Genomic DNA, 44,825 nt, shown 5'->3' with positions numbered 1-44,825 from the left:
GGCCCGCTGGGCGGCCCGCTGGCGCGGCCCGCTGGCGCGGCCCGCTGGCGCGGCCCGCTCGCGCGGCCCGCTCGCGCGGCCCGCCGATCTTGCGCTTTGTGCCGTAGAAATATCGCTATTGCGGCATTTGCCGCGACACAAAGTGCAAGATCGACAATGTGAGGCGCGCGGTACGGGCACGTTGGCCCTTCCTTGCTTCGGGCACGCGTCGATCATGGAGTCGTGGCGGGGATAATGCACCCTTGTGCCCGGTTCACGAACCACCACACCTCCATGATCGACGTGTGCCCGAGTGATGGGCTTGGTGGGGACCACGCCTCTGGGCGGGTGGGCAGGATGCTCCTGATCGATGCTGACTGGGGGCGAGTCGGGTGGGCTCTGTGAAGACGGGGAGAGTGAGGGCTTGGTGGAGCGGGAACTGAGTGGGCAGGTGGGTAGTCCGGCGGCAGCCGTGGTGCACAGCCTGGCGCAGCGGCACGAGACCCTGGCCACGGTCGAATCGCTCACCGGAGGGCTGCTCGCCGCCTCGATCGTGGATATCGCCGGGGTCAGCGCGATCTACCGGGGCGGGATGGTGGTCTACGCCACCGAGCTCAAGGCTCAGCTGGCCGGCGTACCCGCCGACCTGGTGGCCGAGCGCGGGCCGGTGGACCCGGACGTTGCGGCGGAACTCGCCGAGGGCGGTCGGCGGCGCTGCGGCGCCGACTGGGGAGTGGCCACCACCGGTGTCGCCGGTCCTGAACCGCAGGACGGCAAGCCGGTCGGCCTGGTCTACGTGGCGGTCGCCGGCCCGAACGGCGGTGTCGTCCGACAGCTCGACCTGGACGGCGGGCGGGAGCAGATCCGCACAGCCGCCGTGATCGAGGCGCTGCGGCTGCTCGCCGAACGTATCCACGCCGCCGACGCCGCCGAGGCGGACGCCACAGCCAAGACCTCCGACGCCGCTCAGGTCAGCGCCAAGGCCAGGACCGCCGACGCCGAGACCGCCGACGCCGCCCGGGACGGGGCGGAGACGGCCCGCACCGGGCGGCGGTGAGCTGATCACGACGAACCAGCGGGCGGGGCGGGATGTCGGCCGGGCCCGCACCGGGTACGGTTGCGGGAAGGCTCCGGCGCTCGGGGTCGGCGCGGTTCACCGCGACCGGCTGTTCGACGCCGGGCGAGAGGTATTCCCTCAGGGGGAGGTGCGATGGTCCTGCTACGCCGGGTGATCGGTGACGCACTGCGGGCGCGCCGGCAGGGGCAGCAACGCACCCTGCGCGAGGTGTCCACCGCCGCCAACGTCAGCCTTGGTTACCTCTCCGAGATCGAGCGGGGGCACAAGGAGCCGTCCAGCGAGCTGCTGGCCGCGATCTGCGACGCGCTCGGCGCACGCCTGTCCGAGCTGCTGCGCGAGGTCAGCGATCACGTGGCGCTGGCCGAGCAGATGCCGGGCGTGCTGGTCCCCATGCAGGACGAGCCGGCCGAGGCCGCCCCCGTGGGCGCGGCGTCCGCTGTGCGCAAGAGCACCAACCGGGGCGTCCGCCAGGTCACCTCCGACGGCAAGGTCGCCGTCTCGGTCCGCCACGACTCGCCGCTCAAGGCCACGCTGCGCAGCACCCGGGTTCGCCCCACCGAGCGCGACCGGGACGTGGTCTGCGCCGCCTGAGCCCGACCTTCCCGTTGACCATGGGCGGGCTGGCACGGGCCGCGTAGGGTGGCCGGCAGGAGCTGCCGGTGCTGTCGACCGCCCGGTACGGATGCCCTCGGTGGCGTTCGGCTGGGACGATGGTTACCGGCCGGGTCGCGGTCGGTTCGTCCGACCCGGCCGCGGTGGAGCGACGCTACTGAGGGGATACCGGGGAGATGGCGAACCCGTTCGTCAAGGGCTGGAACTACTTGATGGCGCTCTTCGGTGCCAAGATCGACGAGCACGCCGATCCGAAGGTGCAGATCCAGCAGGCCATCGAGGATGCCCAGCGGCAGCACCAGGCGCTGGTCCAGCAGGCGGCCGCAGTGATCGGCAACCAGCGTCAGCTGGAGATGAAGCTGTCCCGGCAGATGACCGAGGTCGAGCGGTTGCAGGGCAACGCCCGGCAGGCTCTGGTGCTGTCCGACCAGGCCCGGGCCAAGGGTGACGAGGCCGAGGCCGGGCGGTTCGAGCAGTCCGCGCAGACCCTGGCCACTCAGCTGGTCTCCGCCGAGCAGGCCACCGAAGACCTGAAGACCCTGCACGACCAGGCGCTGGGCGCCGCCGCGCAGGCCCGCCGGGCGGTCGAGAACAACTCGATGATCCTCCAGCAGAAGCTCGCCGAGCGCACCAAGCTGCTCAGCCAGTTGGAGCAGGCCAAGATGCAGGAGACGGTGGCCCGCTCGCTGGAGTCGATGTCCTCGCTGACCGCGCCCACCAACACCCCGTCGCTGGACGAGGTCCGGGACCGCATCGAGCGGCGGTACGCCAACGCGATGGGCCGCGCGGAGCTGGCCGGCAACTCGGTCGAGGGCCGGATGCTGGAGATCCAGAAGGCGACCATCGACTCGGCCGGCTCGGCCCGACTGGAGCAGATCCGCTCGAGCATGGCCGGGGAGCAGCTCGGCGGCGCGGCGCAGCGACCGGCGGTGCCGCAGGCCGGTGCCGGTGACCCGGCTGCCGCCGCCCGGCTGGACGAGATCCGGGCCAACCTCGCCCGCGAACGGGGCACCGGCGACCCGACCGCCGCCAGCTGAACGACCGGCCCGAGGAGGTCACGTTGGCAGACGAGCGGACGCGATATTTCCGTCGACTGGGCCGGCTGCGCCGGTCGGCCCGGCGGTGGAGCGTGCTGGCCGGTGGGCTCGGCGGTGCGGCCGCGGTGCTGACCCCGTACGCCGGCCTCGGTCTGCCCGACGCGGCCTGGGCCGGCGCCGCGGGCAGTGCGGTGGCCCTGGCCGCCTGGCGCTGGCTCGACCTGCGCGCACTCGCCGCCCAGCCGGCGCCCCCGGCACTGGACCCGGCCGAGGCCGCGGCACGGTCGCGGGCCCGGCTGGTCGCCGCCGTCGAGCGGCTGCCCGTCGGTCCGGGCGTGCTGGCCGAGGTGCGCCGTGTACGGACCAGGGTCGCGCTGCGCGGCACCAGCGCGGGGCAGCAATGGGCCCGGCTGGACCGAGCCGCGCTCACCCTGGCCGGGATGACCACCCGGCTCACCGGGCTGGCCGAGCCGGCCGTGCTGGAGGCCGCCGTCGCCGACCGTTCGCTGCGGGACCTGGCCAACCGGGTGGCCAGCGTCGAACGCGCGCTGCGGCTGGCCCCGGCCGACGCCCGGCCTCCGCTGGCCGAGGCGCACGGCGTGCTGACCGCCCAACTGGAGGGCGGGGTCGCGGCCTACGAGCGGTTGGTGGTCGCGGCCGCCGGCTACCTGGCTGAGGACGCCCGACCGGAGCCCACCCACCCGGCCGCCGACCGGCTCACCGAGGCGACCGACCTGCTGCACGGGGTGGCGTCCGCGCTGGCGGAGCTGCGGACCGTGGGCACCCCGCTGCGGGCGCCGAGCCCCTGACCCGCCCGCCGCCGAGGCCGTCACGGCGGTGTGGTGACCAGGATCGGGCCGGTGTACGCCGAACTGCCCACCACGTTGAACGACCGGATCCGGTAGTGGTAGGTCGTGCCTCGGGCCAGCCCGGTGTTGGTGAAGGCCCGCGCGGTCACCGTAAAGGTGGCCACCTCCCGGCCGAACGCCGGATCCAGCGCCCGCTGCACGATGAACCCGGCCCCCGGGCCGGTGGGTGTGCTGGCCGTCCAGCCCAGGAGCACGGTCGCGGTGTCCGGGCCCGGCGCTGTGGCGTTGGCGCTCACCCCGCTCGGGGCCAACGGCGCGGGTGGGGTGCTCATCGCCGCCACCGTCGACCAGGCCGAGGTGGCACCGAGGTACGTGGTCCGGACCCGGTAGTAGTACGTGGTGTCCGGTGCGACGGCGACATCCAGGTGGCTGCCGCCGACCCCGATGGCGGTGGTGCCGGGGCCGCTCGTGAAGGTCGGGTTGGTGGCCCGCTGCACGTCGATGCCGGTGGCGAAGGACCGGTTCGTCCAGCGCAGCGCCACCCGCAGCGGCGCGGCCGGCGGGATGGCCGCGACCAGGCCGGCCGGGGCGGCCAGGTGCACCGAGGCGGGGACGCTGTTCGACCAGGACGAGCAGCTCACCGCGTTCTCCGCCCGGATCCGGTAGTGGTAGGTCACCCCCGGGGTGACCGTCGCGTCGGTGTACCGGACGGCGGCGGCCGCGACGGTGAGGGTGGTGACCTCGCCGGTGAAGGTCGCGTCGGTGGCCCGTTGCAGCAGGTGGCTGGTGGCCGGCGGGCGGTCGCCGTTGCCGGTCCAGGTCAGCGCGATCGCCGGCAGCGCCGTGGCCGAGCCGGGCACGGGCGTGGCGGTCAGCCCGGTCGGCGCCTTCGGTGCGACCCGCAGCACCAACGGCCGGTTCATCCCCAGATCGCGGTGCCCGGCGAGTTGGCTGTGCCAGCGGTACTCCCAACCCAGGTTGACCAACTGGTTCACCACCACGGCGGGGCGCCCGTCCGCGGGGCTGGTCGGGGTCGACCCGGTCCGGGATCCGGGCGGGCGACTCGGGTCGAGGAGCCGGACACTGTCGCCCAGTTTGAACGGCAGGGTCGGGGCGACCGGGCGCAGCGCCACCACGACGTCCTCCCGGGGGTTCACCCGGATGATCTCCTTCCAGCCCAGCTCCGTGGCGTGCGCGGGGCGCAGCGTGCCGTCCCAGCCGACCCGGTTGACCAACTGGACGTCGCAGCCGCCGAAGCACAGGGGTTCGGTCTGCCGGACGTTGCCGCTGATCCGCCAGAGCTGGGTGCCGTCGGTCGGCGCACCCACCGGCACCGTCGGATCGGCGGCGAAGAGCACCTCGGTGACCGGGTCGGTCGGGCCGAGGGGCAGGGTCGCCGGGGCGAGCGGCCCGGCGTTGGGGTGCCCGACGCCGAGTCGGCCGGTCAACCGGCCGTGGTCGGGTTCGAAGACCTGCTGGGCCGCCTTGACCGCGATCGGCAGGGTGACCGGGCCGGTGCCACCCGCCGGGGTGAACGTGACCGTGCTGGCGTGCACCGGCACGGTCGTCTCCCGCGTGGTCCGGGTGCCGAACGACGGGTCGTACGCGGGTTGCGGCACGATCGGCGGGCGCTGGCTGGCCGCGTACGCCGGTGGCAGCCGGTCGTGCAGCCGGGCCAGGTCGTACGGCGGCGCGGGCGTGCCGCGGACCCGGAGTTGGAGCAGTGTGCGGGTGTTCGGCCCGTACCCCGGCTCGGTGCGGGGCGGGCCGCCCTCGGCGGTCCGGTCCGGCGCGGCGGTGTGCTGGTCGTAGCGCGGATCGAAGCCGGGCAGCGGGGCCGGGGCGTCGTTGTACAGGATCAGCGTGCTGCCCGGCGGCACGGTGGAGAAGTCGACCAGCACGTCGGCCCGTTCGCCGGGGCCGAGCAGCAGCGTGTGCCCGTCGACGTTCAGCACGGTGGGGTCGAGCCGGTCGTAGCGGTAGCCGATCGGCTGGTTCGGCAGCACCACCGGGGCGGGCAGCAGCCCGGCCTCGTTGCCGATCTGGATGAACGCCGGCCCGGCGGCAGCCGGGTCCGGCACGCCGCCGTCACGCCCGTCGGCCGGCCAGCCCGGCGGCCGGTCCGGGCCTCGCATGGCGGGCACCATCGGCACCTCGCCGGCGTCGGCGTCGGCCAGCGCGCCGTCGCCGGCCCACATCGGGGCGTCCGAGCGGGCCCGGTAGAGCTGGAGGTTGAGGCTGCGGTCCAGGCAGGCGTTGAGGATCCGGAACCGGTACGCGCGAGGCGCCACCTCCAGGTACGGATAGGCGACGCCGTTGACCAGCGGGGTGTCGCCGTACGCCTCGGGCACCGCGCTGGGGTGCGGCACCCCGGGGCTGAGTGGCGGCTCGTCCGGCGCGCTGACCGGGTCGTGGTGCGGGTTGGGCAGTGCCAGCAGGCCGTCGGTGCCGTCCGGGGCCGGGTCGCGTGACCAGGGGCCGTAGTCCCACCGACCGGTCGGGTTACGCCCGCCGGGCCCGTACGGATTCTGTCGGGGCTGGTAGACGTGCGGATGCCACAGGCTGCCGCGAGCGCCCCACCGTTCCCGGTCCCAGGTCGGGTCCTCGGCGGCGAGTTGGGTGTCGTCCGGCACGAACGTCTTGTCCTCGATCACCAGCGGTAGCTGGTCGGCCGGCAGCACCCCGTCCGCGACGAGCTGGTCCTCGGCCGGGTCGGTGAGCAGGTAGAGGGCGAGCTGCCCGCCGTAGACGGTGAGCCGGGCCAGGCCGAGGGTGTTGTCGTGGAACCACAGGAGGCGGCCACTCTGCTCGTTCGGGTAGTAGAGCGTGGTGGCGCCGGCGCCGGGCGACGGCATGTCCGGCACGGGGATGACACCCGCCCCGGTCGGGTACGGCGTGATCTCACCGGCCGGGGTGATCCACTGCCCCGGGTTGCCGGCGCTGGTCCAGCCGGTCCGCGCCCCGGCGAGGTGTAGCACCGCCCGGTTCTGCGGGTACGGCGCCGGTCCGTCCAGCGGCCCGGAACCGGCACCCTCGACCGTGTCGTCGACCGGCAGGAACAACTCGCCGGCCCGCCCGGTGGGGAGCTGGTTGATGAACTTCACCCGGACCGGCCGGCCCCGGCGGGCGAGGATCATCGGGCCGAGGTGCCAGGGCCGCTCCGGGGGCGCCACGGTGTTGTGGCCCGACGAGTCGGTGCCCAGGTTGAGTTGCCGGTAGCCGCGGAGCCGGGTCGCCGGCAGGTCCCGGTGCAGCCGCTGGGCGTACTCCTGCAGACCGATCTCGTAGTAGTCGCAGCCCGGGTAGCTGATCGTGTCCGGTACCGCCACCGGCAGGCGTCCGCCGAGCTCGGCGCCGCCCAGCTGGCCGGGGATGGGCAGCGGGTCGACGAACTTGCGCAGACCGGTGCCGGGCACCAGCCGCCCGTCGGGGTCGCGGGCCGGGCGGGGGCTGTGCGCGAAGTTCGGCACCGAGCCGAAGCAGCGGGGCACCACGGCCGGGTCCAGGCTGGCCGTCGGGGTGGCCTCCTCGGCGGTGCGCGCCGCCGGCACGGACACCGGCTGACCGTTGGCGCGGCTGTCCGGATCGCGGACGGTCCGCTCGAGCCAGGTGGAGCGAAATCTGCGGAACAACGCCATGGCTCTCTCCGCACTCTGCTGACGATCGGTGAGCACTCAACCGCAGCATGCGACTCCGGAGGCCGGTTAGGAATTACCCAATCGTCCGTATCTGGGATGATCTCGGTTCGCTGAGGTGTCGTCAGGCGGGCGGCCGGTCGCCCGGGCGTTCGGGCTGGCAGGTCGGGCACCAGTAGGTGACCCGTTCGCCCAACTCCTGCTTGCGGATCGCGGTGCCGCAGCGGCGGCAGGGCTGGGCGCGGCGGCCGTACACGTAACTGGTCTGCCCCCGGTGCAGTGAGCCGGTGGTGCTCTGCGTCCAGCGGCCCCGGTTGGCGGATAGTAGCCGCTGCGCGAGGGCCACCGTCCCGGCCAGGTCGGGCACCGCACCCACCGGCGTCCACGGCGACACGCCGCGCAGGAAGAGCACCTCGCACTTGTAGAGGTTGCCGACACCGGCCAGGTTGCGCTGGTCCAGCAGCGCCTCGCTGATGGTCTGCTCCGGCTGGGTGGCGAGCCGGCGGACCGCCTCGTCGGCGTCCCAGTCCGGGCCCAGCAGATCCGGGCCGAGGTGGCCGACCAGGCCGGCCTCCTCTGCGGTCGGCACGAGGGTCAGCTCGTGCAGGTGGTAACCGACCGCGACGGCGCCGGGGCTGCGCAGCACCACCCGGATCAGGTGGGCGGGCCGGCCGGCCCAGCGCTCACCCGGGGCGTACGCCCGCCAGGCGCCGTCCATCCGCAGGTGTGAGTGCAGCGTCCAGTGCGCGTCGTCGGGCGCGGCGAAGCGGAGCAGCAGGTGCTTGCCCCGGCTCGCCGACTCGCGGACGGTCCACCCCGCGAGGTCGGTGGTGGCCAGCTGCGGCACCCGGAAGTCACTGCCGGTCAGCCGTGCGCCGGCCAGCGCGCGGTGCAGCACGCGCGCCGTGTTCCAGACGGTGTCGCCTTCGGGCATCCCGCCATTGTCCCCCTTCGAGCGCCATTCGCGTGTGTCGCCATTTGTACCCAGGTTCCGCATGATCTCCCGCTATGCGAGGGTCAGGGATGTTCTGAGGAGAATGCCCATGACGCGACCGCGTTGCCGCACCCGAACCGTCGCCCTCGCCCTCGTCCTCACACTCAGCACCGCAGCCGTGCTCGCCAGCACCCGAGTCCCGACCACCCCCGCCGCCGGACCGCCACTGACCCTGACGGCCGCCGCCCCGAGCGGCGAGCGGTGGAACGCCGACCTCTCGGTCGTCGACCGCGACGACGTCAACGTCCGGCGTACCGCCGGCGGGCTTCGGCTGCGCGACGTCCGTTCGGCCGGGCGCAGCCCCCGCAGCCCGCACAGCGCGGTCGCCGAGGGGATGTTGCTGACCACCCCGCATGCCCTCGACCGACCCGCCACGCGGGTGCGGGCCGAGCTGAGCGCCGCGATCCCCGTGGGCGCGACAGTGGAGGCGCAGGTCCGCGGCTGGCGGGTGAGCGGCTGGAGCGAGTGGCGGTCCGCGACCGCCGGCGCGGTCTTCGACCGACCGGTCAGCCGGGTGCAGACCCGGGTGGTGCTGACCGCGCGCGACCGGGGCGCCACCGCGACGGTACGCGGCGTGCGGCTCACCGCCGACACCCTCGCCGCGGTCGCCGCCGCCACCCCCGGCCTCACCTACCGGGTGTACGCCACCCGGATCGGGCTGGTCGGCGGGGTGACCGCCAACGGGCGCACCGTGCGACCACGGGACCACTTCGCCGCACTACCGTCGCGGCGCGGCCTGTCCCCGCTCAACAGCGGCGACTACACCGTGCGGGTGTGCACCACCAGCGGTGCTCGCTGCGAATACGCTCCGGTCTGGGACGTCGGCCCCTGGAACACCCGCGACGACTACTGGAACCCCGCCGGCGTACGGGAGAACTGGAAGAACCTGCCGCAGGGCCGGCCCGAGGCACAGGCGGCGTACCAGTCCGGCTACAACGGTGGACGGGACCAGTTCGGCAGGACCGTGCTCAACCCGGGCGGCATCGACCTGGCCGACGGAACCTTCTGGGACGGCTTGCGGTTGCGCACCAACGCCTGGGTCGATGTGGCCTACCTGTGGACCGGTGGCGGGCCGCGTGGGGTTATCGGCGACGGGCCGCTCAACATCCGTACCGGGGCCAGCACCGCGTACTCGATCCGTGGCCTCGCCGCCCAGCACGCCAACGTGCCGATCCAGTGCTACGTCGTCGGTCAGTTGGTGACCGGCCCCTACCGCACCACCAGCCGGTGGAACCGCCTGGCCACCGGCCAGTACGTCAGCCACGCCTACGTCTCGGGGGTGTACGGCGGCGCCGCGCCGGCCTGCTGACCCGATCGCCCTGGCGGGCGCCGTCAGGGGCGCTCGTCGGGGCGGGCCCGGCGCACCATGTCCTGGTAGCGCGGGTGGCTGGCGCCGTAGACGGCGTAGTTGAGCCGGGCGTGCGACAGGCTCAGATCGCCGTTGGGGCCGCCCCGGACCGCGTCGGCGTCGGCGTCGGACTGGCCGTCGTCGGTCCAGAAGCAGACCGGGCAGGTCCCACCGCCGGTCCGGGATGCGCAGCAGGGACAACCGACGGGAACCACGTGTTCACCCACCGGAGAAGCATTCCACAGTCGAATATCAGCCGGCGACCCGCAGGAGGTCCCCGATTGCCACTCCGAGCAGGTCCACCGCCCGCCCACCGTTGACCGCCACCGCCACCAGTCCCGCCGAGTCGACGTACACCACCAGGCTGCCGGTTTCGGCGTCGCCGAAGGTCCGGCCGCGCACCGCCGGCCGGGTCGGCGCTGGGGCCGGTGCGCCCACGCGGACCGTGTCCGGCAGCGGGTCGAGCAGGTCCGCCGGGGCGGCCAACTGGACGTTGCCGAAGTGGTCCACGGTCAACACCTGGGCGATGAAGCCCCCAGCGTCCGGCGTCACCACCGGAGGCGGCAACCGGACCAGCCCGGCCGGGTCGACCGGCGGCCCCGCCTCGGTCAGCGGCACGCCGAGCGCCAGGCGCGCGGCCACCGGAGCGAAGATGTCCCGGCCGTGGAACGTGGTGGACACCCGAGCGGCCAGCCACGCCGGGTTGGTCAGCTCCACCGCGGCGGTCACCCCACCGAGCGCGTCCGCGGCGTCCGGCAGCAGCCCGTTGTCCGGGCCGACCAGCAACCCGCCCGGTGTGGCCAGCGCGACACTCCGTCGGGCGGTGCCCACGCCCGGATCGACGACCGCCACGTGCACCCCGACCGGCAGGGACGGCACCGTCTGCGCCAGTACGGCCGCGCCCCGCCGGACGTCGGCCGGTGGCACCAGGTGGGTCACGTCGATGACCCGGGCGGCCGGCGCGATCCGGGCGATCACCCCGTGGCAGGCGGCCACGAAGCCGTCCGCGAGACCGTAGTCGGTGGTCAGCGAGATCCAGGGCGCGACGGACATGCCGGCAGGCTAACCCGCGACGTACCCGTCTCGCGCCATCGGCCGGCGCTGGCGGATATGAGACAGCCGCAGTGGCCGACCGGCCCCTCCCGTCGCCGAATCCTGTTCGGCACACTGCCCTGGTGACACATCGGAGCCTGCCCGCCGTCGGGGTACTCGGGGTCGTCGTCGCGCTCGTCGCCGGCTGTGGCAGTAAGGACGCGGCCCGGCCAGACTCGGCCGCCCCCGCTGTCTCGGCGACCGCCTCCTCACCCGGTACGCCGTCCGCCGCGAGCACCTCCGGCGGCGGTAGCCCTGCGGTAACTCCGGCGCCCGTCCCGCCGTCCGCCGTCCCGCAGGGGCCGATCGAACGTCGGCCCGCGAGCCCGCCGCCGGTGGTGCTGCCGAAGCGACCAGCCGGAGCGCCTGGCGCGAAGCAGGTCGTCGACGCGTTCAAGGCCGCCGGTCTGAAGGTGCCGCACCCGAAGGACCGCTCGGTGGACTGTGGACCGGACGGGCTGGGTCTGGGCTGTTCCGAGCTGATCGCCACCGACGCCGTCACGGTGTACGTGTTTCCCGACGAGACGAGCGCCCGCGACATCGCGGAGACCTGGGGTGGGCAGTCGTACCAGCGCGGCGCGGTGGTGCTCAACTATCTGGAGGCCAGGACGCCGGCCGCCGACCGCCTCCGCTACGAGAAGGTCCTCGCCAACCTCCGGTAGGCACCGAGCCGCCGCGCTGGCGCTCGGGCGGGGCGAGGCCGGGCGCGCTGCGTCAGCCGCGTAGGCGCAGACCGCGCGGGGTGGCTCGGAAGCCGGCGGCGGTCAGCGCGTCGCGCAGCGGTGAGGAGCGCACCGCTTCGCCGTCGGCCCGCTCCACGGACATGGCGCCCAGCGCGCCGGAGTGGACAGCGTCGGCGAGCGCCTTGCCGGCGGCGGCCAGGGTGTCGGTGTCGTCGGTGAAGGAGAGCAGCGTCCGGCCGCCCCGTTCCACGTAGAGCACCAGGTCGCCCGCGACCTGCACCACCAGGGCACCCGCCTTGCGGCCGGCCCGGTGTCCGGTCGCCGGTGCGGCCCCGTCGCCGGAGTCGATCACCCGGTCCGGCCAGGGCAGCGCGGCGCCGTACGGGTTGGCCGGGTCGGTGGCGGCGAGCACCGTGGCTGGCCCGCCCCGGCCTCGGGCCCCGTCGGCCGGCTCGGCCAACGCGCGGAGCCGGTCCACCGCGCCGGGCACCGCGAACTGCGCCGCGCCCAGCCCTTCCACGAAGTAGCCCCGGCGGGCGGCCCCGCGCTCCTCCAGCGCGGACAGCACCGGGTAGACCGCGGAGAAGCCGCCGACCACCTGTTCGGCCATGACCGCGCCGCGGGTGACCACCCCGTGCCGTTCCAGCAGCACGTCGGCGAGGGCCGCGGCGCGTCGGGTCGGGTCGAGATCCCGCTCGGGGAGTCGCGACCAGCGGCCGGCGACGGTCGGCGGGCCGCCCCGGGTGGGCAGCGCCGCCCGCCCCGGCCGTCGGTAGCGGGTACGCGGCGCGGACGGCCGTGAGCGGTGTGCCCCGCCCGCGCCGAGCACCACGCGCAGCGGGGCGAGGGTGTCGTTGGTGAGGTGACCGGCCCAGACCAGGTCCCAGATCACGGCGGTCAGCGCGGCGTCGTCGGTCGAGCCGACCCGGTCGGCCAGGGGCCGGAAGAACAACGCCTGCCCGTCGTCGAGCGCGTCGAGCACCGCGTCGTGCAGCGGGGTCCGGGTCAGTGCCTCGTCGGGTGGCGGGAGCAGCAGCGGGGCGACGTCCGCGTACGCCAGGGTGACCCAGCCGTCGCCACCGGAGATCGCCCCCGACCCGGCCCAGAGGACCTCCCCGCTGGCGCACAGCTCGTCGAGCTGGGCGGGAGAGTAGTCAGCGACGCGGCCGGGCAGCACCAGCCGTTCCAGTGCGGACGCCGGCACCGCCGCGCCCTGCAACTGCTCCACTGTCGCTGCGAGCGCTTCGACCCCTCGAGCGGACGAGCCGACCTGCTGCCAGCGGGGCAGGAACGTGGCCAGCGCCCGAGGTGGCACCGGCTCGATCTCCCGCCGCAGCGCCGCGAGCGACCGTCGGCGCAGCAGGCGCAGCACCTCCGCGTCGCACCACTGGGCGCCGGCGGACTCCGGAGTGAACTCGCCGGAGACCACCCGCCCGGTGGCGGCGAGCCGGCGCAGCGTCTGCTCGACCACGAACACGCCGAGCCCGAACCGGGCCGCGCAGCTCGCCGCGGCGAACGGCCCGTGGGTCCGCGCATAACGGGCCACCAAATCGCCGAGCGGGTCGGCCACCGGGGCGAGGTACGCCTCGGCGACCCCGACTGGCAGGGCCACGCCGAGCGCGTCGCGCAGCCGGGCGGCGTCCTCGATGCCCACCCAGCGCTCCTCGCCGGCGATCCGGACCCGCAGCACACGGCGGGAGGCCTCCAGCTCGGTCAGCCAGGTCTCGGGTGCGCCCCGCTCGGCCAGCTCGGCGGCGCTCAGGTCACCGAGCACGCGGAGCAGCTCGACGACGTCCTCGGCGTCACGGGGGCGGCGCTGCTCGGTGAGCCAGCGGAGCTGCCGGTCGGTTTCGGCGAGCACCGTCGGATCGAGCAGCTCGCGCAGGTCGACCCGGCCGAGCAGCTCGCCGAGCAGCGCCGAATCCAGGGCGAGGGCGGCGGCGCGTCGCTCGGCCAGTGGGGCGTCGCCCTCGTAGAGGAACGCCCCGACGTAGCCGAAGAGCAGCGACCGGGCGAACGGGGACGGCTGAGTGGTCTCCACCTCGACCAGCCGGACCTTGCGGGCGGCCAGGTCGCGCATCAGCCCGGCCAGCGCCGGCTGGTCGAAGACGTCCTGGAGGCACTCCCGGGCGGCCTCCAGGGTGACCGGGAAGTCCGCGTACTCGCGGGCCACGTCGAGCAGTTGCGCGGCGCGTTGCCGTTGCTGCCAGAGTGGCTGGCGGCGGCGCGGGTCGCGGCGCGGCAGCAGCAGTGACCGGGCCGCGCACTCCCGAAAACGGGCGGCGAAGAGGGCGGAGGTGCCGACCGACTCCTCCACCAGCTGGGTGATCTCGTCGGGCTCGAAGACCACCACGTCGGCGCCGGGTGGCTCGTCGGCGGTGTCCGGCAGCCGCACCACGATGCCGTCGTCGGAGGGCATCACCTGCGCGTCCACCCCGTACCGCTCGGCCAGTCGGCGACCCACCGCGAGCGCCCAGGGCCCGTTGACCCGCGCGCCGAGGACGCTGTGCACGGCCAGTCGCCAGTCACCCAGCTCGTCGCGGAACCGCTCGACCACGATCGTGCGATCGTCGGGCAGCGAGCGGGTGGCCTCCCGCTGCTCGCGCAGATAGGCCATCAGGTTGCTGGCGGCCCACTCGTCCAACCCGCCGGCGCGCAGCGCGGCCAGCGCGGCCTCGTCGCTCTGCCGCAGCAGGGTGCGCACCCGGGCGCCGATGGCCCGGCCCAGCTCGACGGGCCGGCCCAGCTGGTCGCCCTTCCAGAACGGCATTCGGGCCGCCTGCCCGGGGGCCGGCGAGACCAGCACCCGGTCGGGGGTGATCTCCTCGATCCGCCAGGAGGAGGAGCCGAGCAGGAAGACGTCGCCGACCCGGGACTCGTAGACCATCTCCTCGTCCAGCTCGCCGACCCGGGCGGCCCGCTCGGCCCCGGCCAGGAAGACCCCGAACAGGCCCCGGTCGGGAATCGTGCCGCCGCTGGTCACCGCGAGCCGCTGCGCGCCGGGGCGGCCGGTGAGCAGGTCGGTGGCCCGGTCCCAGACGAGGCGGGGGCGCAGCTCGGCGAACGCGGTGGACGGGTAGCGGCCGGAGAGCATGTCGAGCACGGCGTGCAGCGCCGAGTCGGGCAGCTCGGCGAAGGGCGCCGCCCGGCGGACCAGCACGGCCAGGTCACCGAGCGGCCACGGCTCGAGCGCCACCATCGCGACGATCTGCTGGGCCAGCACGTCCAGGGGGTTGCGCGGGTAGTGCAGCTCCTCGATCGCGCCGTCGGTCATCCGTTCGGCGACCACCGCGCAGGAGAGCAGGTCGCCACGGTGCTTGGGGAAGACCACCCCACGGGAGACCGCGCCCACCTGGTGCCCGGCCCGGCCCACCCGCTGCAGCCCGGCGGCCACGCTGGGCGGCGCCTCGATCTGCACCACGAGGTCGACCGCGCCCATGTCGATGCCCAGCTCCAGGCTGGAGGTGGCCACCACCGCCGGCAGTTGGCCGGACTTGAGCGCCTCTTCGATATGTTTGCGCTCCTCGCGCGAGACACTGCCGTGGTGAGCCCGGGCGATCACCGGGACCGCGCCGGCGGCGGCACCGGACTGGGCCATCACCTCCGCGGGTGGCCGATTGCGGATCGGCCCGGCGGGGCCACCCCACCGCTGCACGTCGTGTGCCGGGTCGTCGTCGCCGGCCGGGTCGTCGCCCGACGACCGCCCCTCCGGTACGCCGACCGCGCGGCCGTCGGACGGCGCCTCCGCCTGCACGGTGGCCACCGCCTCGGCGGCCAGCTCGTTGAGCCGCGCGCAGAGCCGTTCGGCGCTGCGCCGGGAGTTGGTGAACACGATCGTCGACCGGTGTGACCCGATCAGCCCGAAGACCCGCTCCTCGACCGCCGGCCAGATCGACGCGCGGCGCGGCCCGGGACCGCCGAGGTCGTCCTCCGGTGGCTGCTCCTGCTCGTCGAGGCGGGTCATGTCCTCGACCGGCACCTGGACGCTGACCTCGATGGTCTTCGGAGTGGCCGGCTGCACGACGTCGACCGGCCGGGCACCACCGAGGAACCGGGCGCAGGCGTCGATCGGCCGGACGGTGGCGGACAGGCCGATGCGCTGCGCGGGGGCGGGCAGCAACTGGTCGAGGCGTTCCAGGGAGAGGGCGAGGTGCGCGCCGCGCTTGCTGCCGGCCACCGCGTGCACCTCGTCGACGATCACCGTCTCGACGCCGCGTAGCGAATCCCGGGCCGCCGAGGTGAGCAGCAGGAACAGCGACTCGGGAGTGGTGATGAGGATGTCCGGTGGAGTGCGGGCGAAGGCCCGTCGCTCGTCGGCCGGGGTGTCGCCGGTGCGCATGCCGACGGTGATGTCGGGCGGGGCGACGCCGAGCCGGGTCGCCGCCTGCCGGATGCCGGCCAGCGGGGTGCGCAGGTTGCGCTCCACGTCGACGGCGAGCGCCTTGAGCGGGCTGACGTAGAGCACGCGGCACCGCTGCCGGGCCTCGGCCGGGGCGGGCTCACGGGCGAGCCGGTCGAGCGACCAGAGGAAGGCCGCGAGTGTCTTGCCGGAGCCGGTGGGTGCCACGACGAGGGCGTTGCGGCCGGCGGCGACCGAGCGCCAGGCACCGGCCTGGGCGGCGGTGGGCGCGGCGAAGGCGGCGTCGAACCAGGCGCGGGTTGCCGGGCTGAACCCGGCGAGCACCGCGCCCGTATCCCCATCGTCTGCGCCGCTCATCGGTTCATCGTGCCCCGCCGGTATGACAACCACGAGCGGTCGGCGCCGAAATGTGGCCAACTGTGAGTCATAAGCACAAGATGCGTGCTTAACGCGTTAAGTGCCACGTAACTGCTTGCTTCTGGTGAGCAACATAAAGTAACTTCACTCACAACGCAAACCGGGGTGGAGGGGTCGGATGGCCGGCGAGCAGCGCAGCGTCGAACCCGGCACCGACGTGCTGATTCGCAAGGTCGACAGCCACCTCGCCCTGCTCCGCGGCGGGCTGCACGGTCCCGAGTTGGCGCTCGCCGAGCTGCTCGCCCGCTGCCTGCGTGAGCTGGTGGTCTCCACCGCCCAGGCCAGCGCCGCCGACCGCGGCCTGGTCCGCGTCGCCGTCCACTACTTCGTGTTACGTCGAGAGAGCCGCGGCCGCCTGCTCTCGGTGCGGTCGTTGGCCGCCGCGGAGCGGGTCGTCGACAAGGTGGCACGCCAGCTCGGCCGGGTCGACCTGCTGGCCGACCTGCACCACGAACGCGTCGCCCACGACGAGGCGCGGCCCGTCGGCGACGCGCTGCTGCGCTGACCGCTGCCGCGAACCGCACAGGCCCACCCGTAATCGGCCAATTCCGGCAAAACCGCCCGAGGGGCGATGAACTGGCGTCTGATCGGCGCTAGGCGCCACCGCTGCACGGGCGTCGGCCACCTCGATCGGGAGCGCGGGTGCTGGTACTGCTCATCCTCCACCTCGCGGCGGCCCTCGCCGCGCCGCTGCTCGTCCGGTGGTGGGGCCCGCGTGCGTGCTACCCGCTGGCGCTGGCGCCGGCCGCCGCGTTCGCCTGGGCGGTGGCCCGTACGCCGGCCGTCGAGCACGGCGCAGCGGTGGTCGAGACGTACCCGTGGATCCGGCAGTTGGGCCTCGACGTCGCACTGCGGCTCACCACCCTGTCCTGGCTGATGACCCTGCTGATCGGCGGCGTCGGCGCATTGGTGCTGATCTACAGCGCCCGGTACTTCGCCGCCGGCTCGGCCGGGCTCGCGCGGTTCGCCGCGATCCTGGTCGCCTTCGCGGGCGCGATGCTCCTCCTGGTCTTCGCCGACGACCTGCTGCTGCTCTACGTCGGCTGGGAGCTGACCACGATCTTCTCGTACCTGCTGATCGGGCACAGCACCGAACGGCGGTCCAGCCGGTGGGCGGCGGCGCAGGCGTTGACCGTCACCACGCTGGGCGGGCTGGCCATGCTGGTCGGGTTCATCCTGCTGGGCGAGCATGCCGACACCTACCGCTGGTCGGAGATCGCCGCCCGACCGTTGCCCGGTGGCGGGTACCTGATCACCGCGGTGGTGCTGATCCTGGCGGGCGCGCTGTCCAAGTCGGCGGTGCTGCCGTTCAACTCCTGGCTGCCGGTGGCGATGGCGGCACCCACCCCGGTCAGCGCGTACCTGCACGCCGCCGCCATGGTCAAGGCCGGTGTCTACCTGGTCGGTCTGCTCGCGCCGGTGCTCGCCACCGTCGGCCCGTGGCGGCCGGTGGTGCAGATCGCCGGCCTGGTCACCATGCTGCTCGGCGGCTGGGCGGCGCTGCGGCAGACCGACCTCAAGCTGCTGCTGGCGTACGGGACGGTCAGTCAACTCGGCCTGCTGGTCACGGTGACCGGGGCCGGCACCCCGGACGCCGCCCTGGCCGGCACCGCCATGCTGCTGGCGCACGCGCTGTTCAAGGCGGCGCTGTTCCTGGTCGTCGGCATCATCGACCATGGCACGGGCACCCGTGACCTGCGTGAACTGTCCGGGCTGCGGCACTGGTCCCGGCCACTGTTCGGCGTCGCGGTGCTGGCGGCGGCGTCGATGGCCGGCGTACCGCCGCTGATCGGCTTCGTGGCCAAGGAGGCGGTGTTCGCGGCCTTCACCGACCGGCCGGTGATCCTCGCCGGGCTGGTCGTCGGGACGGTGCTCACCGTCGCGTACAGCGCCCGCCTCCTCTGGGGCGCGTTCGCCGACCGGCCGGGCGTGGCGCCGGTCGAGCCGCACCGGATCGCCGGGTCGCTGCTGGTCCCGCCGGCCGTGTTGGCCGGCGTCGGGCTGCTCGCCGGTCCGGCCGCCGGCGGGCTGGACGGCCTGCTGCGCCCGTACGCCAATCTGTTCGGTGCGGTCGACGGGCACCTGGCGCTCTGGCCCGGACCGACCCCGGCGCTCGGCCTGTCCGGCCTGGTGCTCGCCGGCGGTGGCCTGCTCTTCGCCCTGCGCGGACCGCTCGCCCCGGCGCTGGCCCGCCTCCGCTCACCGATCGGGGGCAACCAGGGCTACGAGTGGATCGTGGGCCGGTTCGACCGGCTCGCCATTGAGGTCACCAGCGCGACCCAGCGCGGCTCCCTGCCGCAGTACCTGGGCGCCATCCTGCTCGCCCTGGTGCTGCTGCCCGGCGGGGCGCTGCTCGCCGCCAGCCCCTGGCGGGCCCGGATCCCGCTCTGGGACAGCCTCCTGCAACCGGTGGTCGTGCTGGTGATCACCGCCGCCGCGTTGCTGGCGGTCCGTGCCCGCCGCCGGCTCACCGCGATGCTGCTGGTGGGGATGACCGGCTACGGCACGGCCCTGCTGTTCGTCCTGTACGGCGCGCCCGACCTCGCGCTCACCCAGTTCCTGGTGGAGACCGCGACCATCGCGGTCTTCGTGCTGGTGCTGCGCCGGCTGCCGGTGCGGTTCTCGGCCCGCCCGCTACGGCGCAGCCGTTGGGCCCGCCGGGCGATCGGGGTGGCGGTGGGCGTGGTGACCGCCGGGCTTGCCCTCACCGCGGCCGGCGCCCGCCGGGCACCGGACATCGCCGCGGCCTTTCCGGACCTGGCGGTGGCCCAGGGGTACGGCCGCAACGTCGTCAACGTGACCCTCGTCGACATCCGGGCCTGGGACACGATGGGCGAGCTGGCGGTGCTCGTGGTGGCCGCGACCGGGGTGGCCAGCCTGATCTTCGAGCGGTCCCGGACCGGGCCTCGGCCCCGCCGGCTGGAGCCAACCAGCCGGGCGAACCGAGCGGGGCAGCCGGTGTGGCTGCGCGGCGGGCCCACCCTGCACGATGAGCGCCGCTCGATCGTGTTGGAGGTGGTCATCCGGCTGATCTTCCACACCGTGGTGCTGTTCTCCCTGTTCCTGCTCTTCTCCGGGCACAACGCGCCGGGTGGCGGCTTCGCCGGCGGGCTGGTGGCGGGCCTCGCCCTGGTGGGCCGCTACCTGGCCGGCGGCCGGTACGAGCTGGCCGAGGCGGCCCCGGTCGGCGCGGGCGCGGTCCTGGGCGCGGGGCTGGCGGTGGCGGCGGGGAGTGGCGTGGTGGCGCTCCTGGTCGGGGGATCGGTGCTGGAGAGCGCCCGGGTCGACCTGTCCCTACCGCTGATCGGCGACATCCACCTGGTCACCTCCCTCTTCTTCGACGTCGGCGTGTACCTGGTCGTGATCGGGCTGGTGCTGGACATCCTGCGCAGTCTCGGGGCCGAGGTGGATCGGCACATCGAGGCGACCGGGACGACCACCGGTGGGCTCGCCGTCGACAAGCGGGACGGATCATGACGGCCAGCGGCGCCGGTCCCACGCTGGTGCTGGTGCTTGCCGTGGGGGTGCTGGTCGCCTGCGGGGTGATCCTGCTGCTGGAGCGCAGCCTCACCCGGATCCTGCTCGGCGTGATCCTCACCGGCAACGGGGTGAACCTGTTGATCCTGCTGGGCGGCCGGTCCGGTCGGGCGCCGATCGTCGGCACCGGCCCGGTGGACGGGATGAGCGACCCGCTGCCGCAGGCCATGGTGCTGACCGCCATCGTGATCACCTTTGGGCTGACCGCGTTCCTGCTCGCCGTGGCGTACCGCAGCTGGTATCTCACGGGCGACGACGAGGTGCCCGACGACCTGGAGGACCGGCAGATCATCCGCCGGGCGGAGCGCAACGAGGTGGCCACCGTCGACCGTGGCGGCGAGGGCCCGGGCGACGACCCGGAGCAGGTCGACCCCGAGCCCGCCCGCCGCCGCCTGCGGCGCGGGGACGAGGCGTGATGGGCGGGTTGCTGCCGTTGCCGGTGGTGGTGCCGCTGCTCGGCGCGGCGCTGACGCTGCTGCTGGCCACCCGGCCCCGGCTGCAACGCACGGTCAGTGTGCTCTGCCTGACCGGCACCCTCACCGTCGCGGTGCTGCTGCTGGTGCAGGCGTACCGGCACGGGCCGGTGGTGATGGCGATCGGCGGGTGGCCGGCACCGGTCGGCATCGTCCTGGTCGCCGACCAGCTCGCCGCGCTGATGCTGGTGGTCTCCTCGGCGGTCACCCTCTGCGTGTTGCTGTACTCGATCGGTCAGGGTCGCAGCGAGATCGGCGAGTCCACGCCGGTGACGATCTTCCACCCGACGTACCTGGTGCTCACCGCCGGCGTCACGACCGCGTTCCTCGCCGGTGACCTGTTCAACCTCTTCGTCGGCTTCGAGATCCTGCTGGCGGCCAGCTTCGTGCTGATCACCCTGGGCGGCACCGAGACCCGGATCCGGACCGGGGCGACGTACGTGGTGGTCAGCATCCTCTCCTCGATGATCTTCCTGACCGCGGTGGGTCTCGTGTACGCGGCCACCGGCACGCTCAACCTCGCCCAGCTCGCCCAACGCCTCGACGACCTGCCCGACGGGGTGCGGTTGACCCTGCAACTGATGCTGCTGCTCGCCTTCGCGATCAAGGCGGCGGTCTTTCCGCTGTCGGCCTGGCTGCCGGACAGCTACCCCACCGCGCCGGCCCCGGTCACCGCCGTCTTCGCCGGACTGCTCACCAAGGTCGGTGTGTACGCGATCATCCGCACCGAGACCCTGCTCTTTCCGGGCACCCAGGTCGACGGGCTGCTCATGGTGGTCGCCGGCCTGACCATGGTGGTCGGCATCCTCGGTGCGGTGGCCCAGTCGGACCTGAAGCGGCTCTTCTCGTTCACCCTGGTCAGCCACATCGGCTACATGATCTTCGGGGTGGCGCTGAGCACCGTGGCCGGGCTCTCCGGCGCGATCTTCTACGTGGTCCACCACATCACCATCCAGACCACGCTGTTCCTGGTCGCGGGGCTGGTCGAGGAGCGGGCCGGCAGCACCGACCTGCGCCGCCTCGGCGGGCTGGCCCGGGTCGCGCCGCTGCTCGGCGTGCTGTTCTTCGTACCGGCGATGAACCTCGCCGGAGTGCCGCCGTTCAGCGGCTTCCTCGGCAAGCTCGGCCTGCTCCAGGCCGGGGTGGCGGCCGGCGGGCCGCTCCCCGGGGCGCTGGTCGCGGCCGGCACGTTGACCAGCCTGCTCACTCTCTACGTGGCCTCCCGGGTCTGGAACCTCGCCTTCTGGCGGGCGCCCCGGCTGGCCACCGCCGAGCCCGTCGTCCGGCTGCCCGCCCTGATGGTCGGCGCGACCGTCGCCCTGGTCGCGCTCGGGCTGGCGCTGACCGTGCTGGCCGGTCCGCTCTTCGACGTCACCGCCGACGCGGCCGCCGACCTGCGCCTGCGCACTCCGTACGTGCGCGCCGTGCTGCCGGGCGGCGCACCGTGACCGGCCGACGCGGGCCCGCTCTCGAGGCCGAGTCCGACCCGCCCGCGCCCCGCGGCGGCCGGATCGGGCGACGACGGGACCAGGCGCTGGCCCTCGGCTGGCTGGTGGTGGTCTGGAACCTGCTCTGGGGCGAGGTCAACTGGGCCAACCTGGCCAGCGGGGTCCTGGTGGGTGCCGCGGTGCTGCTGTTCTTCCCGCTGCCGGCGGTCACCTTCGGCGGCCGGCTGCGCCCCTGGGCGCTCCTGGTGTTCGCGCTGCGGTTCGGCGTCGAGCTGGTCAGCGCGAGCCTGCACGTCGCCCGGATCGCCGTGCAGCCCGGCTACCGGCCACGTGGGGCGATCATCGCGGTGCGGCTGCGGGTGCCCAGCGACCTGAACCTCGCGCTCACCGCCGAGGCGGTCTCGCTGGTGCCCGGCACGCTGATCATCGAGCTGGACCGGGACTTCGGGACGGTCTACCTGCACGTGCTGGACACCCACGGGCCGGCGGACCTGACCCGGGCCCGGGAGCACACCCTCGTCGTCGAGCGGCGCATCGTCCGGGCGACGGGCTCGGCCGCCGAGTTGCGCCGCGTGCAGACCGATCCTGTCGAGAAGGGAACCCGCCCGTGACCACGTTCCTGGCCGTCGTCCTCACCGTGTTGCTCACGGCGACCGCGCTGCTCGCGCTGGCCCGGCTCTACCGGGGCCCGTCGCTGCTGGACCGCGTGATCGCGGCGGACATGCTGCTCGCCACCATGGTCGGCGCGGTGGGCGCCGAGGCGGCGATCAACCGGCACGCCACCACGCTGCCCGTGCTGGTGGTGCTCTCCCTGCTCGGCTTCGTCGGCACGGTGTCGCTGGCCCGCTTCGCCGTCCGGGACCAGCCATGATCGGGACGATCGCCGACTGGCTCGGCGCGGGCTGCCTGGTGGGCGGCGCGCTGCTCGGCCTGGCTGCCGCGATCGGCGTCCTGCGTTTTCCGGACACCTTGTCCCGGATGCACGCGGCCACCAAGCCGCAGGTGCTCGGGGCGCTCCTGCTGCTGCTCGGCCTCGCGCTGCGGCTGCGGTCCCCGGCCGACCTCGGCATGATCCTCCTGGTGGCGGTCTTCCAGCTGACCACCGCGCCGGTCGCGGCGCAGATGGTCGGGCGTGCGGCGTACCGGTCCGACCGGCTGGCCCGGGACCTGCTCGACGCCGACGAGCTGGCCGACCGCTGATCGGGCGACGGGCCGGGCCGCGCCTCTGGCCGACGGTGAACCGGACGATCGGCACCTTCGGCCCACCCTCAGCGGAGTCCCAGCCGGGGCCGATAAAATGGCCTCATGATCGACTCTTCTGCCCAGGAGGGCAGCAGTAGCCAGCCGGGTCGTGCCCGGCATCTTCCCGTCCCGACGACCCCGGGAGCCCTGAGCGACCCGTGTTGATCGTCGTTGGTCTCCTTCTGATCATCGTGCTCACCGCCGCCACCGGCTACTTCGTGGCGCAGGAGTTCGGCTACGTTGCCGTGGACCGGGGCAAACTCCGCCAGCTCGCCGACGATGGCGACGCCGCGGCGAAGCGGGCCCTGACCGTCACCAGCCGGCTCTCCTTCATGCTCTCCGGCGCGCAACTCGGTATCACCGTGACCGCGCTGCTGGTCGGGTACGTCGCCGAGCCGTACCTCGGTGGCGGCCTGGCCGACCTGCTCGGCGTGGCCGGCGTCAGCGAGACGGTCAGCCTGCCGCTGTCGGTGGGGCTCGCCCTGATCATCGCCACCGTGGTGCAGATGGTCCTCGGTGAGCTGGCCCCGAAGAACCTCGCCATCGCCCGGGCCGAGCCGCTGGCCCGGGCGCTGAGCCGGTCCACCCTCATGTACCTGACGGTCGCCGGGCCGGTGATCCGGCTCTTCGACCGGGCGTCGGTGCGGCTGCTGCGCCGGATGGGCATCGAACCGATCGAGGAACTGCCCAGCGGCGCCACCCCGGCGGACCTCGAACAGATCATCGCCGAGTCCCGCGAGGAGGGCAGCCTGGACGTCGAGATGTCCACGCTGCTCGACCGGGGGCTGGATTTCCGGGAGCTGAGCGCCGGCGAGGCGATGGTGCCCCGGGTGGACGTGCACACCGTACGGGCGCACGAGCCGGTGAGCCGGGTGGTCGAGCTGCTGGACACCGGCCACTCCCGGTTCCCGGTGCGCGGCACGGAGGGCGTCGACGACCTGATCGGCATCGTCGGCATCGCCGACGTCCTCGGCGTACCGCCGGGGGAGCGGGCCACCACTCCGGTCAGCGCGGTGGCCGGTCCGCCGTTGCTGGTGCCGGAGACGTTGCCCCTGCCCACGGTCCTCGACCGCCTGCGCTCCGGGCACCGGCAGATGGCCTGCGTGGTCGACGAGTACGGCGGCTTCGCCGGCGTGATCACCTTGGAGGACATCGCCGAGGAGCTGGTCGGCCCGATCCGCGACGAGGACGACCCGCCGGAGCGGGCGCCCGCCCGGCAGGACGACGGCTCGTGGGTGGTGCCGGCCCGCTGGCGGATCGACGAGGTCGCCGACAGCACCGGCATCGCGCTGCCCGAAGCCCCGGAGTACGACACCCTCTCCGGGCTGGTCATGCGGGAGCTGGGCCGGGTGCCGGAGGTCGGCGACCGGCTGGAGATCAGCCTGCTGCCCGAGGGCGCCGACGCCGAGGACGGCGACGCGGAGCCCCGGGCGCTGGTCGAGGTGCTGGCCGTGGACCGGCACGTGGCCGACTCGGTCCGGCTGGAGCTCACCGAGGGGCGGGTCTCATGAGCCCCGGTGTGGCGCTGTTCAGCTCGGTGATCCTGCTGGCGCTGAACGGCTTCTTCGTGGCCGCCGAGTTCGCCCTGGTGGCGAGCAAGCGGTACCGCCTGGAGCAGGCCGCGGCCAGTGGCGGCCGGTCCGCGCAGGCCGCGCTGGACGGCGTCCGTGAGCTGGGGCTGATGCTGGCCGGCGCGCAGCTCGGCATCACGCTGTGCACGCTGGGTCTGGGCGCGTTGGCCGAGCCGGCGATCGAGCACCTGCTCAGCCCGCTGCTGCACGCGGTGGGCCTGCCGGACACGGCCAGCCACGTGATCGCCCTGGTCTTCGCTCTCGGGTTGGTCACCTTCCTGCACCTGGTGGTGGGGGAGATGGCGCCGAAGTCGTGGGCGATCACCGACGCGGAGCGCTCGGCGACGCTGCTGGCGCTGCCGTTCCGCGCCTTCGCCCGGGTGGCCCGGCCGGTGTTGTCCGCGCTGAACGCGCTGGCGAACGCGATCCTGCGGCTCGTCGGCGTCAACCAGCAGGACCAGTTGGCCCAGGTGCACGGCCCGGACGAGTTGCGCATCCTGCTGGAGCAGTCCCGTGAGCACGGGCTGCTCGGCGCCGAACAGCACCAGTTGCTCACCAGCATGCTGGAGTTGCAGGGCACGTCGGTGGCGCAGGTGATGGAGCCGTTCGCCACCATGGTCACCGTGCGCCGGGACGACCCGGCCGAGCGGATCGAGCAGGTCAGCCGGGACAGCGGTCGGTCCCGTCTGGCCGTGCTGGACGCGGCGGGTGACGTCTGCGGCCTGGTGCACGTCCGGGAGGCGGTACGGGTGGTGACCGCCGGTCGGGCGGCCACCGCCGGGGAGCTGATGTCGTCGGCGTTCACCCTGCCCGCGACGTCCTCGGTCACCGAGGCGGTGGCCGCGATGCGGGCCCGGCAGTCTCAACTCGCGCTGGTGCGCAACGGCGGCGGCCCGGCCCGGCCGATCGGTTTCGTGGCTCTGGAGGACCTGCTGGAGGAGGTCATCGGCGAGTTCGATGACGAGACCGACCCGGTGCCGCGTGGTCGACGTCTGCGGTGACGCCCGCCCGCGCGGGCGGGGAGTGAGCTGACCCCGACCGGGTAGGCGTGCCGGGTGCGGGGCCGCCGGGTCCCCGCACCCGGAGGGGGCGCGGTGCGGCTGACGGGGGTGTCCCGGGAGTCCGGCTGGACCGGGCTGTCCGTGCAGACCACGCTGGCCAACCCGAGCACCCGTCCGGGCCTGCGCCTGCCGGGGCGGGTGACGGTCGCGGCCGGGCCGGATGACGTGCTCGTGCGGCACATCCGACTCGGCCTGGTCACCACGGTCGAGCCGGACGACCCGGACGCCGCCCGGCGCCTGGTGCAGTTCCACCAGGTGCCGATCGCCGGCCGGTTCGTCGTACCGGCCGGTCGCCGACGGGCGGTGGATTTCGCGGTGCCGCTGCCGTGGGAGACCCCGGTGACCATCTTCGGCGGGGTGCCGCTGTTGAGTCTGCGGATGGGCCTGCGGACCGAGGTGTCCGTCGATCCGGAGCTCGACCAGGGGGCCATGGTGCCGGTCTTCGTGCACCCCGTCCCCACCCAGCAGTACGTGCTCGCGGCCCTGGACACGCTGGGCTTCCAGATCCGGCAGGCCGGGTTGCAGGAGGGCGGGCTGCCGGGGGTGGAGCAGACGCTGCCGCTGCACCAACGGTGGGGCTACTGGGCGGCGCCGCTCTATGCCGGCCCGATGACCGAGCTGGAGGTGATCCTCGTGACCAACGCGGCGGGACTGGAGGTGATCCTCTGGATCGACCGCCGGCTGGCGCTGGCCGGGATCACCCACCAGAGCATCAGCCGGTTCCGGATCTGGCACGCCGACGCCGACCGGCGGGACTGGATCTCCACGGTGGACGGCTGGCTGCGTATGGCCATCAACCGGCACGCGGCGGCGGCCTCGGATGCCGACTGGTCGGCGCGGATCACCGAGTCCGCCCACGTCACCCGCCATCCCGACGAGCCGGTGAAGCCCGGCTACGGCTTGGGCGGCACCGCCGGCGGCGCGGGCGTGGGCGGCGGCGGCTCCGGCGGTGACGGCACCTAGCTGGCGCTGGCCGTGGCCAGTTTGAGGCTGAAGGCCAGAAAGAGGGTGGCGACGGCGGTGGTGCCGCCGACGGCGAGCCGGCGGCGCTGCCGGAACTGCGCGGCCAGGAACGTGCCCGCGAAGATCAACGCGGTGAGGTAGAGCGCGCTGGCCGCCTGGGCGATCAACCCGAGCAGCAGGAACGACAGCGCCGGCCAGGCATAGCCCGGGTCGACGAACTGGATGAAGAACGAGATGAAGAACAGGATCGCCTTCGGGTTCAGCAGGCTGATCACCAGCGCCTTGCGGAACGGGCTGCGCTCCGGTGCCGGCTCCGCGGCGTCGATGAGCCGCGGCGTGCTCGGGTCGTTGCGGTCGCGCCAGCGCCGCCAGGCGGCGCGCAGCATGGTCACCCCGACATAACCGAGGTACGCGGCACCGGCGTACTTGATCACCAGGAACAACGGGGGGTACGCCTTCAACAGCGACGCCACCCCGGCGGCGGAGAGGAACATCAGCACCCCGTCGCCGACGAACACTCCGCTCGCGGCTCGGTACCCGGTCGCCACGCCCCGTTTGGCGGCGGTGGAGAGCACGAAGAGCGAGTTCGGCCCGGGCAGCAGGATGATGGCCACGGTGCCCAGTACGTACGTCCAGATGTCGGTGATCCCCAGCACGCCCGCCATCATCACGCCACCGGGGCCGTACGGCGAAGTCTTTCTCGCAGCTTGGCCTGTGCGCTCGGCCACTCGTCGACGGTCATGGCGTACTGCACGGTGTCCCGCCAGGAACCGTCCGGGCGTTGCCGGTGCATCCGCAGCACCCCCTCGCGGGTGGCACCGAGCCGCTCGATGGCCGTCTGTGAGCGCTCGTTGCGGATGTCGGTGTGCCAGGCCACCCGCACCGCGCCCAGCTCGTCGAAGGCCCGACCGAGCAGCAGCAGCTTGGCCTCGGTGTTGATCGCGGTACGCCACCACGGCCGGCCGAGGAACGTGTGCCCGATCGCCACCGACCGCCGCTCGGGGTCGATCTCGTAGTACGAGGTGGTGCCGACCACCGCGCCGGTCACCGCGCAGCGCTGCACCCAGGGCACCCGCTCGCCCCGGTGCTGGGCGGCCAGCGCGGCGGCGACCACCGCGGCGGTGCCGGCCGGTTCGGTGGGCCGCGCGCTGCTGAGGTGCCGCCAGACCTCCTCGTCGTCGCACGCGGCGTGGAGTTCGTCGGCGTGTGCCAGGTCCAGTGGCTCCAGCAGCACGTGCTCGCCGCGCAGCGGCACCGGGTCGTGCCACGGCGTACGGGCGGTCCGTAGCGACGCCGGCAGCGGCACGGTGACCCCGGCGTCCGGTTCGGGCGCCCCGGCGGTCAGCCGCAGCGGCAGCACCCCGGCCCAGTGCGGCAGGTGCAGGTCGGCCTCGTCCTCGCGGACCCCACCGGTGCGGGACCGCACCGCCACCTCGCGCAGCGGCAGCGCCAGTACGGCGGTCTCGGCCATCTCCCGCCGGCTGGGCGGGCGGCTGTCCGTGCTGCGCCCGGCGGCCACCTTCTCCACCAGTGCGGTGAGCATGGCGGACTTCTCCCGCTCGTCGGTGACCAGCCGGGCGGTGCCGTGCGCGACCACCGAGCGGTAGTTGGCGCTGTGGTGGAACTGGGAGCGGGCCAGGACCAGCCCGTCCAGCAGGGTCACCGCGACGCAGACCGGCAGCCCGTCGCCCCGGGCGGCGAGCAGTGGCCGGCTGCCGGTCGAGCCGTGCAGGTAGAGCGTGTCGCCGATGCGAACGTGCAGGGTGGGCAGCACGCGGGGCTCGCCGTCGACGGTGAACCCGAGCGCACACGTGTACGCCTCGTCGAGCACGGCGTGTGCGGCGTCCGCGTCGTAGCTCATCTTCTCGCGGGAACGCTTGGGGATGGTCCGAGCGGTGGGTGGGTACATGCTCGCCCCTTTGTTCTAGTACAATCTCTTATTTGTGTCAGCACACTATCAGGTCACCGGCGCGACGGCCGTCGCGATTTCGGCCAGCATCGAGTCGGGCATCCGTACCGAGGCGCTGCCCCCCGGGGCCGCACTACCGCCGGTCCGGGTGCTCGCCGCCGAGCTGGGCGTCAGCCCGGCCACCGTCGCCCGCGCCTACCAGGAGCTGCGCCACCGCGGCCTGCTCGCCACCGCGGGACGACACGGCACCAAGGTCCGCCCCCGGCCGCCCGTGGCCGCCCGCCGCTCCGCGCTCCGCCCCGGGGCGCTGCCAGGTGCCCGTGACCTGTCCCAGGGCGAGCCCGACCCCCGGCTGCTGCCCCCGCTCGGCCCGCACCTGGCGGCCCTCGCCGCCGACACCGGCCCGCCGGTCGGCTACTCCCACGCCGGTGTGCTGCCCGAGCTGGCCGCCGTGGCCCGCGCCCGGCTGGCCGCCGACGGCGTACCGGCCGGGGAGCTCACCCTCACCGGCGGCGCGCTGGACGGCATCGAACGGCTGCTCGGCGCCCACCTGCGGCCCGGCGACGCGGTCGCCGTCGAGGATCCGGGCTGGGCCAACCTGCTCGACCTGATCGCCGCGTTGGGGCTGCGTCCGATCGGCGTACCGCTGGACGACGAGGGGCCCCTGGTGGCCGGCGTGGCCGCCGCGCTGGCCGCCGGCGCGCGGGCGCTGGTCGTCACCAGCCGAGCGCAGAACCCGACCGGCGCCGCCGTGTCCGCCGCCCGAGCGAAGGAGCTGCGGGCGCTGCTCGCCGGCCGGCGCGACCTGCTGCTGATCGAGGACGACCACGCCGCCGAACTGGCCCGCGTACCGCTGCACCCGCTGGCCGGTGCGACCGTGAGCTGGGCCTTCCTGCGCTCGGTGAGCAAGCCCTTCGGTCCGGACCTGCGGCTCGCCGTGCTGGTCGGTGACGAGACCACCGTGGCCCGGGTGGCTGGCCGGGCACGGGTCGGCGCCGGCTGGGTCTCCACTGTGCTGCAACGACTGGTGCTCGGGCTGTGGCGTGACCCGGCGGTCACCGAGCTGGTGCGGCGCGCGGCGGCGAGCTACGAACAACGGCGCGAGGGGCTGCTGGCCGCGCTGGCCGAGCACGGCCTGACCGCGTACGGCCGCAGCGGGATCAACATCTGGCTGCCGGTGGCGGACGAGACCAGCGCGATCACCACGCTGCGCGACGCCGGCTGGTCGGTCTCACCCGGCGCGCTCTACCGGATCGCGGCCCCACCCGCCCTCCGCATCACCGTCAGCCCGCTCACCACCGCCGACCTGGTGCCCTTGGCCGTCGCCCTGACCCGAGCCGCCAACCCAACCCCACCCGAAGGCTTCACCACCTGACCCCCTCCCCCCCCCCCGCGCCCCCGCCTCCCTCGCTCGCGATCTTGCAGTTTGGGTCGCTGATATCTCCCGCTTCGTCCGCTATGTCGAGGCGGAAAGTGCAAGATCGCGGTGGTTCGGGGCGCGGGAGGTGGGTATGCGGGGCGCCGGAGAGCGAGGGGGATGGGCATGGCTTCGGCGGGGACGCGCAAAGGCCTATGGATCGTGCTCGTGCTGGTGATCGTCGTGGCCGTGATCGCGCTGATCGCGATCGCGTCCGGTGGTGACGGCGGCGGTAACGGGTACTGACGGCGCGGCTGCCAAGGGCGTACCCGGCATCGGTGATCGTTCGTTGCGGCCAGGGCCCCGTGCCAGCCACGGGCGTCGGCCGGGCGGCGGGATGCGCGAGGATGGGGTCACCCCCGTCCCGAGGAGCGCCGATGGCCACCGACCTGACCGCGCCGCAGCCCGTCCGGCTCGATGTCGCGCCGATCCAGCGGCGTACCCTGCGGCTGCTCTTCACCACCCAGATCATCGGCGGCATCGGCGTGACCATCGGTCTCTCCGTCGGCGCGCTGCTCGCCGCCCGCGTCGCCGGCACCGCGATGGCCGGTCTGGCGCAGAGCACCGGAGTGGTCGGCGCGGCTCTGCTCGCGATCCCGGTCACCCGGATCATGGCGCGGAGCGGGCGCAGGCCCGGCCTGGTGGTGGCGTACTCGGTCGGTGCCGTCGGCGGCGTACTGGTGGTGCTGGCCGCGGCCGCCCACTCGGTGCCGCTGCTCTTCCTCGGCATGCTGTTCTTCGGCGGGGGCACCGCCGCGAACCTGCAGGCCCGCTACACGGCGGTGGATCTCGCCGAGCCGGCCCGTCGGGGTCGGCAGCTCTCCCTGGTCGTGTGGGCCACCACGATCGGCGCGGTGGCGGCACCGAACTTCGCCGCGCTCGCCGACCACGCCACCATCGGCTGGGGGCTGCCGCCGCTGGCCGGCCCGTTCGCGTTCAGCGCGGTCGCGTTCGCGCTGGCCGGCGGCGTACTCCTCGGGTTGCTCCGGCCCGACCCACTGCTCACCGCGCGCCGTCTCGCGGCGGCGACCGCCGCGCCGGCTGACGGCGGCCCGACCGCCGCGCCGGTCGAGGTGCGCGCGCCGCGCGGCGCCGGGATGCGGGCGGCCTGGTCGGTGGTACGCGGACAGCCGGCCGCCCGGCTCGGCATCGCCGCGGTGGCGATGGGTCACCTCGTGATGGTGGCGGTGATGGCGATGACCCCGGTCCGGCTCGGCGAGTCGCATGCCGACGCCGACGTGCTGCGGCTGGTCGGCATCGTGTTGAGCCTGCACATCGCCGGCATGTACGCGTTCTCCCCGCTGGTCGGATGGCTCACCGACCGGCTCGGCCGGCGGACGGTGATCCTCGGCGGGGTCGGGCTGCTGCTGGCCGCCTGCGCGGTCGCCGGCACCGCCGGGCACCACACGCCCCGGCTCTCGGTCGGTCTGCTCCTGCTCGGGCTGGGCTGGTCGGGGACGATGGTGGCCGGCTCGACGCTGCTCTCCGAGTCGGTGGCGGCCGACGTGCGGCCCAGCGTCCAGGGGCTGTCCGACCTGATCATGGGGCTGGCCGGGGCTGGCGCGGCCGCGATCAGCGGGTTTGTCATGCAGGTCGCCGGTTATCCCGTGCTCACCCTGCTCGCGGCGGTCGCGACCGTGCCCCTGGTGGCGCTAGCGTTGCGCCCGGTGCCGACCGGGGCACCGGACGAGGAGGGCTGATCACGTGCGGCTGACCGACTTCTGGACGCGGCTGGAGGAGGCGTTCGGGCCCGGCTACGCGGCCAGCATCGCCCGCGACCAGGTGCTGTCCCAGCTCGATGGGCGGACCATCGAGCAGGCGCTGGCGTCGGGGGCACAGACCCACGTGGTGTGGCGGGCCGTCTGCGCCGCATATCCCGATCGAGTGCCCGCACGACTACGCTGAGCAGCCTTTTTCTGCTTCCGCGTGTCGCTTGTTGAGTCGTACACCTGTTCGGCTATTGTCCACAGCGGGGTGCTCGTCCACAGCTCGCGGCCCGTCGGCTGGTTTTCTGTCGGACCCAGCGCCTAGCGTGTCCGCGTGACGCGAAGCTCAGCAAAGACGCCGGCGAAGGCAGGGGTGGCAACCATGGCAGCAGGGCCTGACCGGGAGAAGGCACTAGACCTTGCTCTCGCTCAGATCGACAAGCAGTTCGGCAAGGGCTCGGTGATGCGGCTGGGGGAGCGGCCGGTCGTCCAGACCGCCGTGATCCCGACCGGCTCCATCGCGCTCGATGTCGCGCTCGGTGTGGGCGGTCTGCCGCGCGGCCGGGTGGTCGAGATCTACGGCCCGGAGTCCAGCGGTAAGACCACGGTGGCGCTGCACGCGGTGGCCAGTGCTCAGCGGGCCGGCGGCATCGCGGCCTTCATCGACGCCGAGCACGCGCTCGACCCGGAGTACGCGAAGGCCCTCGGTGTCGACACCGACGCGATGCTGGTCTCGCAGCCGGACACCGGCGAGCAGGCACTGGAGATCGCGGACATGCTGATCCGCTCCGGCGCGATCGACATCATCGTGATCGACTCGGTGGCGGCCCTGGTGCCGCGTGCCGAGATCGAGGGCGAGATGGGCGACAGCCACGTGGGCCTCCAGGCCCGGCTGATGAGCCAGGCGCTGCGGAAGATCACCGGTGTGCTCAGCAACACCGGCACCACGGCGATCTTCATCAACCAGCTCCGGGAAAAGATCGGCGTGATGTTCGGCAGCCCGGAGACCACCACCGGTGGCCGGGCGCTGAAGTTCTACGCCTCGGTCCGGCTCGACGTGCGCCGCATCGAGAGCCTCAAGGACGGCACCGACGTGGTCGGTAACCGCACCCGGGTCAAGGTCGTGAAGAACAAGGTCGCGGCGCCGTTCAAGCAGGCCGAGTTCGACATCATGTACGGCAAGGGCATCTCGCGCGAGGGCTCGCTGATCGACGTCGGCGTGGAGCAGGCGATCATCCGCAAGTCCGGCGCCTGGTACACGTACGACGGCGACCAGCTCGGCCAGGGCAAGGAGAAGGCCCGGGAGTTCCTCAAGGAAAACCCGGACGTGGCATCCGAGATCGAGAAGAAGATCCTGGAGAAGCTCGGCGTCGGGGTCGGCGCGGGCGACGCCGCCGGTGGCCCGGAGCTGCCGCCGGTCGACTTCTGACCGGTCGCTGACCCATGGCAGGACGACGCGCCCGTACGGGACGGGGCTGGGATGCCAGCCCTGCCCGTACGGGCGACGCCACCGAGACGCCCCGCCCCCGCCGGGGTCGCCGCGGCCGATCCGAGGACACCGACGCGGTCGAGTCCCCGGCGACACCTCGCGACGAGTCGGAGGTGGCCCGCGAGATCTGTCTGCGCCAGCTCGCCGTCCGGCCGCGCACCCGGGCCGAGCTGGCCGGGGCGTTGGCCAAGAAGGGGATCTCCGAGGAGGTCTCGGCCGAGGTGCTCGACCGGTACGACGAGGTCGGCATCATCGACGACGCCGCGTTCGCCCGGGCCTGGGTGTCCAGCCGGCACTCCGGGCGGGGCCTGGCCCGCAGGGCGCTCGCCAACGAGCTGCGCCAGAAGGGCGTGGACGGCGACGTGGCCATCGAGGCGCTCGGTGAGCTGGACGAGGAGACCGAGGCGGAGACCGCCCGTGCCCTGGTGGAGCGCAAACTACGCACCGCCCGGGGTGAGCCCGACGCGGTCTTCCGCCGGCTGGTGGGCATGCTGGCCCGCAAGGGCTACCCGCCCGGGGTGGCGATCCGGGCGGTGAAGGACGCTCTCGCCGCGCAGAGCGCCGAGGCGGCCGAGTTCGCCGACCAGATCGACGCCGACGCGCTCGCCGACGCCGAGGGCGAGCTGGAGCGCGACAACCGTTCGGTCGAGTGAGCGGTCCGAGGCGACCCGCGCCGGGAGTGTGTCCCAACGCTGAAGGCGTGCCTGAACGGCGGGCGTAGCCGGAGCGCACACCCGGCAGTGCCGGTCATCCCGGCCGAGTTGGCCGCCGATGCGGCCCGCTGTGCCGCGCTCGGCGCGACGGCCGTGCACATCCACCCCCGGGATGCGGCAGGCGCTGAATCTCTGCGCCCAGAGGTGATCTCCGCCGCGCTCGACGCGATCCGTGCCGCCCGGCCCGGGTTGCCGGTCGGGGTGAGCACCGGGGCGTGGATCGAGCCGGACCCTGCTGCCGGTCCCGGCGCGGGCGGCTCGCCCGGCCTCGGATCGACTACGGAGCGTTGACGGTCCTGCGGGCAACATTCTGCTGAGCGGTGTACCTCAGAGGCATAAATATGACTCTGAGGTATACCGCGCACAGCGTAAATCGCGCGCCCAGGTCCCGGCCCCGCCCTGATAGGGCGCACCGGAGCGGCTGATCGTGCGCTGATCGCACTCGCTGATCGTGCGCGGATCGTGCGCAGATCGTGCGGGGATCGTGCGGGCTGATCGTGCGGGCTGATCGCACTCGATCCAGGATCTAGTTGTATCGCTGCGACGGCGAGGCCACTACTTCCAGGATCGAGCACGATCTTGGCCGAGATCGGCCAAGATCTGCGCAACTTCGGGGAAAGTGCTGCCTTCGGCGCGTCGCAGGCAGCAACTTCCCCGAACTTGCGCGGATCTTGGTGCGGGGTGCGGGGTGCGGGGTGCGGGGTGCGGGGTGCGGGGTGCGGGGTGCGGGGTGCGGGGTGCGGGGTGCGGGGTGCGGGGTGCGGCGCGCATGAGGCGCGCGGCACAGGGTCGCTGGTGTCACAGAGTGGGGTTGCGCGCCGTACCGACATCGCTGAACAGGCATGACATCCGAATTCGCGCTGACGGCTCGCCGCGTTTGTCCTTCCGTGTCCGACACCGCATCAGCTTTGGGTGACGGTACAACTTCGCTCCGTTCGGGGGGTTTGATCATGAGTCCTTGACCAGACCACCCCCGTAGACCTAGCCTCGCCATACAGGCTCACATTGCCCGACCATTGCAGGCTAAGCGCACAACATAGATCGCGTAACAAGACAGCATCACTTTGGCCGACTCCGCGGCCTTTGGCGGCAGTTCCGGACTGGCCGGTCCGGCGCTTCGCGACAACTGCACCCGGTCGCCGACGACGCCTGCGGGCATCGCCGGCGCAGAGAGCTACCCACGGCCAGCCGCTCCGGTCGGGCGTCCACAGCCGCAGGAGTGTGTCATCGACACGGTCGCTGCGGTCGCGATGTTCAGGGGAGGCGGCCATGGCGGGGCGGCGGCACAGGTTCACCGGTGGGCCCCATGAGGTCCGGGCATGAGCGCCTTCGACGTCGTGCTCCTCGCGGCTGTCGTGATTCTCGCCGCGGTGGTGATCGGGGCCGTGCTGTTCGGCGTCCGGGCGATGCGCCGGATGGGTGCGGCGCCGGCGCCGGACGATCCCGCCTTCATCGCCGAGAAGGACCGCCAGGAGCAGTCGTTGGCGGCTCTGCGTTCCGCGGCCGACGAGGCGAGCAGCACCATCGACGTGGCGAAGTCCGCAGCAGCCGGCGCTCGCGCCGAGGCGGCGGCGGCGAAGGCCGAGGCGAAGGCGGCCCGGGCCGAGGCCCGGCGGGTGCTCGACGACGCCCGTGCCGAGGCGGACACCGTTCTGGAGCGAGCGCACCGGCAGGCTGAGGCGGACGCGGAGCAACTGCGGACGACGGCCCGGCGCAGCGGCGAACGGGAGGTCGCGGTGCTCGCCGCCACCACCCGGGAGCAGGCGGCCGAGGTTGAGCGCCGGGCGGCCCGGATGGACGAGCGGGAGCGGCTGCACACCGAGGAGGTGGAGCGGTTCGCCGAGCGGGAGAGGCAGCTCACCGCGGCCAGCGCCGCCCTCGCGGCCCGGGAGTCCGCGCACGCCCAGCGGGAGACCGAGCTCGCCGAGGCGGAGGAGCTGCGCCGCCGGGAGTTGGAGCGGGTTGCCGGGCTCACCGCCGAGGCGGCCCGCCAAGAGTTGATCGACGCGATCGAGACGCAGGCCAAGCGCGAGGCGTCGCTGCTGGTACGGGACATCGAGTCCGACGCACGCAACACCGCGGAGCAGCGGGCCCGGCACATCGTGGTCGACGCGATCCAGCGGGTGGCCAGCGAGCAGACCGCGGAGAGCGTGGTCAGCGTCCTGCACCTGCCCGGCGACGAGATGAAGGGGCGGATCATCGGCCGGGAGGGGCGCAACATCCGCGCCTTCGAGTCGGTGACCGGCGTCAACCTGATCATCGACGACACCCCGGAAGCGGTGTTGCTGTCCTGCTTCGATCCGGTACGCCGGGAGGTCGGCCGGCTCACCCTGGAGAAGCTGGTGCTGGACGGGCGGATCCACCCGCACCGGATCGAGGAGGTCTACGACCTGGCGCGGCAGGAGGTGGAGGAGCTCTGCCTCCGGGCCGCCGAGGACGCCCTGGTGGAGGTCGGCATCACCGAGATCCACCCGGAGATGGTCTCCCTGCTGGGCCGGTTGCGCTACCGCACCTCCTACGGGCAGAACGTGCTCAAGCACCTGGTCGAGACCGCGCACATCGCCGGCATCATGGCCGCTGAGCTGCGGCTGGATGTGCCCACGATCAAGCGGTCGGCGTTCCTGCACGACATCGGCAAGGCCCTCACCCACGAGGTGGAGGGCAGCCACGCCATCATCGGCGCCGATCTGGCCCGCAAGTACGGCGAGCACGAGGACGTGGTGCACGCCATCGAGGCGCACCACAACGAGGTTCCCCCGCAGACCATCGAGGCCGTGCTCACCCAGGCCTCCGACGCCTGCTCCGGTGGTCGGCCGGGCGCGCGCCGGGAGAGCCTGGAGGCGTACGTCAAGCGGCTCGAACGCATCGAGGAGATCGCGGCCAGCAAGCTCGGTGTGGACAAGGTCTTCGCCATGCAGGCTGGCCGGGAGATCCGGGTGATGGTCAAGCCGGACGACGTGGACGACATCGGGGCGGCCGTGCTGGCCCGGGACGTGGCCAAGCAGATCGAGGAGGAGCTGACCTACCCGGGTCAGATCCGGGTCACCGTGGTCCGTGAGTCCCGGGTCACCGAGATCGCCCGCTGACGTCTCGAGGACTGTCGGCGGAACGAGACCTCCGGTGAGATTTGAGCGGTAACCGCATCGACATGATCCGCATAGTTCTATATTCTTATGCCTCATTGCGTCGAAAGCGTCGCAAGAGGGACGGGGAGGCACTATGCGTAGAAGGTCGATTCGTAGCTTGGTCAGCACCGGATTCGTTCTGGCGGTGATCAGCTCGGGCATCGTCGTGGTGGAAAGTGCTCCGGCGCAGGCGGCTCCCTGCACCGCATCACGGGACTGGACCTACACCCACGGCGCCAAGTCCCAGTGCGCTGCGGGGACGTATCGCTGGTGGCACCGGGTCTGGATCAGGTGTGTTGAGGGACCCAACAACACGACCAAGACCTACTACGGCAACTACGCCGGAGGGACCTCCGTGTCCAAGGTTCAGTGCGGCTCGGGCGCGACCAAGAGCGTCTCCGGCTACGGCGTGGAGCAGGGCCAGGACGACTGAGATTCGATAGCTCGTACCGGAGCGGCGCAGGGGATGACCGATGTGGTCAGCATCCCTGCGCCGCTTTGGCGGATATCGGGGGCCCGCGTCGTGATCTGGCAACACGACCGATTGGTCAGATCATCCGGGCGGCGTCCTCACCGGCGTTCTGGGCGGGCAGCACCTTCGCCGCCGTGCGCCTGGTGCGGCCCATCCGCTTCTGCAACCACCAGGCGAGGGCCGACAGCGCGCCGCAGATGGCGATGTAGATCGCGGCCACGATCAGGTACGCCGGCACGTACGGCAGCCCGAACGGCAAACGGCCGCCGATCTGCTTACCCACGAAGAGCAGCTCGGGGTACGTGATGATGAAGCCCAGGGCGGTGTCCTTGAGCAGCACCACGAGCTGGCTGACGATGGCCGGGAGCATCGAGCGGACCGCCTGCGGCAGCAGGATCAGCCGTAGCACCTGGTTCTTGCGCAGGCCGACCGCGTACCCGCCCTCGGTCTGCCCGTAGGGGACCGCGTTGATGCCGGCCCGGAAGATCTCCGCGAGCACCGACCCGTTGTAGAGCGTCAGCCCGATGACCAGCGCCCACAGCTTGTCGATCGACCAGCCGTACTGCAACGGCACGTAGTAGCCGAAGAAGATCAGGATCAGCAGCGGGATCGCCCGGAACAGCTCCACCACGAAGGTGGCCGGGGTGCGCAGGATCCACTTGTCGCTCAACCGCGCGCTGGCGAAGACCGCACCGAAGAGCAGCGCCAGGACGGCGGCGATGGCGGCCGCCTTCAGCGTGGCCCCGAGGCCGGTGAGCAGTTCGCGCTGCACCGAGGCGTACTGGAACTGCTCCCACTTGCGGGCCTCGAACTGGCCGGTGTCGGCGAACTTGTAGCCGATGTAGGCGAGCAGGGCGATGATGCCGGCGGTGGAGACGACGCCGAGGATCGCGTTGCGGCGACGGGCCCGGGGGCCGGGCAGGTCGTACAGAATCGACGCCTGACTCAACTCAGCCACCTTTCGGTCGCGACTGCGGGGCTCGCAAGCTCATTCCTCGCGCTCACCGCGCCACCCTCCACTTGCGCTCGAGGATCCGCTGCAGGGCCACCAGCGGCAGGATCAGGATCAGGAAGCCGATGGTGATCCAGAGCAGGACGGCGAACTGCGGCTCGCCCCGCTCCGCCATGTACGACGGGATCGCGCCGGCCTCCAGCACCGAGAAGCCGGCGGCGATGGTGGTGTTCTTCAGCAGCGCGATGAACACGCTCATCAGCGGCGGGACCATGGCCCGCAGCGCCTGCGGCAGCACGATCAGCGTGAGCACCTGACCGAAGGTCATACCCAGCGCGCGCGCGGCCTCGGCCTGACCCGCGGCGACGGTGTTCACGCCGGAGCGGATCACCTCGCAGACGAAGGCCGAGGTGTAGACGGTCAGCGCGATGGTGGCGCTGGGGAAGTAGTCGATGTTGACGTCCAGCTTCGGCACCGCGAACACGAGGAAGGCGAAGACGAGCGTCAGGGGGGTGTTACGGACCAGGTTGACGTACGTGGCGCCGAACGCGCGCAGCGCCGGCACGGGGGAGACCCGCATCGCGCCGAGCAGCGTGCCGAGGACGAGGCTGCCGACCGCGGCGATCAGGAAGAGTTTGACGGTGTTGGTGAACCCCTCACGGAACAGTTGCCCGTTGTCCGTCAGTACGCGGAAGAACTCGCCCATGCCTCGCTCTCAGTCCTCGGACGGACGCCGGACGGGGACGAGCCCCGCCCGGCGTCGCAACTCGTGTCGAGCCGGTCGATCAGTACCGCTCGAGCGGCGGCGGGGTGCCGGCCGAGCCAGACTTGCCGAGCGTGCCGTCGTAGATCTTCTGCCAGGTGCCGCCGGTGAACGCGGCCTCGATCTGGTTGTTGACGTAGTCGCGCAGCGCCTTGTCGTCCTTGGGCAGGCCGATGCCGTACTTCTCGGTGCTGAACGGCTTGCCGACGACCTTGAGCTCGCTCGGGCTCTGTGCGGCGTAGCCCTTGAGGATGGCGTCGTCGGTGGTGACGGCGTCGACCTTCTTGTCGAGCAGCTGCGAGACGCACTCCGAGTAGGTCTTGAACTCGACGATGTTGTTCGGCTCGGTCAGGCCCTCGTCCCGGATCCTCTGGATCGGGGTCGAGCCGGTGGCCGAGCAGACCTTCTTGCCCTTGAGGGTGTCCTTGCCGGTGATCGACGACTCGTCCTTGCGGACCAGCAGATCCTGACCGGCGATGAAGTACGGGCCGGCGAAGGAGATGTCGTTCTTGCGCTTGTCGGTGATCGAGTAGGTGCCGACGTAGTAGTCGACCTCACCACCCTTGATCGCGGTCTCCCGGTTGGCCGACGCGATCTCCTTGTACTCGATCTTCGCCGGGTCGATGCCGAGCGTGCTGGCTACGTACTGGGCGATCTCGATGTCGAAGCCGCAGCGCTTGCCCTGGGCGTCCTTGTAGCCGAGGTTCGGCTGGTCGAACTTGACGCCGACGGAGACCTTGCCGGCCGCCTTGATCTTCTGGAAGGCGGGGCTGCCGGCGACGGCGGCGTCCGTCTTCGGGGTGAAGGTCGCACCGGACGACTGGCAGGTGTCGGACTGGGCACCGCCGGAGGCGCTCCCGCCGGCGCTCGGAGTCGGCTCACCCTCCTTGCCGCAGGCCGCGGCCGACAGGGCAAGGGAGGCCATCATGGCGACCGCCGCCACGCGCTTCATACGCATACTCATCTCCTTCTACGACAGAGCCCGCCGGTGACCGGCACGCTCCACTACGGACGCCTAGTGCGTGAGGATCTTGGAGAGGAAGTCCTTCGCCCGGTCGCTGCGCGGGTTCTCGAAGAACTCGGCCGGGGAGGCGTCCTCGACGAGCTTGCCGTCGGCCATGAAGATGACCCGGTTCGCGGCGTGCCGGGCGAAGCCCATCTCGTGGGTGACCACGACCATCGTCATGCCGTCGCTGGCCAGCGAGGTCATGACGTCCAACACCTCGCCGACCATCTCCGGGTCCAGTGCGCTGGTCGGCTCGTCGAAGAGCATCGCCTTGGGCTGCATGGCCAGCGCACGGGCGATGGCCGCCCGCTGCTGCTGGCCGCCGGAGAGCTGCGCGGGGAACTTGTCCGCCTGGTTGGCGATGCCGACCCGGTCGAGCAGGGCCAGGCCGCGCTCGCGGGCCACCGCCTGCTTCTCGTTGAGGACCTTGATCGGCCCCAGGGTGACGTTCTCCAGGATGGTCTTGTGGGCAAAGAGGTTGAAGGACTGGAAGACCATGCCCACTTCGCTGCGCAGCTTCGCGAGGGCCTTGCCCTCGGCTGGCAGCGGCCGGCCGTCGAAGGTGATGGTGCCCGAGTTGATCGGTTCCAGTCGGTTGATGGCGCGGCACAGCGTCGATTTGCCGGAGCCGGACGGGCCGATCACCACGACCACCTCGCCCCGACCCACCGACAGTGAGACGTCGTCCAGCACGTGCAGCGGCCCGAACCACTTGTTGACCGCGTCCAGCACGATGAGCGGTTCGCCCGTCGTCACGTCGTCCACCGTCCCTGTCGTCTCACCGGATCGGGGTCGGTTGACCCCCGGTGCGGCCACTGTAGGCGGCTTGATGTGGCGGAACGCAACCCGGCGGGTCACGGAGCGGTAACACCGGCCACGATCGTCGTCCAGCGTCGGTTCGGGGGCGGCAAGCAGTCGGTGTGGTGGCGCGTGCGCTCTGTAGCCGGGATCATGTGAGGATGACGGAACCGGTACGCCTCACGAAGTACGCCCGTGGCGGTGGCTGCGCCTGCAAGATCCCGCCGGGCGAGTTGGAGATCATGGTTGCCGGTCTCGGTCCGGCGACCGGCACCGCCGAGCTGCTGGTCGGTCTGGACCACGGTGACGACGCGGCGGTGGTCCGCCTCGACGAGCGGACCGGCATCGTCAGCACGGCCGACTTCTTCACCCCGGTGGTCGACGACGCCTACGACTGGGGGCGCATCGCCGCGGCCAACGCGCTCTCCGACGTGTACGCCATGGGCGGCGTCCCGCTGGTCGCGCTCAACCTGCTCTGCTGGCCGCGCGACGTGCTGCCGCTCGAGTTGGCCCGCGAGGTGCTGCGCGGTGGTCAGGACGTGGCCCGGGAAGCGGGTTGTCACCTGGCCGGCGGGCACAGCGTGGACGACGACGGTCCGAAGTACGGCCTCGCGGTCACCGGCACGGTCCGGCCGGAGGAGCTGATCACCCTCGACGCGGGCCAGGCCGGGGTGCCGCTGTCGCTGACCAAGCCGCTCGGGGTGGGCGTACTCAACACCCGGCACAAGGCGACCGGCGAGAGCTTCCCCGAGGCGGTGGCCACGATGAGCGCCCTCAACCGGGACGCCGCGCGCGCGGCCGTCGCGGCGGGTATCCGCTGCGGCACCGACGTGACCGGGTTCGGGCTGCTGGGGCACGCCTCGAAGCTGGCCCGGGCCAGCCAGCTCACGGTCGCCCTCGACACGGCCCGGGTGCCGTACCTGCCCGGTGCGCGGGAGGCGTTGCGCGACGGGTACGTCAGCGGCGGCAGCCGGCGCAACCTGGACTGGGTCACGCCGTGGACCGATTTCGGTGCGGCAGACGAGGGAGAGCGGTTGCTGCTGGCCGACGCGCAGACCTCCGGCGGCCTGCTGGTCGCTGGTGAAGTGCCGGGCGCCCCCGTGGTGGGTGAGTTGCTGCCTCGCGGTGAGCACCTCGTCGTCCTGCGCTGACCTCGACGAAGACCCGGCACAGACCCGGGTGTGGGTAAAAAAGGCGAGAGTCGATCGCGCGAACGGCGCACGATACCCGATAAACTGTCACCTTCCCGCTACTCCCAGCAACGTCGTGCTAGGAAATTTTGCCCGGAATGGTCACAGACCGGTAACTTGCCCCCGGCTGGGGTCAAATGCCCCCCACCATCGTGAGTAAGGCCCGATCCGGAGGCCGGTGGGGACGAACGCAGCGAGGAGGCGGAATGACCGAGCTGTGGAACTGGAGAATCGACCGGGCTCGACCCGTGGAGGTCTACCCGGCGCTGGCCGAGGCGCTCGGTCGGGTGGTGATGCCGCTGGCGGTGGCCGACCCGGCGCGGCTGCCGACGTACGCGGTGGTCTGCGACGTCTGGCAGGCGCCCGGCGAGTTCGCGACGATCGTCGACTGTTACGGGGTGCCCGAGCGGCTCTCCGAGCACGCCGGCATCGCCGCGCTGGCCCGGCTGCTGGAGCGCAACTGCCTGCTACGTGACGACACGCTCGACGCCGGCCGGCACCTGCTGGTCACCCCGGACGGCACGGTCCGCCCGGTGCACTTCGACATTCTGGACACTGACGACGGCGAGGTGCTCAGCCGGCAGCGGCTCTGCACGCTGGCCGACCCGGGCTGTCGGGGCTGGTCGCAGTGTCACCGGTCGCGTTGGGCGCCCGACACGGTCGTTCCGGCGCTCGCCGCGGCCTGACCCCGTGGGCCGGGCCAGCCCGCAGGTCGGGCGCGGCGTCCGCGGTCAGCCGTGGCTGGGGGCGGTGGCTGCGGCCTCGCGCTGGTCGACCTCGCTGAGCGCGGCCGGCCGGTCCGCGGCGGTCGGCCCGGCGCCCCGCACCACGAGCTGGTCGAGCAGCGTGCGGGTCGCCTCGGTGACGGCGGCCACCGCCGCGTCGAACGCGGCGGCGTTGTGCGCGGCGGGCGCCCGGAAGCCCGAGATCTTTCGGACGTACTGCAACGCCGCCGCCTCGATGTCCGCATCGGTCACCTGCGGGGTGAACGGCTCACGCAGCGTCTTGATGCTTCGGCACATGTCGTGCGCTCCTCGGTTCGGGGCGATCCGGCCGATCCGGATACGCTGTCCTCGTCATGACTACCGCAGCGGCGGGCAGCGCGCGCACCTACGAGGTGCGCACCTACGGCTGCCAGATGAACGTGCACGACTCCGAGCGCATCTCCGGCCTGCTCGAACAGGCCGGGTACGTGCGCGCGGCGCAGGCCGACGACACCCCTGACATCGTCGTCTTCAACACCTGCGCGGTGCGGGAGAACGCCGACAACCGGCTCTACGGCAACCTCGGTCATCTGCGTCCCGTGAAGGACAAGCACCCGGGGATGCAGATCGCGGTCGGCGGGTGCCTCGCCCAGAAGGACCGTGGCGAGATCGTCCGCAAGGCGCCCTGGGTGGACGTGGTCTTCGGCACGCACAACATCGGCGCGCTGCCGGTGCTGCTGGAGCGGGCCCGGCACAACTCCGCCGCCGAGGTGGAGATCCTGGAGTCGCTGGACGTCTTCCCGTCCACGCTGCCGACCCGCCGCGAGTCGACGTACGCCGGCTGGGTGTCGATCTCGGTGGGCTGCAACAACACCTGCACGTTCTGCATCGTGCCCTCTCTGCGTGGCAAGGAGAAGGACCGCCGCCCCGGTGACGTCCTCTCCGAGGTGCGCGCCCTGGTCGACGAGGGCGTCCTCGAGGTGACGCTGCTCGGGCAGAACGTCAACTCGTACGGCGTCGAGTTCGGCGACCGGTACGCCTTCGGCAAGCTGCTCCGTGCCTGCGGCGACATCGACGGGCTGGAGCGGGTCCGGTTCACCAGCCCGCACCCGAAGGACTTCACCGACGACGTGATCGCCGCGATGGCCGAGACGCCGAACGTCTGCCACTCGCTGCACATGCCGCTGCAATCCGGCTCCGACGACGTGCTCAGGGCGATGCGCCGGTCCTACCGGTCCGACCGCTACCTGGGGATCATCGAGAAGGTCCGGGCGGCGATGCCGGACGCGGCGATCACCACCGACATCATCGTGGGCTTCCCCGGCGAGACCGAGGCCGACTTCCAGCGCACCCTGGACGTGGTCCGCGAGGCCCGCTTCTCCTCGGCCTTCACCTTCCAGTACTCGAAGCGCCCCGGCACCCCCGCCGCGACCATGGACGACCAACTGCCCAAGCAGGTCGTGCAGGAGCGCTACGAGCGGCTGATCGCCACCGTCGAGGACATCACCTGGTCGGAGAACAAGCGCCTGGTGGGCGAGACCGTCGAGGTGCTGGTCGCGGTCGGCGAGGGTCGCAAGGACGAGCGGACCGGACGGATGTCCGGCCGGGCCCGCGACGGCCGCCTCGTGCACTTCGCGACGGCGGCACCCGGAGCGGCCGGCCAGCCCGGTGGCGCCGGCAGCATCGCGGGGGCCATCCGCCCCGGCGACATCGTGCACACCACCATCACGTACGCCGCCCCGCACCACCTCAACGCCGACGGCGCGCCGCTGTCGCACCGACGTACCCGGGCCGGTGACGCCGCCGAGGCGGGCCGCTCACCGCGTACCCCCGGGGTGTTGCTCGGTCTACCCACGATCGGCGCTCCGGCGGTCGCGCCCGCGCCCGCCAACGGCTGCGCCGCCCACTAAAGCAGCCCGCAGCCCGCAGCCCGCAGCCCGCAGCCCGCAGCCCGCAGCCCGCAGCCCGCAGCCCGCAGCCCGCAGCCCGCCGCGGCCGCCCGCGTCGATCTAGGGAAAATCGTCGTGAAGTGAGATCCACTCACAGTGATCTCCCCTAGATCGACGCGGGTGGCGCGTGGTGCGGGGCGCGGGGCGCGTGGCGCGGGCCGCGTGGTGCGGGTGGCGCGTGGCGCCTAACGCGCCGCGGACCGGGCGGCCGTGGCGGCCCGACCCGTCGTGGGCCGCGTGGCGCGGGTGGCGGGTGGCGCGGGCCGCGTGGCGCGGGTGGCGGGAAGTCGGAG

General features: G+C 72.9%; 38 protein-coding genes and 1 pseudogene. 27 read left to right on the top strand and 12 right to left on the bottom strand.

What is annotated here, in order from left to right; genetic code table 11:
- Positions 1–403: 403 nt before the first annotated feature.
- The 4 genes and pseudogenes from V6V47_RS27790 to pspM form a co-directional block, all read left to right on the top strand.
- Positions 404–925 (top strand): annotated as a pseudogene (locus tag V6V47_RS27790) (CinA family protein); the annotation flags it as partial.
- A gap of 264 nt (positions 926–1,189) precedes the next feature.
- Entirely contained in the window at positions 1,190–1,648 is a 459-nt protein-coding gene (locus tag V6V47_RS27785) for a helix-turn-helix domain-containing protein (RefSeq protein ID WP_334631334.1), read from the top strand.
- Positions 1,649–1,845: 197 nt separating this feature from the next.
- On the top strand, positions 1,846–2,706 hold the full coding sequence (locus V6V47_RS27780) for a PspA/IM30 family protein (protein ID WP_334631333.1): 861 nt from the start codon (positions 1,846–1,848) through the stop codon (positions 2,704–2,706).
- A gap of 23 nt (positions 2,707–2,729) precedes the next feature.
- Positions 2,730–3,515, top strand: coding sequence for a phage shock envelope stress response protein PspM (gene pspM, locus V6V47_RS27775; RefSeq protein ID WP_334631332.1), 786 nt, complete (start codon positions 2,730–2,732; stop codon positions 3,513–3,515).
- Between the two features lie 20 nt (positions 3,516–3,535).
- Here pspM and V6V47_RS27770 read toward each other — a convergent pair whose 3' ends face one another.
- Positions 3,536–7,153, bottom strand: coding sequence for a hypothetical protein (locus V6V47_RS27770; RefSeq protein ID WP_334631331.1), 3,618 nt, complete (start codon positions 7,151–7,153; stop codon positions 3,536–3,538).
- 121 nt (positions 7,154–7,274) lie between these two features.
- Positions 7,275–8,084 carry a DNA-formamidopyrimidine glycosylase family protein gene (locus V6V47_RS27765; RefSeq protein ID WP_334631330.1) on the bottom strand — a complete coding sequence of 270 codons (810 nt, stop codon included), beginning with the start codon at positions 8,082–8,084 and terminating at the stop codon, positions 7,275–7,277.
- Between the two features lie 109 nt (positions 8,085–8,193).
- Here V6V47_RS27765 and V6V47_RS27760 point away from each other — a divergent pair, with 109 nt between their 5' ends.
- Complete coding sequence (locus tag V6V47_RS27760) at positions 8,194–9,453, top strand: hypothetical protein (protein WP_334631329.1); 1,260 nt, start codon at positions 8,194–8,196, stop codon at positions 9,451–9,453.
- Between the two features lie 23 nt (positions 9,454–9,476).
- Here the strand turns inward: V6V47_RS27760 and V6V47_RS27755 are convergent, their stop codons facing one another.
- Positions 9,477–9,719 carry a CPCC family cysteine-rich protein gene (locus V6V47_RS27755; protein WP_334631328.1) on the bottom strand — a complete coding sequence of 81 codons (243 nt, stop codon included), beginning with the start codon at positions 9,717–9,719 and terminating at the stop codon, positions 9,477–9,479.
- A 25-nt stretch (positions 9,720–9,744) separates the two neighbouring features.
- Positions 9,745–10,545, bottom strand: a complete 801-nt coding sequence (locus V6V47_RS27750; RefSeq protein ID WP_334631327.1) for an SAM hydrolase/SAM-dependent halogenase family protein — start codon at positions 10,543–10,545, stop codon at positions 9,745–9,747.
- A 122-nt stretch (positions 10,546–10,667) separates the two neighbouring features.
- Here V6V47_RS27750 and V6V47_RS27745 point away from each other — a divergent pair, with 122 nt between their 5' ends.
- On the top strand, positions 10,668–11,246 hold the full coding sequence (locus V6V47_RS27745) for a hypothetical protein (RefSeq protein ID WP_334631326.1): 579 nt from the start codon (positions 10,668–10,670) through the stop codon (positions 11,244–11,246).
- Positions 11,247–11,298: 52 nt separating this feature from the next.
- Here V6V47_RS27745 and V6V47_RS27740 read toward each other — a convergent pair whose 3' ends face one another.
- Entirely contained in the window at positions 11,299–15,984 is a 4,686-nt protein-coding gene (locus V6V47_RS27740; RefSeq protein WP_334631325.1) for an Lhr family helicase, read from the bottom strand.
- Positions 15,985–16,162: 178 nt separating this feature from the next.
- On the opposite strand from V6V47_RS27740, the gene V6V47_RS27735 reads away from it, so the two are divergent.
- The 10 genes from V6V47_RS27735 to V6V47_RS27690 all read left to right on the top strand — a co-directional run bounded on the left by V6V47_RS27735 (position 16,163) and on the right by V6V47_RS27690 (position 26,339).
- Positions 16,163–16,549 carry a hypothetical protein gene (locus V6V47_RS27735; protein ID WP_334631324.1) on the top strand — a complete coding sequence of 129 codons (387 nt, stop codon included), beginning with the start codon at positions 16,163–16,165 and terminating at the stop codon, positions 16,547–16,549.
- A gap of 137 nt (positions 16,550–16,686) precedes the next feature.
- Positions 16,687–19,521: a Na+/H+ antiporter subunit A gene (locus tag V6V47_RS27730; RefSeq protein WP_334631323.1), complete on the top strand. Its 2,835-nt coding sequence runs from the start codon at positions 16,687–16,689 to the stop codon at positions 19,519–19,521.
- Positions 19,518–19,997, top strand: a complete 480-nt coding sequence (locus V6V47_RS27725; RefSeq protein ID WP_334631322.1) for a Na(+)/H(+) antiporter subunit C — start codon at positions 19,518–19,520, stop codon at positions 19,995–19,997. The genes V6V47_RS27730 and V6V47_RS27725 overlap by 4 nt, the downstream gene beginning before the upstream one ends.
- The gene (locus tag V6V47_RS27720) at positions 19,997–21,502 is read left to right on the top strand and encodes a Na+/H+ antiporter subunit D (RefSeq protein ID WP_334631321.1); all 1,506 of its coding nucleotides are present in this window, start codon (positions 19,997–19,999) and stop codon (positions 21,500–21,502) included. The genes V6V47_RS27725 and V6V47_RS27720 overlap by 1 nt, the downstream gene beginning before the upstream one ends.
- Positions 21,499–22,113 (top strand): Na+/H+ antiporter subunit E, encoded by a 615-nt coding sequence (locus V6V47_RS27715; protein WP_334631320.1) that lies wholly within the window; start codon positions 21,499–21,501, stop codon positions 22,111–22,113. The genes V6V47_RS27720 and V6V47_RS27715 overlap by 4 nt, the downstream gene beginning before the upstream one ends.
- Positions 22,110–22,373 carry a monovalent cation/H+ antiporter complex subunit F gene (locus tag V6V47_RS27710; protein WP_334631319.1) on the top strand — a complete coding sequence of 88 codons (264 nt, stop codon included), beginning with the start codon at positions 22,110–22,112 and terminating at the stop codon, positions 22,371–22,373. The genes V6V47_RS27715 and V6V47_RS27710 overlap by 4 nt, the downstream gene beginning before the upstream one ends.
- Positions 22,370–22,702: a monovalent cation/H(+) antiporter subunit G gene (gene mnhG, locus V6V47_RS27705; protein WP_334631318.1), complete on the top strand. Its 333-nt coding sequence runs from the start codon at positions 22,370–22,372 to the stop codon at positions 22,700–22,702. The genes V6V47_RS27710 and mnhG overlap by 4 nt, the downstream gene beginning before the upstream one ends.
- A 200-nt stretch (positions 22,703–22,902) precedes the next feature.
- Positions 22,903–24,255, top strand: a complete 1,353-nt coding sequence (locus V6V47_RS27700) for a hemolysin family protein (protein WP_334631317.1) — start codon at positions 22,903–22,905, stop codon at positions 24,253–24,255.
- Positions 24,252–25,316, top strand: a complete 1,065-nt coding sequence (locus tag V6V47_RS27695; RefSeq protein ID WP_334631316.1) for a hemolysin family protein — start codon at positions 24,252–24,254, stop codon at positions 25,314–25,316. Before V6V47_RS27700 ends, V6V47_RS27695 begins: the two co-directional genes overlap by 4 nt.
- A 93-nt stretch (positions 25,317–25,409) precedes the next feature.
- A complete protein-coding gene (locus tag V6V47_RS27690) occupies positions 25,410–26,339 on the top strand; it encodes a sporulation protein (protein ID WP_334631315.1) in 930 nt (309 codons plus the stop codon).
- On the opposite strand, the gene leuE is transcribed toward V6V47_RS27690, so the two are convergent.
- Together leuE and V6V47_RS27680 are read right to left on the bottom strand one after the other, a co-directional pair.
- Positions 26,336–27,007: a leucine efflux protein LeuE gene (leuE, locus tag V6V47_RS27685; protein WP_334631314.1), complete on the bottom strand. Its 672-nt coding sequence runs from the start codon at positions 27,005–27,007 to the stop codon at positions 26,336–26,338. The genes V6V47_RS27690 and leuE overlap by 4 nt on opposite strands.
- A complete protein-coding gene (locus tag V6V47_RS27680; protein ID WP_334631313.1) occupies positions 27,007–28,248 on the bottom strand; it encodes a bifunctional pyridoxamine 5'-phosphate oxidase family protein/GNAT family N-acetyltransferase in 1,242 nt (413 codons plus the stop codon). Before V6V47_RS27680 ends, leuE begins: the two co-directional genes overlap by 1 nt.
- Positions 28,249–28,282: 34 nt before the next feature.
- On the opposite strand from V6V47_RS27680, the gene V6V47_RS27675 reads away from it, so the two are divergent.
- The 8 genes from V6V47_RS27675 (at position 28,283) to V6V47_RS27640 (ending at position 37,131) form a co-directional block, all read left to right on the top strand.
- Positions 28,283–29,623: an aminotransferase class I/II-fold pyridoxal phosphate-dependent enzyme gene (locus tag V6V47_RS27675; protein ID WP_334631312.1), complete on the top strand. Its 1,341-nt coding sequence runs from the start codon at positions 28,283–28,285 to the stop codon at positions 29,621–29,623.
- A 419-nt stretch (positions 29,624–30,042) separates the two neighbouring features.
- Positions 30,043–31,365 (top strand): MFS transporter, encoded by a 1,323-nt coding sequence (locus V6V47_RS27670; protein WP_334631311.1) that lies wholly within the window; start codon positions 30,043–30,045, stop codon positions 31,363–31,365.
- Between the two features lie 4 nt (positions 31,366–31,369).
- Positions 31,370–31,570: a DUF3046 domain-containing protein gene (locus tag V6V47_RS27665; RefSeq protein WP_334631310.1), complete on the top strand. Its 201-nt coding sequence runs from the start codon at positions 31,370–31,372 to the stop codon at positions 31,568–31,570.
- A 183-nt stretch (positions 31,571–31,753) separates the two neighbouring features.
- A complete protein-coding gene (gene recA, locus V6V47_RS27660) occupies positions 31,754–32,800 on the top strand; it encodes a recombinase RecA (protein WP_334631309.1) in 1,047 nt (348 codons plus the stop codon).
- Positions 32,801–32,814: 14 nt separating this feature from the next.
- Positions 32,815–33,513, top strand: coding sequence for a regulatory protein RecX (locus V6V47_RS27655; RefSeq protein WP_334631308.1), 699 nt, complete (start codon positions 32,815–32,817; stop codon positions 33,511–33,513).
- Positions 33,514–33,552: 39 nt separating this feature from the next.
- Positions 33,553–33,864 (top strand): 3-keto-5-aminohexanoate cleavage protein, encoded by a 312-nt coding sequence (locus V6V47_RS27650; RefSeq protein ID WP_334631335.1) that lies wholly within the window; start codon positions 33,553–33,555, stop codon positions 33,862–33,864.
- Positions 33,865–34,892: 1,028 nt separating this feature from the next.
- Entirely contained in the window at positions 34,893–36,659 is a 1,767-nt protein-coding gene (rny, locus tag V6V47_RS27645) for a ribonuclease Y (protein WP_334631307.1), read from the top strand.
- Between the two features lie 157 nt (positions 36,660–36,816).
- Positions 36,817–37,131, top strand: coding sequence for a hypothetical protein (locus V6V47_RS27640; RefSeq protein ID WP_334631306.1), 315 nt, complete (start codon positions 36,817–36,819; stop codon positions 37,129–37,131).
- 115 nt (positions 37,132–37,246) lie between these two features.
- On the opposite strand, the gene V6V47_RS27635 is transcribed toward V6V47_RS27640, so the two are convergent.
- The 4 genes from V6V47_RS27635 to V6V47_RS27620 form a co-directional block, all read right to left on the bottom strand.
- Entirely contained in the window at positions 37,247–38,119 is an 873-nt protein-coding gene (locus V6V47_RS27635; protein ID WP_442934315.1) for an amino acid ABC transporter permease, read from the bottom strand.
- Between the two features lie 52 nt (positions 38,120–38,171).
- Entirely contained in the window at positions 38,172–38,828 is a 657-nt protein-coding gene (locus tag V6V47_RS27630; RefSeq protein ID WP_334631304.1) for an amino acid ABC transporter permease, read from the bottom strand.
- 79 nt (positions 38,829–38,907) lie between these two features.
- Positions 38,908–39,843, bottom strand: coding sequence for a glutamate ABC transporter substrate-binding protein (locus V6V47_RS27625; protein ID WP_334631303.1), 936 nt, complete (start codon positions 39,841–39,843; stop codon positions 38,908–38,910).
- A gap of 57 nt (positions 39,844–39,900) precedes the next feature.
- Positions 39,901–40,656 carry an amino acid ABC transporter ATP-binding protein gene (locus V6V47_RS27620; protein ID WP_334631302.1) on the bottom strand — a complete coding sequence of 252 codons (756 nt, stop codon included), beginning with the start codon at positions 40,654–40,656 and terminating at the stop codon, positions 39,901–39,903.
- A gap of 188 nt (positions 40,657–40,844) precedes the next feature.
- Here V6V47_RS27620 and selD point away from each other — a divergent pair, with 188 nt between their 5' ends.
- Both selD and V6V47_RS27610 read left to right on the top strand, forming a co-directional pair.
- The gene (gene selD / locus V6V47_RS27615) at positions 40,845–41,840 is read left to right on the top strand and encodes a selenide, water dikinase SelD (protein WP_442934314.1); all 996 of its coding nucleotides are present in this window, start codon (positions 40,845–40,847) and stop codon (positions 41,838–41,840) included.
- A 245-nt stretch (positions 41,841–42,085) separates the two neighbouring features.
- Entirely contained in the window at positions 42,086–42,565 is a 480-nt protein-coding gene (locus V6V47_RS27610) for a hypothetical protein (protein WP_334631300.1), read from the top strand.
- 45 nt (positions 42,566–42,610) lie between these two features.
- Here V6V47_RS27610 and V6V47_RS27605 read toward each other — a convergent pair whose 3' ends face one another.
- Positions 42,611–42,901 carry a DUF2277 family protein gene (locus tag V6V47_RS27605; RefSeq protein WP_334631299.1) on the bottom strand — a complete coding sequence of 97 codons (291 nt, stop codon included), beginning with the start codon at positions 42,899–42,901 and terminating at the stop codon, positions 42,611–42,613.
- A gap of 56 nt (positions 42,902–42,957) precedes the next feature.
- Here V6V47_RS27605 and miaB point away from each other — a divergent pair, with 56 nt between their 5' ends.
- Entirely contained in the window at positions 42,958–44,493 is a 1,536-nt protein-coding gene (gene miaB, locus V6V47_RS27600) for a tRNA (N6-isopentenyl adenosine(37)-C2)-methylthiotransferase MiaB (RefSeq protein WP_334631298.1), read from the top strand.
- Positions 44,494–44,825: the final 332 nt, after the last annotated feature.

The organism is Micromonospora sp. CPCC 205539 (assembly GCF_036906815.1).
GTDB lineage: Bacteria > Actinomycetota > Actinomycetes > Mycobacteriales > Micromonosporaceae > Micromonospora.
This window is presented reverse-complemented; position numbering and strand designations above follow the sequence as displayed.

Excerpts from the sequence above, each read along its gene's own strand:
- V6V47_RS27785 (WP_334631334.1), top strand. The coding sequence starts at position 1,190 with ATGGTCCTGCTACGCCGGGTGATCGGTGACGCACTGCGGGCGCGCCGG.
- V6V47_RS27780 (WP_334631333.1), top strand. The coding sequence starts at position 1,846 with ATGGCGAACCCGTTCGTCAAGGGCTGGAACTACTTGATGGCGCTCTTC.
- V6V47_RS27770 (WP_334631331.1), bottom strand. The coding sequence starts at position 7,153 with ATGGCGTTGTTCCGCAGATTTCGCTCCACCTGGCTCGAGCGGACCGTC.
- V6V47_RS27765 (WP_334631330.1), bottom strand. The coding sequence starts at position 8,084 with ATGCCCGAAGGCGACACCGTCTGGAACACGGCGCGCGTGCTGCACCGC.
- V6V47_RS27760 (WP_334631329.1), top strand. The coding sequence starts at position 8,194 with ATGACGCGACCGCGTTGCCGCACCCGAACCGTCGCCCTCGCCCTCGTC.
- V6V47_RS27750 (WP_334631327.1), bottom strand. The coding sequence starts at position 10,545 with ATGTCCGTCGCGCCCTGGATCTCGCTGACCACCGACTACGGTCTCGCG.
- V6V47_RS27740 (WP_334631325.1), bottom strand. The coding sequence starts at position 15,984 with ATGAGCGGCGCAGACGATGGGGATACGGGCGCGGTGCTCGCCGGGTTC.
- V6V47_RS27735 (WP_334631324.1), top strand. The coding sequence starts at position 16,163 with ATGGCCGGCGAGCAGCGCAGCGTCGAACCCGGCACCGACGTGCTGATT.
- V6V47_RS27725 (WP_334631322.1), top strand. The coding sequence starts at position 19,518 with ATGACGGCCAGCGGCGCCGGTCCCACGCTGGTGCTGGTGCTTGCCGTG.
- V6V47_RS27720 (WP_334631321.1), top strand. The coding sequence starts at position 19,997 with ATGGGCGGGTTGCTGCCGTTGCCGGTGGTGGTGCCGCTGCTCGGCGCG.
- mnhG (WP_334631318.1), top strand. The coding sequence starts at position 22,370 with ATGATCGGGACGATCGCCGACTGGCTCGGCGCGGGCTGCCTGGTGGGC.
- V6V47_RS27695 (WP_334631316.1), top strand. The coding sequence starts at position 24,252 with ATGAGCCCCGGTGTGGCGCTGTTCAGCTCGGTGATCCTGCTGGCGCTG.
- leuE (WP_334631314.1), bottom strand. The coding sequence starts at position 27,007 with ATGATGGCGGGCGTGCTGGGGATCACCGACATCTGGACGTACGTACTG.
- V6V47_RS27680 (WP_334631313.1), bottom strand. The coding sequence starts at position 28,248 with ATGTACCCACCCACCGCTCGGACCATCCCCAAGCGTTCCCGCGAGAAG.
- V6V47_RS27670 (WP_334631311.1), top strand. The coding sequence starts at position 30,043 with ATGGCCACCGACCTGACCGCGCCGCAGCCCGTCCGGCTCGATGTCGCG.
- recA (WP_334631309.1), top strand. The coding sequence starts at position 31,754 with ATGGCAGCAGGGCCTGACCGGGAGAAGGCACTAGACCTTGCTCTCGCT.
- V6V47_RS27655 (WP_334631308.1), top strand. The coding sequence starts at position 32,815 with ATGGCAGGACGACGCGCCCGTACGGGACGGGGCTGGGATGCCAGCCCT.
- rny (WP_334631307.1), top strand. The coding sequence starts at position 34,893 with ATGAGCGCCTTCGACGTCGTGCTCCTCGCGGCTGTCGTGATTCTCGCC.
- V6V47_RS27630 (WP_334631304.1), bottom strand. The coding sequence starts at position 38,828 with ATGGGCGAGTTCTTCCGCGTACTGACGGACAACGGGCAACTGTTCCGT.
- V6V47_RS27625 (WP_334631303.1), bottom strand. The coding sequence starts at position 39,843 with ATGCGTATGAAGCGCGTGGCGGCGGTCGCCATGATGGCCTCCCTTGCC.
- V6V47_RS27610 (WP_334631300.1), top strand. The coding sequence starts at position 42,086 with ATGACCGAGCTGTGGAACTGGAGAATCGACCGGGCTCGACCCGTGGAG.
- V6V47_RS27605 (WP_334631299.1), bottom strand. The coding sequence starts at position 42,901 with ATGTGCCGAAGCATCAAGACGCTGCGTGAGCCGTTCACCCCGCAGGTG.
- miaB (WP_334631298.1), top strand. The coding sequence starts at position 42,958 with ATGACTACCGCAGCGGCGGGCAGCGCGCGCACCTACGAGGTGCGCACC.